43 protein-coding genes and 1 other annotated feature (1 of these 44 cut by a window edge) are annotated in these 41076 nt (G+C 46.7%); of the genes, 35 read left to right on the top strand and 8 right to left on the bottom strand.

The window, feature by feature from the left end:
* The 12 genes from NE473_RS18320 to NE473_RS18375 form a co-directional block, all read left to right on the top strand.
* Positions 1–797, top strand: partial view of a TadA family conjugal transfer-associated ATPase gene (locus NE473_RS18320; protein ID WP_155560886.1) — the 3' portion only. It extends 388 nt beyond the left edge of the window; only the last 797 of its 1185 coding nucleotides appear in the window; the start codon falls outside the window, past its left edge; the stop codon is at positions 795–797.
* Entirely contained in the window at positions 787–1524 is a 738-nt protein-coding gene (locus NE473_RS18325) for a type II secretion system F family protein (protein ID WP_155560887.1), read from the top strand. The genes NE473_RS18320 and NE473_RS18325 overlap by 11 nt, the downstream gene beginning before the upstream one ends.
* Positions 1525–1526: 2 nt before the next feature.
* Positions 1527–2762, top strand: coding sequence for an immunoglobulin-like domain-containing protein (locus NE473_RS18330; protein ID WP_006772756.1), 1236 nt, complete (start codon positions 1527–1529; stop codon positions 2760–2762).
* 17 nt (positions 2763–2779) lie between these two features.
* Complete coding sequence (locus NE473_RS18335) at positions 2780–2962, top strand: Flp1 family type IVb pilin (protein WP_006772755.1); 183 nt, start codon at positions 2780–2782, stop codon at positions 2960–2962.
* A 1-nt stretch (position 2963) separates the two neighbouring features.
* Positions 2964–4844 carry a DUF5702 domain-containing protein gene (locus NE473_RS18340; RefSeq protein ID WP_155560888.1) on the top strand — a complete coding sequence of 627 codons (1881 nt, stop codon included), beginning with the start codon at positions 2964–2966 and terminating at the stop codon, positions 4842–4844.
* 183 nt (positions 4845–5027) lie between these two features.
* Complete coding sequence (locus tag NE473_RS18345) at positions 5028–5828, top strand: hypothetical protein (protein WP_155560889.1); 801 nt, start codon at positions 5028–5030, stop codon at positions 5826–5828.
* A 34-nt stretch (positions 5829–5862) separates the two neighbouring features.
* Entirely contained in the window at positions 5863–6300 is a 438-nt protein-coding gene (locus NE473_RS18350) for a prepilin peptidase (RefSeq protein WP_118077508.1), read from the top strand.
* Positions 6297–6686 (top strand): hypothetical protein, encoded by a 390-nt coding sequence (locus NE473_RS18355; protein ID WP_006772751.1) that lies wholly within the window; start codon positions 6297–6299, stop codon positions 6684–6686. Before NE473_RS18350 ends, NE473_RS18355 begins: the two co-directional genes overlap by 4 nt.
* A 1-nt stretch (position 6687) precedes the next feature.
* Complete coding sequence (locus NE473_RS18360) at positions 6688–8133, top strand: DUF6382 domain-containing protein (protein WP_155560890.1); 1446 nt, start codon at positions 6688–6690, stop codon at positions 8131–8133.
* Positions 8134–8180: 47 nt separating this feature from the next.
* Positions 8181–8801, top strand: a complete 621-nt coding sequence (locus NE473_RS18365) for a rhomboid family intramembrane serine protease (protein WP_006772749.1) — start codon at positions 8181–8183, stop codon at positions 8799–8801.
* A gap of 19 nt (positions 8802–8820) precedes the next feature.
* Positions 8821–9237 (top strand): HIT family protein, encoded by a 417-nt coding sequence (locus NE473_RS18370; RefSeq protein ID WP_039891333.1) that lies wholly within the window; start codon positions 8821–8823, stop codon positions 9235–9237.
* An 18-nt stretch (positions 9238–9255) separates the two neighbouring features.
* Positions 9256–9798 carry an RNA polymerase sigma factor gene (locus NE473_RS18375; protein ID WP_006772747.1) on the top strand — a complete coding sequence of 181 codons (543 nt, stop codon included), beginning with the start codon at positions 9256–9258 and terminating at the stop codon, positions 9796–9798.
* A 27-nt stretch (positions 9799–9825) separates the two neighbouring features.
* Here the strand turns inward: NE473_RS18375 and murG are convergent, their stop codons facing one another.
* Positions 9826–10893 carry an undecaprenyldiphospho-muramoylpentapeptide beta-N-acetylglucosaminyltransferase gene (gene murG / locus NE473_RS18380; protein WP_055650670.1) on the bottom strand — a complete coding sequence of 356 codons (1068 nt, stop codon included), beginning with the start codon at positions 10891–10893 and terminating at the stop codon, positions 9826–9828.
* Between the two features lie 111 nt (positions 10894–11004).
* Between murG and NE473_RS18385 the strand changes: the two genes are divergently transcribed.
* Together NE473_RS18385 and NE473_RS18390 are read left to right on the top strand one after the other, a co-directional pair.
* A complete protein-coding gene (locus NE473_RS18385; RefSeq protein ID WP_242866164.1) occupies positions 11005–11820 on the top strand; it encodes a DUF4367 domain-containing protein in 816 nt (271 codons plus the stop codon).
* A gap of 10 nt (positions 11821–11830) precedes the next feature.
* Positions 11831–12328, top strand: a complete 498-nt coding sequence (locus NE473_RS18390) for a DUF6147 family protein (protein WP_055650671.1) — start codon at positions 11831–11833, stop codon at positions 12326–12328.
* A 137-nt stretch (positions 12329–12465) separates the two neighbouring features.
* Here NE473_RS18390 and NE473_RS18395 read toward each other — a convergent pair whose 3' ends face one another.
* Positions 12466–12822: an arsenate reductase family protein gene (locus NE473_RS18395; RefSeq protein ID WP_055650672.1), complete on the bottom strand. Its 357-nt coding sequence runs from the start codon at positions 12820–12822 to the stop codon at positions 12466–12468.
* Between the two features lie 199 nt (positions 12823–13021).
* On the opposite strand from NE473_RS18395, the gene NE473_RS18400 reads away from it, so the two are divergent.
* The 3 genes from NE473_RS18400 to NE473_RS18410 all read left to right on the top strand — a co-directional run bounded on the left by NE473_RS18400 (position 13022) and on the right by NE473_RS18410 (position 14668).
* Positions 13022–13549, top strand: coding sequence for a nucleoside recognition domain-containing protein (locus NE473_RS18400; RefSeq protein ID WP_022031725.1), 528 nt, complete (start codon positions 13022–13024; stop codon positions 13547–13549).
* A gap of 122 nt (positions 13550–13671) precedes the next feature.
* Positions 13672–14115 carry a MarR family winged helix-turn-helix transcriptional regulator gene (locus tag NE473_RS18405; RefSeq protein WP_022031726.1) on the top strand — a complete coding sequence of 148 codons (444 nt, stop codon included), beginning with the start codon at positions 13672–13674 and terminating at the stop codon, positions 14113–14115.
* A gap of 19 nt (positions 14116–14134) precedes the next feature.
* On the top strand, positions 14135–14668 hold the full coding sequence (locus NE473_RS18410; RefSeq protein WP_022031727.1) for a GerMN domain-containing protein: 534 nt from the start codon (positions 14135–14137) through the stop codon (positions 14666–14668).
* 128 nt (positions 14669–14796) lie between these two features.
* Here NE473_RS18410 and NE473_RS18415 read toward each other — a convergent pair whose 3' ends face one another.
* Positions 14797–16614, bottom strand: coding sequence for a DUF885 domain-containing protein (locus tag NE473_RS18415; RefSeq protein WP_055650673.1), 1818 nt, complete (start codon positions 16612–16614; stop codon positions 14797–14799).
* Between the two features lie 173 nt (positions 16615–16787).
* Positions 16788–17050, top strand: a binding site (T-box leader).
* Between the two features lie 120 nt (positions 17051–17170).
* Here NE473_RS18415 and metG point away from each other — a divergent pair.
* The 5 genes from metG to dhaS all read left to right on the top strand — a co-directional run bounded on the left by metG (position 17171) and on the right by dhaS (position 22438).
* A complete protein-coding gene (gene metG / locus NE473_RS18420; protein ID WP_081034914.1) occupies positions 17171–19186 on the top strand; it encodes a methionine--tRNA ligase in 2016 nt (671 codons plus the stop codon).
* A 225-nt stretch (positions 19187–19411) separates the two neighbouring features.
* A complete protein-coding gene (locus NE473_RS18425) occupies positions 19412–20167 on the top strand; it encodes a TraX family protein (RefSeq protein WP_055650676.1) in 756 nt (251 codons plus the stop codon).
* 59 nt (positions 20168–20226) lie between these two features.
* A complete protein-coding gene (locus NE473_RS18430) occupies positions 20227–20991 on the top strand; it encodes a TatD family hydrolase (RefSeq protein WP_055650699.1) in 765 nt (254 codons plus the stop codon).
* Between the two features lie 12 nt (positions 20992–21003).
* Entirely contained in the window at positions 21004–21873 is an 870-nt protein-coding gene (gene rsmA / locus NE473_RS18435) for a 16S rRNA (adenine(1518)-N(6)/adenine(1519)-N(6))-dimethyltransferase RsmA (RefSeq protein WP_022031666.1), read from the top strand.
* A gap of 1 nt (position 21874) precedes the next feature.
* Positions 21875–22438: a dihydroxyacetone kinase transcriptional activator DhaS gene (dhaS, locus tag NE473_RS18440; protein WP_022031665.1), complete on the top strand. Its 564-nt coding sequence runs from the start codon at positions 21875–21877 to the stop codon at positions 22436–22438.
* Here dhaS and NE473_RS18445 read toward each other — a convergent pair.
* Complete coding sequence (locus NE473_RS18445) at positions 22435–22671, bottom strand: hypothetical protein (protein ID WP_055650677.1); 237 nt, start codon at positions 22669–22671, stop codon at positions 22435–22437. The two genes, dhaS and NE473_RS18445, sit on opposite strands and share 4 nt — an antisense overlap.
* A gap of 254 nt (positions 22672–22925) precedes the next feature.
* Between NE473_RS18445 and NE473_RS18450 the strand changes: the two genes are divergently transcribed.
* A complete protein-coding gene (locus NE473_RS18450; protein WP_055650678.1) occupies positions 22926–24659 on the top strand; it encodes an oleate hydratase in 1734 nt (577 codons plus the stop codon).
* A gap of 190 nt (positions 24660–24849) precedes the next feature.
* Positions 24850–26523 (top strand): peptide ABC transporter substrate-binding protein, encoded by a 1674-nt coding sequence (locus NE473_RS18455; protein ID WP_055650679.1) that lies wholly within the window; start codon positions 24850–24852, stop codon positions 26521–26523.
* A 155-nt stretch (positions 26524–26678) separates the two neighbouring features.
* Here NE473_RS18455 and NE473_RS18460 read toward each other — a convergent pair whose 3' ends face one another.
* The 3 genes from NE473_RS18460 to NE473_RS18470 are packed head-to-tail and all read right to left on the bottom strand — an operon-like array spanning position 26679 to position 28533.
* Positions 26679–27230 (bottom strand): TIGR01440 family protein, encoded by a 552-nt coding sequence (locus NE473_RS18460; protein WP_055650680.1) that lies wholly within the window; start codon positions 27228–27230, stop codon positions 26679–26681.
* Between the two features lie 30 nt (positions 27231–27260).
* Positions 27261–27680 carry an HIT family protein gene (locus tag NE473_RS18465; RefSeq protein WP_055650681.1) on the bottom strand — a complete coding sequence of 140 codons (420 nt, stop codon included), beginning with the start codon at positions 27678–27680 and terminating at the stop codon, positions 27261–27263.
* Positions 27681–27720: 40 nt separating this feature from the next.
* Complete coding sequence (locus NE473_RS18470) at positions 27721–28533, bottom strand: MurR/RpiR family transcriptional regulator (RefSeq protein ID WP_055650682.1); 813 nt, start codon at positions 28531–28533, stop codon at positions 27721–27723.
* A 247-nt stretch (positions 28534–28780) separates the two neighbouring features.
* Here NE473_RS18470 and NE473_RS18475 point away from each other — a divergent pair, with 247 nt between their 5' ends.
* The 3 genes from NE473_RS18475 (at position 28781) to NE473_RS18485 (ending at position 32652) form a co-directional block, all read left to right on the top strand.
* Positions 28781–30256, top strand: a complete 1476-nt coding sequence (locus tag NE473_RS18475) for a glycoside hydrolase family 1 protein (protein WP_055650683.1) — start codon at positions 28781–28783, stop codon at positions 30254–30256.
* A gap of 21 nt (positions 30257–30277) precedes the next feature.
* Positions 30278–31663 (top strand): PTS transporter subunit EIIC, encoded by a 1386-nt coding sequence (locus NE473_RS18480; protein WP_055650684.1) that lies wholly within the window; start codon positions 30278–30280, stop codon positions 31661–31663.
* A 152-nt stretch (positions 31664–31815) separates the two neighbouring features.
* A complete protein-coding gene (locus NE473_RS18485; protein ID WP_055650685.1) occupies positions 31816–32652 on the top strand; it encodes a MerR family transcriptional regulator in 837 nt (278 codons plus the stop codon).
* Positions 32653–32805: 153 nt separating this feature from the next.
* Here the strand turns inward: NE473_RS18485 and NE473_RS18490 are convergent, their stop codons facing one another.
* Positions 32806–33177: a helix-turn-helix domain-containing protein gene (locus NE473_RS18490; protein WP_055650686.1), complete on the bottom strand. Its 372-nt coding sequence runs from the start codon at positions 33175–33177 to the stop codon at positions 32806–32808.
* A 270-nt stretch (positions 33178–33447) separates the two neighbouring features.
* On the opposite strand from NE473_RS18490, the gene NE473_RS18495 reads away from it, so the two are divergent.
* From NE473_RS18495 to NE473_RS18530, 8 genes are all read left to right on the top strand, one after another.
* Positions 33448–33618, top strand: a complete 171-nt coding sequence (locus NE473_RS18495; RefSeq protein ID WP_022031654.1) for a hypothetical protein — start codon at positions 33448–33450, stop codon at positions 33616–33618.
* A 276-nt stretch (positions 33619–33894) separates the two neighbouring features.
* Positions 33895–34827, top strand: a complete 933-nt coding sequence (yhfZ, locus tag NE473_RS18500) for a GntR family transcriptional regulator YhfZ (protein WP_055650687.1) — start codon at positions 33895–33897, stop codon at positions 34825–34827.
* Between the two features lie 287 nt (positions 34828–35114).
* Complete coding sequence (locus tag NE473_RS18505; RefSeq protein WP_055650688.1) at positions 35115–35477, top strand: PRD domain-containing protein; 363 nt, start codon at positions 35115–35117, stop codon at positions 35475–35477.
* 85 nt (positions 35478–35562) lie between these two features.
* A complete protein-coding gene (locus NE473_RS18510) occupies positions 35563–36843 on the top strand; it encodes a YhfT family protein (RefSeq protein ID WP_006773482.1) in 1281 nt (426 codons plus the stop codon).
* A gap of 34 nt (positions 36844–36877) precedes the next feature.
* On the top strand, positions 36878–37234 hold the full coding sequence (locus NE473_RS18515; protein WP_006773481.1) for a DUF2620 family protein: 357 nt from the start codon (positions 36878–36880) through the stop codon (positions 37232–37234).
* An 81-nt stretch (positions 37235–37315) separates the two neighbouring features.
* Positions 37316–38410: an aminotransferase class V-fold PLP-dependent enzyme gene (locus NE473_RS18520; RefSeq protein WP_055650690.1), complete on the top strand. Its 1095-nt coding sequence runs from the start codon at positions 37316–37318 to the stop codon at positions 38408–38410.
* Complete coding sequence (locus tag NE473_RS18525) at positions 38411–39568, top strand: YhfX family PLP-dependent enzyme (RefSeq protein WP_055650691.1); 1158 nt, start codon at positions 38411–38413, stop codon at positions 39566–39568.
* Positions 39565–40776 carry a phosphopentomutase gene (locus tag NE473_RS18530; RefSeq protein WP_055650692.1) on the top strand — a complete coding sequence of 404 codons (1212 nt, stop codon included), beginning with the start codon at positions 39565–39567 and terminating at the stop codon, positions 40774–40776. The genes NE473_RS18525 and NE473_RS18530 overlap by 4 nt, the downstream gene beginning before the upstream one ends.
* Positions 40777–41076: the final 300 nt, after the last annotated feature.

Raw genomic sequence — 41076 nt, forward strand, 5'->3', positions numbered from 1 at the left:
TCCTGCCTCCCATCGCGCTGGATGGCCCTGCGGTGACGATCAGAAAATTTCCGGAGCCCATCACTATGGAAAAATTAATCAGGTTCGGTTCAATCAGCGGGGAAGCAGCTGGATGTTTGAAGAACCTGGTGACTGCCGGGTATAACATTTTTATCAGCGGAGGAACGAATTCCGGGAAGAGTACATTTTTAAATGCGCTGTCTGCCTTTATTCCGGCAGAAGAACGGTTGATTACGATTGAAGATTCCGCTGAGCTGCAGATCCGGAGTGTTCCGAACCTGGTCAGACTGGAGGCAAGAGGGCCCAACACGGAGGGGGAGGGGGCCGTCACCATAGCGGATCTGATTCGTGCGGCGCTTCGTATGAATCCGGATAGAATCATTGTGGGAGAGGTACGGGGAAGGGAGGCGCTGGACATGGTCATGGCCATGAATACGGGCCATGACGGCAGTTTAAGTACAGGGCACGGCAACAGCCCGAAGGATATGCTGTCCAGGCTGGAGACGATGATGCTTATGGGCGCCGAACTGCCTCTGCCGGCGATACGCAGCCAGCTGGCATCAGCCCTGGATATTCTGGTGCACTTGGGGAGACTGAGGGACAGGAGCAGGCGGGTACTGTCGATTGTGGAGGTGGATTGTTATGAAGAAGGGGAAATCAAACTCAATTCCCTGTATGAGTTTGAAGAAGTCGTTGAAGAAGGGAAGGGGCCGGATACGGCCGTCTCCGGCTGCCTTAAGAAGACCGGAGCAATTAAGCACACGGAAAAGCTGCGGGCCGCAGGGATTGTATTATGACAGATATCGTCTGTCCGCCGGAGAGTGGTTTAGATATGCCGCAGCAGGAGCCGGTATTGCGGCAGCAGTGTCTTACGTATTTTACCGGAGTCTGCCGATATTTATCATGTTAAGCCCGTTCGGGCTGTGTTATCCCCTGATTAAAAAAGCGGATTTAAAAGACCAGCGGTTAAAGCGGCTGAATCTGGAATTTAAAGAAGGGATTTTGATTCTGTCCTCCTTCCTGAGCGCCGGATATTCAGTGGAAAATGCATTTTCTGCCAGTATTCGGGAGCTGGCAGTTATGTATGGTGCCTCCGGTATGATGGTATTAGAATTCAGTCACATGGAAGGACAGATCCGGATGAACCGGCCGGTCGAGCAGGTATTGATGGAGTTTGGAGACAGAAGCGGGCTGGATGACGTCCGGAATTTTGCCGAGGTATTTGCGGCTGCGAAACGGAGCGGCGGCGAACTTGTCTCTATTATTAATCATACATCGGGAGTGATTCGCGACAAAATACAGATTCAGGAGGAGATTGCCACGATGACAGCTGCCAAACAGTTTGAACAGAAGATAATGAATTTGATTCCGTTTTTTCTGGTATTGTATGTGGACGTCTCTTCCCCGGGATTCTTCGATATGATGTATCAGACCGGTGCCGGAAGATGGATCATGACAGGCTGTCTGGCAATTTACGCGGCAGCGTATGTTTTAGCGGGAAGAATTCTGAGAATCGAGGTGTAAAGATGAGAAAATCCATAAAATATCCGGTTCCAAAGAGTTCGGTAATCTGTGCTGCGGCAGGAATTCTGCTGTATGCAGGACTGATGATTTGGCAGGGGGGAAAATGGATGCCCGTGTCTTCCCTGCAGAGGCCTGCTCACGGAGACGGGGAACTTCTCTACGAGGTAATCGTTCGGGAGTTGGGGGAGGAAGGGCGGGAAATACCGGTTACAATACCCGTGGGAGAACGGCAGTATTCAGATGAGGAGGCGGAAGCTCTGTATGATGCCGTATTTCCAGAAATGACAGAGCGGATTCTGGGCGGGAATGAATCGCTGGAAGCGGTGCGCAGCGATCTGGATTTAGTCCGGGTACTGGAACCCTACGGCTTAACCGTCCGCTGGGAGTCTGAAAATGTGGAGCGGGTGGATACCTTTGGAACGGTAGTTAACAGCGGAGTCCCGGAGGAGGGAGAACCGGTCTGGTTAAAAGCTGCCTTAACAGACGGGGTTCATACGCGGGAATACGAGATTCGGGTGACTGTGATGCCGCCGGTTCTCAATGGGGATGAACTGTTTCAGGAAAAGATCATGGAGGCCTGCCGCCGACTGGATTCCGTACAGAAGACAGATAACCAGCTTTTTCTTCCGGAGGAGGTGGCTGGGAAGAAAGTGAGCTATTACCGGGAACGTGAGACAGACTATACGGTAATCCCTGTTCTGGGGCTTCTGCTGGCTTTCCTGTGGGCGGCACGGGTAAAGATGAACGAACAGAATGTAAAAAAACAGCGGGAGCAGCTCCTGCTTCTGGATTATTCTGAGATTGTATCAAAATTCATGGTATTTATCAGTGCGGGGATGACGATACGGACGGCCTGGGAACGGATTGCTGCAGGATATGAGAAGACGGTTCAGACAGGAAACCGGAAAGCGAGGCCTGCCTATGAAGAAATGTGCCATACCATATCCCAGCTTAAGAGCGGAATGGCTGAAGGAAGGGCATACGGCGAGTTTGGGCGGAGATGCGGTCTGCAGCCCTACGTAAAACTGGCTGCGCTGCTGGAACAAAACCGGAAAACCGGAAGTAAAAATCTAAAATCTGCTCTGGAGCTGGAGATGGTGTCGGCGTTCGAACAGAGGAAGAATCTGGCCAAAAAACTGGGAGAAGAGGCCGGAACCAAGCTGCTGCTTCCATTGTTCCTGATGCTTGGAGTTGTCATGATTATGATTGTGGTGCCTGCGTTTCTGGCTATTTATTGAGAAGGGAGGTGAATGGTATGGAAATGGTAAAGAAAGAACTGATGGCATTTTTGAAGGAAGAGGATGGCGTGGGTGTGATCGAGATTGTGCTGATCCTGGTGGTTTTAATCGGCCTTGTAATCATCTTCAAAAAGCAGATTACAACCCTGTTGAACAATGTATTCAAGGAAATTAACAGTCAGTCGAAAGAGGTATATTAATATGCGGAAAAGCGGACAGATAACCGTATTTCTAAGTCTGGTTCTGCTGTGCGTCTGCAGTCTGGTGTGCGGGCTCGTGGAGTCCGCCAGGACTGCTGGAGCAGGCTGGTATTTGAAGCTGGCGGCAGATTCCGCCATGGATTCCGTATTCAGCGGCTATCACCGGGAGGCGTGGGAACAGTACCGGCTTTTCCTGCTGGAATACGAAGAGGAGGAGGAACCGGGCAGTACGTGGCTGAAATATATGGAGCCGTATATGGAAGAACACGGCTGGTATCCGGCAGTCATAAAGTCCGCTGCAGTTAAGGGGATTTCCGGTATTACAGATAAACACGGCGCTAATTTAAAACAGGAGATACAGGACTATATGCGGTTTGGTATCTGGGATACCGTGTCGGAAGAGTCAGAAGCGGAAAATCTGTGGAAGGAGCTTAAAGAGGCGGAATCCCTGCAGCACGTTTCAGAGGCTTACAGCGGTCATGCAAGGGAGGCGGCCCGCATGGAGCGGGCGCTGGAAGCCATATGGAAATCACTGGAAAGTCAGGAGGAATACAGGCAAAAGGCGGCCGTCAGGCTGGCAGACCGGGATGGGGCCGGATTCCGGACGGCGGCAAAGCAGCTGAAAAAAGAGGGCGGACGTCTTCCGGGGCTGATAAAGACTTATGAGAAGAAGGCCGATGACCTGGCTGCCCATTTAGAAAAAACGAGAGAGGAGACAAAACAAAAGTGGGAGGATTTAAGTGAAGGTGTGCGGAGCGCTATGGAGGAGGAACTGGCCGGCTACGAATCCTATATCTCTGAGAATGGAGCCAAACGGCTGGAGATCCGGGCATTAATCCCTGAAGCAGAGGGAAATACAGCAATAATTGACCGTGCAGTGGAACGGTCTTATGAGGTTGAAGAGATAATCGCTGAATGGGATGAGGAGGATGAAGGCGGAGGTCCGGATGAGGGGGCGTTATGGGACTCTGTCGAAGTCGTCTGGGACAGGGTGAAGGTACCGGAGCTTTCCTTTCGGGCAGGCTTAAAGGAAGCGGATAAACAGAATCTTCTGGAACAGATTCAGCAAATGGCAGGACTGAATCTGCTGATGCTGGTTCTCCCTGAAGGGGAGGAGGTCTCAAAAGGTGTCATTCAGACAAAGAGTCTCCCATCGGTTCACCATACAGAAGATATTTTAAAAGACAGTTTTTTGGAGCGCGTATTAACCGATGAATATATAGGCAGATTTTTTACCTGTTTCCGGTCGGAGGACGAAAAGGAGGTGTGCTATGAGCAGGAATATGTGCTGGGAGGCAAATCGACAGATGAAGAAAATCTGAAATCTGCGGCGGCGAGGATTCTGGCGGTGCGGGAAGGCCTTAATCTCATTCACATTCTGTCGGACAGCCAGAAGAGAGAGGAAGCCCATGCGCTGGCTGCAGCAATCACCGGTGTTACCGGAACCGCACCGCTTACCGGCATTGTAGCATTCTTTGTCATGACAGTATGGGCGCTGGGAGAATCGGCAGCAGATGTAAAGGCTCTCCTGGGCGGAGAACGGGTCCCGCTTATAAAGACAAAGGAGACGTGGAACCTGGATTTAGACGGACTCCTGGCTTTGGGAGAACAGGGAAAGGTGGAAGCGGGACAGGAGAAGGGGGTGGGAAAGAACTATGAAGAATACTTAAAGATGCTGATGTTTATGGAACCGGCAGAGCGTCTGTATTATCGGGTAATGGATGTAGTCCAGATCAATCTATCCGTAAAACAGCCGGGTTTTACCATGGAACGCTGTGCCTATCAGGCAGAGATTGTGGGAACCGGCACCGGAAAACATCTGTTTTGGCTGGGAGGCGATCCGTGTTATACCGTGGAAGTACATACAGACAAAGCATATTAGAACAGGAGGCGGAGGATAATGCCCTTTTTTCAGCGGCCTTTATCAAAGGATTTAAATAATAAAAGATCAGTTACTCTCCAGGTACGAATCCCCCTTGAGCTTCGCGGCCTTCCTGGAAAAAGGGTATTATCTTCCGCCTCCATCCGGAGTCTCTGGTGTGTACGGCCATTGGATTGTCTGCGTATGGGGGCCAGTATAACGGTAGAAGCCGCCCTGGCACTGCCCCTGTTTCTGTTTGCGATGATGATTTTAATGATGCCCATGGTTCTAATGAATGAGAGCAGAAAGATACAGTCAGAGCTGGAACTGGTCTGTGCGGAAATCAGCCAGTATGCAGGCGTACTTCCCGATTCTGCGCTGGAACGTGGAGACTATGAAAAAGGAGGAATTCCGGAGGAGCTCATGGAGGATCTGACAAAGACGGGCTTTCGCATATATGCGGAAGGAAAGATCAGAAGCAGAATCCGCACGGAGAAGGCAGGCCATTTTTCGTTGACGGACTCCAGGATTCTGGAAGATGGAGAAACCATCGACTTAATTCTCCGCTATGAGATGTATCTTCCATTTCCGGTATTTCGAATAAAGAGCGTGCCAATGACTGCCAGGAGCTGCAGAAGGGCGTGGATCGGAAGAACGGGAGGAAAGGGGAATGGGAATTCCGGGCAGGCTGAGAATGATGAACTGGTCTACGTCGGCAAAAGCAGCACACGGTACCACAGAGACAGGAATTGTCATTATCTTTACAATCATATCAGCGTGATTTCCTTTGCTGATGTGGAGAGTGTGAGAAATTCTGATGGACGGAAGTATAAACCATGTGCCAGATGCGGAAGCCAGGCGGGACAGGGAAGTTCTGTTTATATCATGCCAAGCGGGGAGAGTTATCATAGCGACAGGAATTGTTCCTCCATTATCGCCTATGTGCGGGCAGTGCCGTTATCAGAAGCAGAGTATTTAGGTCCGTGTTCTTACTGTGCGGAATAGACGGAAAATGCGGGAGAGGGAAGGGAGAATTCTGATGGAAAAAATGAAATGGAGCCATGTAATCTTTATGACATTTCTGCTGGCCGCGTCATGGCAGGATTTACGGAATAAAAGTGTGAGCATATGGCTGTATCTGGGATATGGGGCAGCAGCTGGTGTTATGAGGCTGATCGGCGGTGGTCCTGTTTTCACGATACTAAGTGGAACGTTGGTGGGAGTGGTGCTTTTGGCCGCAGGCAGACTGACATCAGGTGCGATCGGAAGCGGTGATGGCATGTTTTTCATCGTTAGCGGGCTGTACCTAAGCCTGAATGAGAATATACGGCTGCTTTTAAACGGAATTTTGTGGGGCGGCGTATTTTGTCTGTTTCTGTTCCTGTATGGAAAAAAATACGGAAGAAATATACACAGGATGGCGGTGCCGTTCTTACCGTTTCTGATTCCCGGCTGGATCTGGATGGTGATTTCATGAAGAGACGCCTGAAGGGAAGTTATACCGTAGAAGCGGCCTTCGTAATGGCACTTGTCCTGTGGGCTGTGTTGTTTTCTGTACAGGCGGCCTACCGGCTGCGGGATGAGACTGTGGGGGCCATGGCACTGCATGGAGCCGCAGAGTATCTGCGCCATGGGGAGGAGAAGACAGCAGAAGAGGCTGAGAATTATGCAGAACGTCTGGCAGGGAGACCATTTTCATGGAGCGGCTATCAATTCAGAATAGAACAGACGGAAAGGGTACTGAAGGGCCATCGAATCCATGCATTGGGAACTGCGGGAACCTGGTCCCTTGAAATTAGCCAGGATGAATACGATCCGGAAAATTTTCTGCGAATGTGCAGTCTTCCAGACCGGGAGGAATGAAATGGAAATCACATATAAAAGAGAGCTGAAGCATAACTATCTGATTATAACCCCGGAAGAAGCTTTTTACGACAGCTATGAGATACGGATGCTGGCCTCCAACTGCATTGAAGGCCTCTTAAAATTTCACGTAAAGCAGGTGGACAACAGGAAATCTTATTACTATGAAATTACATCGAGGCAGCCGCTGACACGGATTCTGGAATATCAGAGTCTGGGAGCGGAGCACCTTCGGTGCCTGATTACAGGGATTGTCAGGACTCTGGAGCGGATGGAGACGTATTTACTGCAGGAAGGGCAGATTTTGTTAGAGCCGGAGTATATTTACGTGGAGCCGGAATATTTTTCAGTATATCTCTGTCTCATTCCGGGGCGGCAGGGGGGATTTCCGGAAGAGATGACGGCTCTTTTGCAATATCTTCTGGGAAAGGTCAATCATCAGGACAAGGAGTGCGTGGTGATGGCATACGGACTTTACCAGGAAAGTTTAAAAGAAAATTATGGAATGGCGGATCTTTTAAGACTGACAGGGCTGGATCAGGCGGCTGACAGGAGAAGCAGGCAGGGAGAAGAATGGAGTACGGAAGAAAATAACTGGCAGGACGTGGAGATGGAAGAGAGTGGAGGGGATGAGTTTCTGCGGCCGGTGAACAGAAGGAAGATGGAGACGCGGAGTGAACCAGAGTGGAAAGAGCACGGAAAAATAGTGTCTGAAAATAAAAAAATCTTGCAGGCTGGCAATGAAAAAAGAGAAGAAAGGCGGATGAAAAAGAAGACTCTGTTTCAGAATATTTTAACATTATGCACGATTTTAGCAGGAGGTCCCGTTCTCTGCTGGCTTTTATACGGAGGAAGGGGAGTGAAACATTATTGGCCCATTCTGGCTGGTGTGGATGTCCTGACGGCACTTTGTCTGGCTGTCCGTACCATTGCTTTCGGATTACATGAGGAAAATCCGGAAGAACGGCATTTCTTTGAAAGGGAGCATAAAAATAGAGACCGGTATGGGGATACGGAAAAACGTCATGAGTGGCAGATGGTATTTCAGGAAGAGCCTGAGACTAATTGTGATATCCCGGTATCAGGTAATCAGGAGGTAAAAATCAGAAATGAAGAGTGCAATACGGTCCTGCTGACGGAGCAGGAACAGCCAGCGAATGCCAGATGTTTCCGCAGTCTGGAGCCGGGAGTTCCGGATATTATCATTTCGTATGTCCCGTTTCTTATTGGGAAACAGGAGGGGCTGGCAGATTACGTTTTATCCCGGGATACAGTCAGCCGTCTTCATGCAAAAATAGACAGAGAAGGGGAAGAGTATAGAATTACGGACTTAAATTCGACAAATGGCACCATGGTGGGAGGCAGGCTGCTGGAGACGAATGAAACCGCGCCGTTATTGCCCGGAGAAGAAGTTTATATTGCAAATGTAGGATTTATATTTACATAAAGCGGCAAATTGTGCTAGAATGGTCGTAAGATTAGAAGGAGAGCACAATGGAAGATTTGTACGGACGAAAAAAAGCATATGTGAATATCGGGCTTATCGCGCTAAACGTGCTGTACTTCCTTTTTCTGGAGGCGACAGGTTCTTCAGAGAATACTTCATTCATGGTAGCGCATGGTGCCATGTACGCGCCGCTGGTAATAGAACGTGGTGAATATTACCGGTTGATTACCTCTGTATTTATGCATTTTGGAATCAGCCATATCATGAACAATATGTTGATTCTTTTTATCCTGGGTGACAATCTGGAAAGAGCCCTGGGCCATATAAAATATCTGTTTTTCTACCTGATTTGCGGTGTTGGTGCCAATATTGTTTCCATGATCGTGAATTTAGGGGAATACCGAAACGTCGTATCAGCCGGCGCCTCGGGAGCTATCTTTGGTGTGATAGGCGGACTCTTATACGCCGTCATCATAAATCGCGGCCGGTTGGAGGACCTGAGTACCCGACAGCTGGTTGTGATGATCGTATGTTCCCTGTATTTTGGCTTTACCAGCACAGGTGTTGATAATGCCGCGCATATTGCAGGTTTATTGATAGGCATTGTAATGGGGATTCTTTTATACCGCAAGCCCAGGAAAAAACGCAATACCGAGATATGGGGATAAAATGGAAGGAGGTGAGAGTGTGAGGGATGACAATTGTATTTTTTGCAAAATTGCTAATGGCGAGATTCCGTCAGAAACCATTTACGAAGACGAGACGTTTCGTGTAATTCTGGATTTGGGTCCGGCATCAAAAGGACATGCTTTGATTCTTCCAAAGCAGCATTACAGTGACATCTGTGAATTGGATGAGGATGTCGCGGCCAGGGTCCTTCCACTGGCAGCAAAGATAGGAACGGCGATGAAGAAATCTTTGAATTGCGCCGGGTTCAACGTAGTCCAGAATAACGGGGTGGAAGCAGGACAGACTGTATTTCATTTTCATGTGCACATTATTCCTCGTTATGAGAAAGGGCCTGTTATGGTTTCGTGGGTACCGGGAGAGGTGAGCCCGGAAGAATTAACAGAAACAGGAGCTGCCATAAGGAGCACCCTGTAATCAAAGGGGGCATAGGAGATGAGCATGCAACAAGATGAAGATATGTTGTTACAGTCGATTTATGAAGAGTATCAGGGAACGCTCCGCCGGATTGCGAGAGCGCTGAATGTTCCCAACATGGAACTGGAAGATGTAGTTCAGGAAACGTTTATTGCTTATTTTAGGAAGTATTCATTAACATGGTCGCCAACGCTTAAGAAGGCGATGCTGGTGAAAATCTTAAAGGGAAAAGCAATTGACTGTCTCAGAAAGAATGGACATTATGAAAAGGTCAGTCTTGATGAGGAGAATTCAATAAGATGTATTGAGATGCTGACCACCTATGTGGTAACAGATCCCATTGATATTATTATCAGTGAGGAATCGATACAGAGGATTACTACGGAAATAGCCAATATGAGGCAGGAATGGAAAGAGATGGCTGTTTTGTATTTTCTCGAGCAGAGAACCATTCCGGAGATTTGTGAAATGCTGGAGATACCGGGAACGGTTTGCCGCTCCCGGATTTACAGGACAAGAATGTGTCTGAAAAAGATTCTCGGACCGAAATACGATATTTAAAAATTATGAATACTTAGTTATGAATGCTTAGTTTGAAGCCAGAGATTCGATCATATCCACGATTGTATCCACGGCATTATGCAGTTCACTCTGTTCCATGCGGCTGATATAGGTTTGACGGTCATGGTAGGTTTGAGTAATGGCCTGGAACAGGGAATCGTCAGAAAGATTCTCTTCTTCCAGAACGCAGCTGAAGCCCTGCTTTTCAAAGGATTTTGCGTTTAAGATCTGATCGCCGCGGCTGGCAGCAGCAGAAAGCGGAATCAGAATGTTAGGTTTGTGGAGTGCCAGAATTTCACAGATAGAATTGGCTCCTGCCCTTGATATCATTAGATCCGCTGCAGCAAATAAATGTTTTAAGGGTGCATCAACGTACTCATACTGTACATATCCCCGGGTGGCTTTCAGACTCTCATCCAGATTGCCTTTTCCGCAGATATGTATTACCTGGAAGCTCTCAAGCAGTCTTGGAAGGATATGGCGTACAGAGCGGTTAACGGTAACGGAACCGAGACTGCCTCCAATAATGAGAATAATGGGGCGGTTAGCAGACAAACCGGTGTGTTTAAGTCCAGTCAGCCGATCGCCCTGCAGGAGTTCTTTACGTATGGGGGAACCGGTAAGGCATGCCTTTTCTTTTGGAAGGTATCCCAGGGTTTCCGGGAAATTACAGCAGATTTTAGCCGCTGATGGAATACAGATTTTATTAGCCAGTCCGGGCGTCATATCGGATTCATGGATAATAACCGGAATTTTATAATGCTTTGCCGCAAGAACTACGGGAACGGCAACAAATCCGCCTTTGGAAAATACGACATCCGGCCGATGAAGCTTAATCAGCTTTCGGGCCTCGCCATATCCTTTTACAACGCGGAATGGGTCAGAAAAATTTTTGATGTCAAAATACCTGCGGAGTTTACCGGAGGAGATACCATCATAGGGAATTCCTGCCCCTTCGATCAGTTTCCGTTCGATTCCCTGATATGATCCAATGTAACGGATCTCGTAGCCATGTTCTTTCAGAGATGGAATCAGAGCAAGGTTCGGGGTAACATGTCCGGCGGTTCCGCCGCCGGTTAAAATGATTTTTTTCATAAGACGTTGCCTCCCAATTTCGATATACTATTATAGTAAACGTTAGCAACAAAATGTCAACCCCAAAGCGTGTGGGAACTTCAGGATAACCTGTAATTATGAGGTGTGTGCGTGGACCAGGATAGGAATCATGGAAAAAAATGTTCTGTTTTCAACCAAATAAAATATTTTTTTACACGACAAGTAAGGATGGATGCACGGTTGCTTGATTTTATGCAGGAGCACCCGGAAATAGCACCTGATTCTGATCCGCTCGAAGCGCCGCCAGATGAATTCCAGAAAATATTGGATGAAATGGAAAAAAGGGGAATTAAGCCTGCTGTTAAAAGACAGATAAAAGTAAAGACACGCCTGAGCCAAGCTGGTAATTATATGAGGAAACCTGCGTTTGTTGCGTTGTTGGTGGTTTTGATCGTTGGGGGGACTTCTGTGGGGACATCGGCGAAGAAGGCTTATGATTATAGGATGAGAGAGAGGTCGGTAGGAAAGAGTAATCTTGTATGGAATAATGATCAGTATATATTGTCAGAAGAAGATGGCGTAGATAAGGCCTATAATGAAATAGAGGAGTTGTTGGGTATCAAACCACTAAAAATGGCATATCTCCCTTTTGAGATGGAATTTGTAAAGATTGAATTAAGCGAGGGGAATGCTACTATGGAATTTCGTTATAAAGAAAAGAATTTTTACTTTATTCAAGCTAAATATCCAGTGACTGCTTCTAATAGTATAGCTTCCGATAGAAATGTATATGAAGAAATATATAATAGATGGATAGATGAAAATATTAGAATGGAAAAGAATAAATTAACGACGAATGAAATTGAATATAGTGCTACTATAAACTATAATGGTGCTTACTATTATCTATCTGCGATAATAGATGAAGATGAATTTGCAGAAATATTAAGATATCTAACTTTTTAAAGGAGAAGAAATGAAAAAAATAATTAAGAGTTTATGTTTAAGCATGTTTTTATGTATAATATGTACAATGCCGGTTTTGGCGCTTAGTCTAGACCAAAATGTTAAGCTACTGAAAGGTACAACTGAGCAGGTTATTGTTAAACCTCAACCGAGAGGGTCGATAATATCAACAGGAACTTTAAGAATATCGAATGGGCAGGACGGAACAATAGGTGTGTTTATGCAGACTTTAGCCCACGTTGATGTGGATGAAACATCTTTTGGAGTTTATTTGGATCGGTGGATTGAGAGTGAAAAGAGATGGGCAAATATTGAACATTATACATTTTCATTTACTAAAGAGGAGTATCCAGATGAAGATTTGGCAATGAAATCTTTATCATTCAAAATTGTCGGACAACCTGTAGATTGTTATTATCGTTTGAGGGGGTTACATTTAGTTATATTAAATGGTGAGCGAGAAATGTTAACCACACAAACAGATGGAGTCTTGCTAACAAAAGAATAGTAGACATGCTGAATATATAAATAATGGAATCTTAAATAGTTTATAGTAGTGTTTTCATAATTTATCTAAAAAGGGAATGTTTCAAAGGTAACATCTTTTTGAAACATTCCCTTTAGCGTTAAAATATGACAAGCTTATTATAAAAGCTTATTTTCCCACTCCTCCGCCTTAAACCCAACCAAAACAAAATCTTCCCCCACAACAATCGGGCGTTTTACCAGCATTCCATCTGTAGCCAGCAATTCCAGCTGTTCCGTCTCAGTCATTTCTGGAAGACGATCTTTTAAATTCTGTTCTTTGTATAGATTTCCACTTGTGTTAAAAAACTTTTTCAGGGGAAGTCCGCTTTTTTTGTACCAGGTTTCCAACTCTGATACGGACGGATTTTGTTCTTTGATGTGGCGGGCTTCGTACGGGATTTGGTGGTCGTCGAGCCACTTGCGGGCACGCTTACAGGTGCTGCAGGGAGGATACTGTAAAAATAATATGCTCATAATAGACATTCCTTTCTTTTAATCAATTTAACTGCTGAATATTTAATGTGATTTCCTACAGGCATTGAAAGCCTTTTAGGACGATGGAACCTTTGGTACTCGGGACAACCGGCCTTGACTCTATTTTATCCTGGAATGCCCTGAATGAAAAGGGGATTTTTGAATAGAATGTAGTAATAGATAGATTTGAGGAGTTTCAATGAGCTTTATTTTATTCTTATCGGAGGCAATGGTTCCGCTGATTATTTTTTATATTGTAGGATTTGGAATTCTTTCTAAACGTCCGGTCTTTGATGATTTTATAAATGGCGCCAAAGATGGGATGAAGACGGTTGCCGGAATTATGCCGACGTTGATCGGATTGATGACTGCGGTGGGGGTGCTTCGCGCTTCAGGTTTTCTGGATTTCCTGGGAGAACTTTTGAAGAATCCGGCAAGCTGGCTTTGCCTTCCAGCACCGGTGGTGCCTGTGATCCTGGTCCGCCTTGTGTCGAACTCGGCGGCAACCGGACTTGTGCTTGATATCTTTAAGGAATACGGTACAGATTCTTATGTCGGCATGCTGACATCTATTTTAATGAGCTGTACGGAGACTGTGTTTTACTGCCTCAGTATCTATTTCGGTACTGTTAAAATCAAGAAAACCAGGTATACAATGGGAGGCGCATTGGCGGCTACCGCAGCGGGAGTGGCGGCCAGCATTGTTTTGAGCCGTTTTTTGGCATAAAAACCAGTATTTAAACAGTTTTTTAAGAATTTCATAAGAATTCAGGTGGTTGCCTTAGGATTCATTATCATGTATAATCATGAGGAAGCTTTTATTGGCAGGAACGTAGGAAAGGGATTGACGTGGATACTTACGGGACTCTTAACGAAGTATTGGTAAGATTGTTTCGCGATATTATGGACATAGAACAACAGGCCATTATTACATCTGAGTTTAATGACTTGACGAATAATGATATGCATGTCATAGAAGCCATTGGGATCGAAGAACCGAAGAATATGTCAACTATAGCAAAAGAGCTTTCTGTGACAGTCGGGACACTGACGATTGCGATGAACAGTCTGGTAAAGAAGGGCTATGTGACTCGTCAGAGAGGAAAAGAGGACCGCCGCGTTGTCTATATATTCCTTTCAGAAAAAGGAAGGGCTGCTTACGAGCATCATGCCAGATTCCATAAGGATATGATCGATGGCGTCATCGGTCAGCTGAGCGGAGATGAGGTAGAAGCTTTGATTAAAGCTCTGACCAAGTTGAATACCTGGTTCCGGAGCCTTGAGGAGAACTAGAAGGAGGCTATAATTAATCATGAAAAAATTCATCATGTGTTTTGTAGGAGCGATGCTGGTATTATCTTTGGCGGCATGTACACCAACTCCTGTAAAACAGTCAGAATCAGCAACAGAGCCTATGGTTGAGGCATCGACCGGCGGGGCCAGCGATAAAGTACCGGACCCGAACGTAGAACCGATGGAGATCATATCTGTATACAGTTCCAATGAAGATGCGACCGGTTTAAATCAGGCAATGGACGCGGTAGATGAACTGACAGCTCAGTCGCTTGTCGATAAGCTGATTGAATATGGTGTTTTAGAAGAAGGGACTGAGGTCCTTAATTTTGACACAAAAGACGGTGTTGGTACCCTCGATCTGTCGAAAGTACCGAGTAGCGGAACATCAGGGGAGATGCTGATGCTGACGGCCATTGGAAATACATTTACAGAGAATTTTGAACTGGACAAGCTGAAACTGCTTGTGAACGGAAAGAATTATTCCAGCGGACATATCGAACACGGAGATAATGATTATCTGGAATACAACAGGGATTATAAGAAGATGTAAGATGGAAGATAAATAAAGGTGCCGTTTAACCGCTGATTCCGGGTGGTTAAACGGCACCTTTATTGTATGTAAAGAGTCTTACGGTTTCAACGATGATTCTTCTGTTAATTCTCCTGCAAATTCTCCTGCTAATCCATCTGTTCCGCCAGCCACAGCCGGAAATATGGCTGTATAATACTGAACTGAGCCGGGCCTATATCGAGAAGGAAGGTATGAAACGCTTTTAGATCAAACTGATCCTTTAAAATCTTTTCAGCAGTATTTCGCATTTCCATAATTTCCAGATAGCCTACGTAATACTCCATATAGTTGGTAGGATTCTCTACCAGACTGTAATAGATAGTATCTGCCACATCACTGTCACCGATATTATAAAATTTGCTGAGATAATCTTTTACCTGTCCTTTGTCCCAGCCATCGTAATTGATACAGATATCGAGCAAAGCATACAGACCAAGAGAGATGGCGGAATTGCGGGCTAAAAGCTGCCCCATGCTGGGATCGAGCCCGTTATCCAGAGTGTAGGAATAATACTCTACATAGGTAGCCCAGCCCTCTGAATAACTGGAGAAGGAGAGAATTCTCCGAAGATCACAGGTATTATGGCTGGTAAAGTAGACGTTCTGGTATAAATGTCCGGGGTATCCCTCATGAGCCAGTGTGGGGAACAGATCTTCATTTTGAAATCTGGTGCCGCCATTGATGTATATGACATTATCCTGATAGCGGTCCAGCGGAGGAACAAGGTAAAAAGCAGGACTTAAGGTACCTTCCAGCGCCTTGGGAACATATTTGACCTTATAACTGCACTCAGGAAGGGCAGGGAAATCTTTGGAGATCTGCCCGTTCAATGATTTTAAAATTTCATCGGGCTTAGTGTACTGAAAGGTATAGGTATCCAGGGCGTCAACCAGTTCAGGATGTGTCTGAACGATTTCCCCCAATGCCTTTAAATCGGAATTTAACTGTTTCTCAATGGCTTTCTGCAGCTTTAAAACCGTGTCATAGGAGGTGGCAGTGTTGGATTTCACCAGATATTCAAAATATTCTTTTCCCTGCGGGAATTCACTTAAGCCTTTTTCATTCGTTCCGGTACCCATCAGTGCGGTGATTCCGTCAATCAGGTTTTTATACGCAGGGATAAAATGATCTTTTAATACAGCCAGGTTTTGTTCTTTATAGGCCGCTTTTTCTTCCGGTGATGCGTCAGTAAGTGCATCAACGCGTTCGTTAAAGGTCTCTGCCAGAAAACTGTGATCCGGCTGAATGAGATACGCTTCGCATGACTGAAGTACATGGTCGGCGGCTGTGTCACACATAAAAAGCCCTGCTTCTGATTTTTCTTTTTCAAATTCCAGAATCTGTTCATAGTATGTATCGATGGTGGACAGAAGGGCCAGATAGTGATCCACGTCTTTTTTGCTGTAAAATGCATATTCTGCCAACAGGACAGGCAGCTGCGCCTGAATGCCGATGGTACTGGTTAATGGCTGTGCATAGAGCTCCATCCCTTCCGAGGATAATTCCGTCTCCAGATAGGAGGAGAGAATTTTATAGGTAAGTTTTTGTTCCTTCGTCAGTTTCTTTATATCGATGGACCCGAGTGCTTTCTTTAAATCCCGCATCTCATTATAGTTTTTCTTCATGCTTCCCAGGGAGAATTCCCCAAAGGTATCAGGGATTTCCGTGATGCCGCGTGAGGTGGGATCGGCCAGTGTGTAATGAAGATCCAGGCCCGAATTACTGAGTTCCTCTTTAAAAATGGTCTGAGTAAGAGCGTCAAAATGATTCTGGACGCTCACATGATCCGCCTGGTACTGTTCGTACTGGGCGGAAGACGGTTCCGCCGGTGCAGGCGTCTTTGGTCCTGCGCAGGCCGTCAGCATGGAGGCTGAGAGAAGAAGGGCCAGCAGACGGCGGGCCAGTTTTACGTGTTTGTTTGTCATAGTTGTTCCTCCAATATTCACTATTATAATTATATGGAGAAAAAGAGAACTCATGAGTGGAACTTTGGCCAAAAACAACGTATTTTTCAGTCACGCCGGAAGTTCCGGCCAGTTTCCTGCTTGACAAACCGGATGGAAACTATTACACTAAGAGTTACAAATCCAGTTTATATAGGAATGCAGAGAAAAGAAGAGTAAGAAGAGTGCTTCAAGTGCAGAGACTCCCGGAAGCTGAAAAGGGAGCTTGAGGTCCTTCCCAACATGGTCTTGGAGCAGCAGAGCCGAAGTGGCGGTTACCGCCTTTAAGCTTTGACGGTTACACCCGTTATCGTGTCAGACTGTAATCCCGTTTTGGATGGGAGCGCAGCCGATGAGGTCCGTGTCGCGAGGTACGGACAAATTAAAGTGGTAACACGGGAACTATTCCGTCTTTAAGTGTCCTGAAAGGATATTTATAGGCGGTTTTTTGTGTAATAGGGAAGTGTCCCCCGCGATTCAAAAAAGTCTTTCAGGCAGGACCGTTTATTTTTTAGGATTGCATGTAGTTTGTGATAAGATGTACAGGAGGGAAAAAACAATGTGTAAAGATTGTAAGAAAGAACCGTATTATATTACTACTGCCATCGCCTATGCGTCGGGAAAACCCCACATCGGCAATACGTATGAGGCAGTGCTGGCAGATGCGATTGCCCGTTTTAAGAGAGCGGAAGGGTATGATGTATTTTTCCAGACAGGAACAGACGAACACGGCCAGAAAATAGAAGAAAAGGCCGCGGCAGCAGGCGTAACACCACAGGAATTCGTGGATCAGGCCGCGGGGCAGATTAAGACGATCTGGGATCTGATGAACACGTCCTATGACAAATTTATACGTACCACAGATAAGGACCATGAGGCTCAGGTGCAGAAGATATTTAAGAAACTGTACGATCAGGGCGACATTTACAAAGGCTATTATGAGGGGCTTTACTGTACTCCCTGCGAATCCTTTTTTACAGAGTCTCAGCTGGTTGACGGCAAATGTCCGGACTGCGGCCGTGAGGTTAAGCCTGCGAAGGAAGAGGCGTATTTCTTCCGTATGAGCAAATATGCAGATCGCCTGATTAACCATATTAATGAACATCCGGAGTTTATCCAGCCGGTTTCCAGGAAGAATGAGATGATGAATAATTTCCTTCTTCCGGGTCTTCAGGACCTTTGTGTGTCCAGAACAACATTTAGCTGGGGTATTCCGGTTACCTTTGATCCGAAGCACGTAACTTATGTATGGCTTGACGCGCTGACCAACTATATCACGGGAATTGGATACGACTGTGATGGAGACAGTACGTCACAGTTTGCTAAGCTCTGGCCTGCAGACCTTCATCTGATAGGAAAGGATATCATCCGCTTCCACACCATTTACTGGCCGATTTTCTTAATGGCCCTTGATCTGCCGCTTCCCAAGCAGGTATTTGGCCATCCGTGGCTGCTTCAGGGTGACGGCAAGATGAGTAAATCCAAGGGAAATGTTCTCTATGCGGATACTCTGGTAGACTTTTTCGGCGTGGATGCCGTGAGGTATTTTGTTCTCCATGAGATGCCGTTTGATAACGACGGCGTGATCTCATGGGAGTTAATGGTGGAGCGTATGAACTCTGACCTGGCCAACATCCTTGGAAATCTGGTAAACCGTACGATTTCCATGTCCAACAAGTATTTTGGCGGGGTGGTTGCCAATGCGGGAGACACGGAAGAGGTGGACGACGATTTGAAGGCAGTCGTACTGGACGAAGTGAAAAAGACCCGTGAGAAGATGGAGAAGCTTCGCGTGGCCGATGCCATTACCGAGATTTTCAACATATTCAGAAGAAGCAATAAATATATTGATGAGACGACGCCATGGGTTCTGGCAAAGGACGAGGCGAAAAAGGGCCGGTTGGAGACCGTGCTCTATAACCTGACAGAAGCGATTACCATTGGCGCTTCCCTGCTGGAATCCTTCATGCCGGATACTTCTGCAAAGATTCTGGAGCAGCTTCACACAGAGAAGCGCAGTCTGGAGCAGATGGATCAGTTTGGGCTTTACCCATCCGGAAACCATGTGACGGATAAGCCGGAGATCCTTTTTGCCCGCATGGACATGAAAGAGGTAATGGAGAAAGTAGAAGCCATGCAGGCTGCTTCGGCTGCCGGAACAGCACAGGAAGGTGCCGGTGAAGAGGCGGAAGTGGACGCACCGGAGGTTATTGATATTGAGGCAAAGACGGAGATTTCCTATGATGATTTTGCTAAGCTTCAGTTCCAGGTAGGCGAAATCATTGCCTGCGAGGCAGTGGCGAAGTCTAAAAAGCTGCTCTGTTCCCAGGTTCGTATCGGAAGTCAGGTAAAGCAGATCGTAAGCGGAATCAAGGCACACTATTCTCCGGAAGAGATGGTGGGCAAGAAGGTTATGGTGGTTGTAAACTTAAAGCCTGTAAAGCTGGCGGGAGTCTTGTCTGAAGGCATGCTTCTGTGCGCTGAGGATGCGGAAGGCAATTTATCCCTTATGGTACCGGAGAAATCGATGCCTGCGGGAGCAGAAATCTGTTAATAGAGTAGATAATAGGGGTTAGTACAGCGTATTGCAGGTTCTTATGCATATAGAGCACCCGCTGTTCACACCAGGACTGTACCTGCAAATCTGGCCGCAGGATTCACGATGCCACTGATTTGCAGACGCATCTCCATGTGAATATCGGGAACTCTGAGCTCAGGAATCTCCGATACGCTGTACTAAATTCCGGGAATCCGGTCCCGGATCTTGAAAGGAGAACGGATGGAGCAGACGCTGCCCAAATATGGAGCCAACCAACGGTCAGGAGGAATATCGGGAAATACGCTGAAGATGATTGCGATAATCACCATGCTCATTGATCACATTGGAGCGGGAGTCGTGGAACCATATCTGAGTATGAATATGGGAGCCATGGATGGAAATGAAATGTTTAACCGCCTGTATTACCTGGACAGGAGCCTGCGCATAATCGGACGGGTGGCCTTTCCAATCTTCTGTTTCCTTTTAGTGGAGGGCTTTCTCCACACACGTGATGTGAAAAAGTATGGAAGCCGCCTGCTTCTGTTCAGTTTGATCTCAGAGGTTCCGTTTGATCTGATATTTTTTAATACCTGGTTTTATCCGGGATATCAGAATGTCTATATTACACTGTTTATCGGACTTGTGGTACTGGCCGGCTATCGGCGCTGTGAGTATGATGTGGTTAAGAAGATGCTTGTGGCAGCGGCAGGATGCGCAGCGGCGTATCTGCTGAGATGCGATTATGATATCAGCGGTATTGTGATGATTGTTATTCTGTATGAATTTCACAATAATAAATATTATCAGATGCTTGCGGGAGGATTAATGGCAGCGATAGAAAGTATCATCGCTTTTGGGGCTGCGGCACTGGCATTTATTCCAATCAGCATGTATAATGGTACAAGAGGACGGATGAATCTAAAGTATTTCTTTTATTGGTTCTATCCGGTTCATTTAATGGTTTTATATCTGATTCAGCTCCTGGTTGTCAGGTGACGGGCCTGATCCGGTTCGCGCGGACGTAACAGGATTCTGAGATATGAGGTAAGAGAATGATGATATTTGATACACACGCTCATTATGACGATGAGCAATTTGATGAGGACCGTGAGGAACTCCTGAATTCCATGCAGACACACGGAGTGGAGGCGGTTACGAATATTGGGTCCAGCCTTGCCGCTTCACGCAGAACGATCGGACTGACAGAGCAGTATCCATTTGTCTATGGCGCCATAGGCGTCCATCCCAATGAGGCGGGAGAACTGGACGAGGACGGCATTGCCTGGCTGAAAGAGATGTGCGCTCTTCCTAAGATCGTGGCCGTGGGTGAAATCGGGCTCGATTATTACTGGGATGAACCGGGGCACGACATTCAGAAAAAATGGTTTGAGCGTCAGCTGGAGCTGGCCCGGGAAGTAAAGCTTCCGGTTGTGATTCACAGCCGTGATGCTGCAAAAGACACACTGGATATGATGAAGGCACTTCATGCAGAGAAGATCGGCGGAGTGATTCACTGCTTTTCTTATACGAAAGAGATGGCGCGGGAATACTTAAATATGGGATTTTATCTCGGAATCGGCGGAGTCGTGACCTTCAAAAATGCCAAAAAGCTGAAAGCGGTTGTGGAGTACATGCCGATGGAACAGATGGTTTTAGAGACAGACTGCCCTTATCTTTCACCCGTTCCAAACCGTGGCAAACGCAACTCATCTTTGAATCTTCCGTATGTGGTGGAGGAAGTGGCCCGTATAAAGGGGATATCGGAGGACGAGGTAATAGAGATAACAAACAGAAACGCGAAAACAATGTACAGGCTTTGATGGAGGGCGCGAATGGCGACACTGGGAAACCCCCAAAAGACGATTGAGATCATACAGAAATATGAATTTGCATTTCAAAAGAAGTTCGGACAGAATTTCCTGATTGATACCCATGTGCTGGAGAAAATCATTGCAGCGGCTGGTGTGACGGAGGACGACTGTGTGCTGGAGATTGGCCCGGGAATTGGGACCATGACGCAGTATTTGGCGGAACATGCACGACATGTGATCGCGGTGGAGATTGATACGAATCTGATTCCAATCCTTGAGGAAACACTGAAGGATTACGGGAATATTACTGTCATCAACAATGATATTTTAAAGGTTGACATCAATAAACTGACAGAAGATTACAATGACGGCCGGCCGATTAAGGTAGTTGCCAATCTTCCTTATTATATTACGACACCGATTATTATGGGGCTCTTTGAGGGCGGCGTTCCCATAGATAATATTACCGTCATGGTACAGAAAGAGGTGGCGGAGCGCATGCAGGTAGGGCCGGGATCCAAAGACTATGGGGCGCTGTCCCTGGCAGTACAGTATTATGCGGATGCCTATATCGTGGCCAATGTTCCGCCTAATTGCTTTATCCCTAGGCCGGGGGTGGGATCTGCCGTGATCAGGCTGACAAGGCATAAGGAACCGCCGGTGGAGGTGGATGATCCGAAGCTGATGTTCAAGCTCATACGTGCGTCTTTTAACCAGAGGCGGAAAACTCTGCAGAACGGGCTGAATAATTCACCTGAGCTTCCGTTTGACAAAGAGGAGATTGGGGCTGCTATCGAGAGTCTGGGCGTCACTCCCCAGATTCGCGGGGAGGCGCTGACGCTAAAACAGTTTGCAGATTTAAGCAACTATTTTACACGCAACAGGGGGTAATATGTCAGATTCACTCATTACAAAAAAAGCGATTGCCGCGGCGTTGAAACAGGTATGCAGGGAAAAGCCGTTTGACAAGATATCAATTGCCGATATTACCGCGGTATGCGGATTAAACCGTCAGACGTTTTATTATCATTTTCAGGATAAATATGAGCTGCTCAGCTGGATCTATTATAATGAGAATTTTTCCAGGATCACAGAGGATATTACCTTCGATAACTGGGATCAGAAGATCCTGGAGATGCTTCAGATTATGGAAAAAGAGAAGACGTTTTATGTAAACACGCTGAAGGAACAGGAACACACATTTGAAAGCTACTTGTTCGAGATGGCCAAGGCGCTGTTCTTAGAGGCAATTGCCAGATTGGATGAGAAAAATCATTTAAATGATGTGGAAAGGGAGTTCGATGCTGAATTTTATGCGTATGGGATATGCGGAGTCATCGTTTCCTGGACCCAGAGCGGAATGAGAATTAAGCCGGAAATTGTGGCGGAGCACTTAAGAAGCCTGGCCAAGGATACAGAGCGAATCGGTTATATCCGCAGCCAGGGCCTCCTTTAAGAAACCTTATCCATGATATAGCTGATACACTCTTCCATAGAGGAAGTCCTAATCAGCTGGAGCAGTTCATCGTATTTTATACGACATTCACACGGGGAAGGATGGAACTTGTTTAAAAGTTCTTCGATATTACGGGCCGTCCGTTCCGGTGATTTTTTGCTGTTTTTTAAAAAATGGAAGAGAGCCGTTTTAAACACGGATTCCCTTAGATGTTCCTGCATGGTTGCAGACATGACAATCCCCCCTGACTAATCTGATCCTGTAATCAGTATTTATAATTTTATGCTGTAATCTGACTCTATTGTAGAAGATGAGAATTGATTTATCGATAGACAAAATAGAGAAAATGTCTGGTTTTGCGACACCATATTCACGGTGTCGTTTTTTTTGACATTAAAAAATTCATGTATGGTGACAGGCCGGATGAAGTATGCTAATATTAGGCTATAAACAGTAACCGATTGACGAGGTAAGAAAGGAAACGGATATGAAGAAGAAAAATGGACTGGGAAAAGCGATTGTCTGGGGCGCAGCGGCAGCGGCAGCCGGTGTAGCGGCAAAAAAGGCATACGATAATTCAAAAAAGAGACAGGAAGAGAAAGTAGAGAACGTATCAGATCAGGTTATGGAGAACCGCAGTTACGAAGGAAAGAACGCCTATTTTGTTGGAGGCGGTCTCGGAAGCATGGCAGGAGCGGCGTACTTAATCCGTGACTGTAAGTTTCCGGCAGAGCAGATCACAATTTATGAAGGCATGCATATCCTCGGCGGCAGCAATGACGGAATCGGCACTCCGGAAGGCGGATTCGTCTGCAGGGGCGGCAGAATGTTAAATGAAGAAACGTATGAGAATTTCTGGGAGTTATTTGGTTCGATTCCATCACTCAATAACCCGGACAGAAGCGTGACTGAGGAGATATTGAATTTTGATCATGCACACCCGACGCATGCGAAGGCTCGTCTGGTCGATAAGGATGGCAATATCCTTGATGTGAAGAGCATGGGATTTACTCAGGAGGAGCGCATGGCTCTGCTGAAGCTGATGAACACACCGGAGGATAAACTGGATGATATGACGATCGAGCAGTGGTTTGCGGACATGCCGCATTTCTTTACCACGAATTTCTGGTATATGTGGCAGACGACCTTTGCATTCCAGAAATGGAGCAGTCTGTTTGAATTCCGCCGCTATATGCGCCGGATGATTCTGGAATTTTCCCGGATTGAGACACTGGAAGGCGTAACGAGAACCCCGTTAAATCAGTATGACAGTGTTATCAAACCTCTGGAGACGTATTTGAGAAACAAAGGTGTACATTTTATTGAAAACTGTACCGTAACGGATATTGACTTTGCAGATGGAGATGGAATTACTGTAAAAACTCTTCATCTGGATGACAACGGAGAGGAAAAGACCGTGGAACTCCAGGAAGGAGATATCTGCATTATGACCAATGCGTGCATGACGGACAGCGCGACTCTGGGCGATCTCCATACACCGGCTCCGGAACCGGAATTAAAGCCGATTTCGGGTGAACTCTGGAGTAAAGTGACAATGAAGAAACCGGGACTGGGGAATCCGGAACCATTCTTTGGAGATGTGCATGAGACGAACTGGGAGAGCTTTACCGTGACGAGCCGTGGAAATAAGCTGTTAAAAATGATTGAGAATCTCACAGGCAACGTACCGGGAAGCGGAGCTCTGATGACATTTAAGGATTCAAGCTGGCTGATGAGTATCGTTATCGCAGCGCAGCCGCATTTTATCAATCAGCCGATGGATGAGACCATTTTCTGGGGATACGGCCTGTATACGGATCAAGTGGGCGATTATGTGAAGAAACCGATGAAGGATTGTACTGGTGAGGAAATGCTGACAGAACTTCTTCATCATCTGCATATGGAAGATCATCTGGATGAAATTATGGCTGATGTGGTCAATGTCATTCCATGCATGATGCCTTACGTAGATGCGCAGTTCCAGCCCCGTAAGATGACAGACCGTCCGAACGTGGTTCCGGAGGGATCAACCAACTTTGCCATGATCAGCCAGTTTGTGGAGATTCCGGATGATATGGTATTTACAGAAGAATATTCCGTACGTGCGGCCAGAATCGCGGTATACACATTGATGGATGTGGATAAGGCAGTCTGCCCGGTTACGCCATACGTAAAGGATCCGAAGGTGTTATTAAAAGCAGTACAGACGGCATACCGCTAATTGGATCAGGATGCCGGGAAGCAGAGCAAATCTGCTTCCCGGTTTTTTGATTGCTTTTTTGATACATCCATGAATCTTCCAAAAAATGAAAGAATTTTACGGATTGCAAGAAACTTAAATATATGATATGCTATAGACTGCGCTGTCTGCCACAGACAGACAAAGAGAAAAGATATGGAGGGAAAGTAACATGAAAAAAATGGCACTTGTATTAGCTGCTGTTCTGGCTTCCGGTATGGTTCTGACCGCGTGCGGCGGATCCGGCAATGGGGCAAAGGAAACAACAGGTAATCAGGCATCGACCACAACTACAACAACCACCGGCGGACTTGATCTTGCTGTTCAGATCGGACCTGATCCGGAGACGGTAGATCCGGCTTTAAACACAGCAATTGATGCATCTAATGTCATTCTGCATGCATTTGAGACGCTTCTTACCTTTGACGAGAACAATGATATTGTTCCAGGACAGGCTGAATCTTTTGACGTGAGCGATGACGGACTTACTTATACATTCCATCTTCGGGATGGCTTAAAGTGGAGCGACGGCTCTGATTTTACGGCGGAAGACTTCGTTTATTCCTGGAAGCGTCTGGCAGATCCGATGACTGCGGCTCCGTATGCGGCAGACATGCTGTCTATGGTAAAGGGATATGATGAGGCCGCAGCAGGTGATATTGATGCTCTTGGGGTATCTGCACCTGACGCAAAGACTCTGGTAGTAGAATTATCCAGTCCTTGTGTTTACTTTGACAAAATCATCACTCATGCAAGTATGGCTCCTGTGAAAAAGGATGTCGTAGATGCCAATGGCGATCAGTGGGCTCTGGCTCCTGAGACCTATATCTCTAACGGACCGTTAAAGATGATCGAGTGGGTACCAGGATCTCATATGACTTTTGCAAAGAACGAAAATTACTGGAACGCTGATAAAGTTACCTTAAACTCCTTAAAGTTCGTTCTGATGGAAGATTCCAACGCAGCTTACAGCGCTTACCAGACTGGCGAAGTGCAGATGATTAAGGATATTCCGACGGAGGAGATTCCGAGCCTTCAGGATAGTCCGGATTACCATCTGGATCCTCGTCTTGCAACTTCTTATACAATCTTTAACACACAGAAGGCACCGTTTGATAATGCAAAAGTGCGTATGGCCCTGAGCCTTGCCGTTGACCGTGAGTATGTAGCAAATACGCTGATGATCGGCACGGTTGCCCCGGCAACTAACTTCGTAGGCCCTGGCATCTCTGATGCAGAAGCTGGTTCTTCCTTCGAAGAAGTAACACGTAAGAACAACGGCGGAGACTTCTTCAATGTAAATAATTATGAAGCTGACCTGGAAAAGGCAAAAGAACTGCTTGCCGAAGCTGGATATCCGAATGGAGAAGGCTTCCCGATTATTGAGTATATGACAAATGATGCCGGATATAATAAACCGGTTGCAGAATATTTACAGAGCGCCTGGAAAGATCTTGGCATAACCATGGATATCAAGATCGTAGAGTGGTCTACCTTTACACCAACCCGTCGTGCCGGTGATTTTGAAATCTGCCGCGGCGGCTGGGTATATGACTATGATGATCCGTCCAATATGCTGAACTTACTTGCAAGCACCAGCGGAAACAACGATGGAAAGTATTCCAATCCGGAAGTTGACAAGCTGCTTGAAGAAGCTCGTTCCACGGCTGATAAGGCAGAGCACTATGAGAAGCTTCATGCTGCTGAGAATCTGATTATGGAAGACGCAGCAGTTTCTCCGCTTGTATATTCCAGTGACTTCTATCTGCAGAATCCGAAGTTAAAGGGAACATGGCATTCTCCATACGGTTACTGGTACTTTATGTACGCAACCATGGAAGAGTAATCAAAGATAAGAGACATCGCAGATTTACAGAAATATAGAAAGGGTTCCGCCACTATTCAGACATTGTGGCGGGACCTTTTTCTTTTGGCGGGAAGGTCGGCCCTGCAGTCGTATATGCTGCCTTCGGGGAGGTACATCCCGCTCTAAGGATAGTATCACATGAGTTCAGGATCGTAATGCGCCCGCTCTCCGCCGATAAATTTAGGCCTGGTTCTTGCGCAGACGACACGGGCGGCACCTACGTACCTGGTCGTGATGCGCACCGGAACCGCCACCGGTTTTAAATGCATGCCAATCAGGGTGTCTCCGATATCAATGCCGGCTGCGGCCTGGATATGTTCGACTGCCACCGGATGCCGTAACGTCCGGTAAGCGGCTGTGGCAAAAGAACCGCCGGCCTTTAACTGGGGAACTGCGTTCACCGGTTCATAGCCATAGCGTGCGGCAGCTTCCGCTTCCAGAATCAGGGCACGGTTTAAGTGTTCGCAGCACTGGGCGGCCACGTCAATGCCGTGTGACGACATAACCTGATAAACAGCGGTGAATACAGCCTCGCCGATCTCTTCACTGGAGTGAGATCCGATGCGGTATTCCGCAATTTCACTGGAAGAGCAGCCGATCACCACAAGATCGTGTTCTTTCAGATGAGCTGCCTCCAACAATTCCGCGGCGGCATCGGCCGCCTGCTTACTGATATCTTCTAACATGAATTTCACACTTTCTTTCTGCGTTTATCATTATAATGCGGCGCGGATCGCAACGGCCATATCTTCATACTCCTCATCGGTTAAGTAGACCTTGTCCGGATTCATGGCAAAGGTTCCGCCCCATTCATCCCCGCCATTATACTTGGGAACGATATGCATATGGAGATGGCAGCCGGTATCGCCGTAAGCGCCATAATTAACCTTGTCCGGCTGGAATACCTTGTGCACCGCCCTGGAAACCTTTGCAACATCTGCAAAAAATGCGCTGCGCTCGTCATCGCTGATATCGATCATCTCACTGACATGGTCTTTGTACGCGAGAATGACTCTGCCGCGTTTGCTCTGTTCCTTAAATAAATATAAAAAACCTGTTTCCATTTCGCAGACCGGATAACCAAATTTGGCAACCAGTTCTCCCTGCATACAGTATGCGCAATTCGGATCTTTCATAATATTAGTACCTTCTTTCTTATATTTTATTATTCTGGCTCTATTTTATCAAACTAGAGTGGGGATGGGAAGAGGGCAGATCGTTAACTTTCTCAATATAGAGATTAAACAGCAGGTCAAAAAAGTAACTGACACCGTATCGGGTATATACATTTTGAATTCCCTCGGTAATGCGGTCACTGGAATGGAATTTGTGACTGAGATAAATGACACTGTCATAGCAGGATTCAAATTTTTCGGAATGGTTGAGGGTAATCAGTACTTTGTGGGCGTGAACGTTCTGCAGATCAGTGAGTGTGGCGATAGCGTAATTACCGGTAGTGGAGGTGACAATGACCAAATCCTCAGGTTTAAGATTCCGAAGGAGATTTGTATCGGGGTAGGCGTCGGTAACAATTCGAATCAGCTTGCCGATAGCAGCCAGTCCCTGCTGCAGTACTCTTGCCGGAAAGCTTGAGAGATCTGCGGCCAGGATGACGACCTGTTCACTGTCATGAATGCGTTTGACGAGAACCTCCAGATTTTGAGAGGCAAACATCTCATTCATATCCTGCATCATGTCATCCATGGACAGGCGAAGATACTGATCAAATTCCGGATGACAGGCGTACTGAACAAACGCATCCATGTGCTGCCGGGTTATCGGTGCGTTCTGCTTCATCGCAGTAAAACTCTCATAGCCGATTAGCTTGGCAAATCGTTGAATACTGCTGCGGGAAACGTAACATTCCTCTGCCACATCATAGATACTCAGTTTTTTTAATTCATGAAAATGTTCCAGCAGGTACCTTGCCAACACCAGATTGGTGTCGTCATCTTCATTGGAATTCAGGACTGCCAATAAAGATGTCATCAAATTAAAATAACTCAAACTAAAATTGTTTTGGATTTTATCTGTGCTCATAGCCAAATCATATCACAGGTTTTTTATTCTGTCATCGGTATTCACAATAAATTCTTTTGTAATCTCCTGAAAATGCAGTAATTTTAACAAAATATGGATTCAAATCTTGCACCCCATCGTTTTCTTACCTTTGTTACACTGGTTATATGAAACAAAGGTAAAAACGGAACACAAATTTTGAAAGGGGACATAATTTATGAAGTATTCAAAGAATCCGGTATTTCCAGAAGGCTTTCTGTGGGGAGCCTCCAGCGCTGCATGGCAGGTAGAGGGGGCGACTGCCGAGGATGGCCGCACTCCTGCGATTATCGATCTGAATTCTCAGACCAAAAAGCCTTATGCAGATAATTCGGTGGCATCTGATCACTACCACCATTATAAAGAGGACGTGGCTCTGATGAAGGAATGCGGGTTTACCAGCTACCGTTTTTCTATTTCCTGGTCCCGTGTTATTCCTGCAGCGGATCGTAAGGTAAACCCTATGGGAATCGCTTTTTATAACAATCTGATCAACGAACTGCTGGCAGCGGGGATTACTCCCATTGTCACACTGTATCACTATGATATGCCCTGCTGGGTCGATGAGAAATACGGCGGCTGGCATAACCGGGCCATTATTGATGAATTCGATTATTACTGCCGTGTCTGCTTTGAGAACTTCGGTGACCGTGTAAAATACTGGCTGTCCATTAATGAGCAGAATATGCAGATTGTCTATGGCGACTGGTTAGGCGTATCCAAGGGATGCACAGACTGGTTCAGGGAAAAGTGGCAGATCAATCACATTATGAATTTATGCCATTCCAAAGCCGTTATTGCCTGCCATGAGCTGGTAAAAGACGGAAAGATCGGTCCGGTGCCGGGATATGTACCGATTTATCCTTACTCCTGCCGGCCTGAAGACCAGATTGGCGCAATGAATGCGGAAGAACTGACACAGAAAATATGGGATGACTTATATGTATTCCGCGAGTACAGCAGTTTCGTAAAAAATTACTGGAAAGAAAATGATATTGATCCGGACATTCGTCCCGGAGACATGGAACTGATTGGCCAGGCGAAAATCGATTTTATCGCGGTTAACTGCTATCGGTCGGATGTGGGAATGGCACCTGATGACAGCTATAAGCAGGAAATTGGTCTGAATAAATCCGGGATCAAGGGTGAATTCATATATCCCAACCTGCCGGGCGAATATGCGCTGGCCAGAAATCCATACGTAGAAGTGACGGATTGGGACTGGCATATTGATCCTGTCTGCATGCGCTATGCACTGCGTTATCTGTGGGATCATTACCATCTGCCCATGGTTATCACAGAAGCAGGCTTTGGTGCTCATGAGGATGTGGGAGAAGATGGTAAGATTCATGACCAGGCCCGTATTGATTATCTCAGAGAGTATGTTTATAATGTAGGTCTGGCAATTGAGGATGGGGTAGAGGTGTTCGGGTTTAATCCCTGGTCTTTTACGGATCTTCTCAGCACCGGAAATGGTATGGCAAAACGTTATGGTCTGGTCTTTGTAAACAGGACAGACGATGATTTAAGGGATCTGAAGCGGATAAAAAAGGACTCGTTTGACTGGTATTCTGCGTTAATACGTTCTAACGGCCAGGAATGGGGAACCGATATGTCACAGTGGCGTGATTTTGCCAAAGATAAGGCAGAATAAAGAGAAGGAGGGGGTACCGATATGGCGAAAAAGAATTATGCGGCAATATGCAGCTCTATCATTGCGGTATGTGGCGGTGAAGATAATATATCCAGTGTCAGTCACTGTATGACTCGTTTGCGCGTACAGCTTTTTGATGGAAACAAATTAAACAGAGAGGAAGCGGGGAAAATTCCAGGTGTTCTGAACCTGGTGATACAAAATGGTGAATATCAGTTTGTTATCGGACAGGATGTTCCAAATCTGTATGCGGAATTTATCAAACGCGAGGGGATCAAGACAAGCGGAGAAGTGGCGGATGCCGCTGCATTAAAACAGGATACGGAAGCGAAGAAGGGGAATGTAATGAATACCGTGATGTCCTTTATCGGCGGAACCTTTTCTCCGGTTATTCCGGTGTTAATTGCCGGGGGGCTTACCGGCGCCGTATTGACACTGCTGACGACGCTGTTCGGAGTATCCACAGAGTCCGGTACTTATACGGTAATCTATGCAATCAATCAGGCGACTTTTTATTTCCTTCCGATTTTCATCGGTTTTTCCGCGGCAAGCAGGTTGAAGTCCAACGGATTTTTAGGCGCCTTTTTGGGAGCAATCCTGCTGTTTTCTACTATTAATAACGTGGAGGGACTTAATTTCCTCGGGATTCCTATTCAACAGATCAGTTATAATTCCACGGTATTTCCAGTTATCCTGGGCGTGCTCTTTATGGCGGTCATTTACCGTTTTCTTTCCAGAGTGGTTCCCGTGTATCTGCGGACGATCTTTGTACCGCTGATTACGATGCTGATTACAGTGCCTGTCACTTTGATTGTATTAGGGCCGATCGGCAACCTGATGGGAACCTGGCTGGCAAATGGAGTATTTGCCATCTACCGCGCGGCTCCTCCTGTTGCTGTTATGATTATCGGAATTACGACGCCGCTGATGGTGTTCTTTGGTATGAATAATGCGACTTATCCCATCGTATTTGCTCTGCTGGCGGAGGTCGGCTCAGACCCGCTGATCTGCACCGGTATGGCGCCGGCCAATGTAGCTGTAGGGGGAGCCTGTCTGGCGGCTGCATTGATTGCAAAGGACGTGAATGACCGGAGTGTGGCTACCGGTGCGGGTATTACTGCACTATGCGGAATTACTGAGCCGGGAGTCTATGGAGTATTGTTTACTAAGAAATATCCGTTGATCGGCGCCATGGCCGGAGGCGGAATCGGCGGATTGCTGGGCGGTCTGGCTGGTATGACGCAGTACGTGATCTCCACTCCGGGATTTATCTCAATTCCTGCATACATCAATCCTGATGGTACTTCGTCCAACCTGATATGGGCTATGGCAGTCATGATTCTTGCAGTAGCGGTTGCTTTTGGTGTTACTTATGTATTAGGCAGAAGAATGGAGAAACAGAGTTAGAGTGTGACAGTTCAGCCTTCACTTCCGGCAGCCGCTGCCGGAAGTGGAGGCTGAACTGCTGCGTCGGATCAATGGGTCCCTGTCGTGCTGCTGGACATTAAAAAAACGGTATGCTATGATTGAAGAAATGTATGAAGCAAAGGGGCAGTCCCATGAATAAATTATTTACCATCGGTGAGATGGCGAAGTTGTTCGGAATTAATGCGAAAACGCTGCGTTATTACGATGAAATAGGCCTGATTCGTCCGGAACATACAGACCCGATGACAGGATACCGTTACTACTCTACTGGGCAGTTTGAACGCCTTAATACTATCAAATATCTGAGAGCGCTGGATATGCCTCTGGCTAAAATCAGGCGGTTTTTTGAAAATAAGGATATCGGCCAGATGATAGAAATATTAAAGGAGCAGCAGGAGGAAGTACTTGTAAGACGGAGGGAGCTGGAACGTATCGAACATAAGATCAGTGAACGCCTGTCTCAGCTTCACGATGCACTGTATACCGTTTATAATCAGGTGGAGGAGGTTACGCTGCCGAACCGAAAGCTTGCTGTGCTGCGAACTGAAATACCCGCTACGGATGACCTGGAATTTCCGATCCGCCAACTGGAACGGCAGACTCAACTGGAGGCCGCCATGTTCTTGGGAAAGGTGGGAGTGTCGATTTCGATGGATCATGTGAAATCCCATAAGTTTGATGAATTTTGTTCTATCTTTGTCGTGCTGGAACCGGGGGATTCTTATGATGGAGAAGCTGTGGATATTCCTGGCGGGCAATACCTGACACTGAGGTACTGTGGAACTCATACGCAGTCCTCCTTCTATTATGAAATGCTGCTGAAGGAAATGTCAGAGAACGGTTATGAGCTGGGTGGAAATTCGATTGAGATTACGTTAGTGGATGCGGGAATGACAAATGATACTTCCCAGTTTGTAACAGAGCTGCAGCTGCCGGTAAGCGGTGGGAACAATGCGAAGGGAATTTAAAGTAAAACAGAAATAGAGAGTTAATCGCAGAGCTGCCGGCAGGCAGCTCTGTTTGATCTCATACGGGACAAATGTTCCTGTGATATCAAATATAGCTGTATTATGTAAGGTGTGAGATGTAACTTCCTGTCAGTAAGGGCCGATGTTTTTCCGCTACGATTCTTGTTCCGGATTGCTGTTACTGCAGAGATTCTCTTTGTGCTTCTGGAAAGTCTTAATCATATCCAGGACATAATCCTGCTCTTCTTTTGAAAGAAGGGTGGATAGATGATAGATCTCAGCCAGAAGCTGGGCACTTCGTTCCGCATTTTTGTCTGATTCCATGGGGCCTTCGCCCTGGAGAAGCCATGAACTGTTAATTCCAAGCTCGTAACAGATTCCACGGATGACGAGCATCTGCGGTTCTGATTTTTCATGTTCAATATTTGTTATGACACCGCGGGAGACACCAATTGCATCGGCAAGAGAATTCTGTGTATACCCTTTTGAACTGCGGGCCTGTTTGAGACGGGCACCTATTCCCATATGATACTCCATTCCGCGTAGACGCGTGCCATGATCTTTACGATGGCAAACATACGCCGATCCGCCATTTGATTTTAATTAATACAGGACCTTAAATAGTTTTGTAAATCCTGATATCTAATCTTATCATGATAAAAATGATTTGTCAATACAATTGTGTATTGAAGAGACATATAAATGCCTTGACAATGCGCAAAAAACGTGTTAGCATGTATTTATAAAACACAAAAATGATTTGGAAAAGCATGGCTGAAGACATAGGGGGTAGTTTTGAAGTCGATAGGAAGAGATCAGGAAAAGAATCGTGCGGAAATCATTCTCGAGGAGTCCGGAAAACTTTCTGTTGAAGAGCAGGAGCGTGTTCTGGCAACTTTAAGGGGAATGGTGTTTACAAGAGACTGTATATTGAAGAATGGTGTGGATGAAGACAAAAAGGAGTGAGTCCGTTTATGACAAAGTATTTTCATTTGATTTAGATTGGATTGAAGTGAAAGAACCCGGCCATGTCTGAGTCCTGTTTTGTGGGCCTGTCTGAATATCTCACAGAGTTTAGAAACATATCGTTTGTCTATTCTAAGTCCCAAAGTCTGTAATTATAGATAAGTTTTCGTGTTGATTTGTATTGAATATTGTTGACATTGCTCATGGAATGTGCTATTGTATGAATGTACAAAATAATGAATATTGAAATAATGACGAATAAAAGCAGGTATACAGATGGAATATGAAGCTGGAAAGAGCATCTTATATCAAAAAACCGGATTAGCCAAGAGTCTCCTTGCATTAGATTTACTGTCAAAGAATGCGGGGGACAGAATACAGCCCATATCCGAGTATCAAGAGAAGTTTGGAGTATCCAGAGGGACTGTCCAGAATGCTTTTACATATTTAAAAGAGTGTGGCGCTGTGAAACTGGAGCACCACGGTCACCAGGGTACTTATATCGAAAAGCTGGACTACCGCAGGCTTCAGGAAAACTGTATGAGAAAAGAGCTGCTGGGCATCATGCCGCTGCCGTATTCACTGACTTATGAGGGGTTTGCCACAGCAATTTACTCGGAACTGGATGAGCTGAATTTTAATATGGCGTACGCGAGAGGCGCGGTTGGCAGAATCGAGCTTGTAGAGTCGGGAACCTATCAATTTGCCGTCTGTTCACGCTATGCCGCGGAGCAGTCCATCAGCTGCGGGAAAGAGATCGAGATAGCCTTTGATTTCGGGCCGGGAAGCTTTCTGTCAAAACACGTACTTCTTCTGGCTGATGAATCAAAAGACGGTATCTGTGATGGTATGAAGGTCGCATACGACAGCAAGTCTCTTGACCAGAGCCGTATAACAGATAATATCGTTAAGGGAAAAGAGATAACTTTAATTCCAATCAGGACACAGCAGACCATCGGGGCTCTGATGGATGGGACCATAGACGCCGGTGTGTGGAATTATGACGATGTATTGGAGAATCATCACGACAGACTGAAGGTGGTTTCGCTGCCGGAATCGGACTATAATAATTCCTTTTCCACTGCAGTTCTGGTGATAAAGACGGGCGACGAAGCACTTAAGGCACTGCTTAAAAAATATATAAGTGTGGAACGCGTATTGGGAATTCTTTCTGAAGTCAGAGAGAAGAGGCGGGAGCCGTTCTTCTGACCGGAGAGAAGCGCTATATTAGCGTCTTATCTTCTGCGGTGGACCGCAGATCAAGGGTAGCCGTGGGCAGAAGGTATCCGCAGTGGAATTCTGGCAGATGTTTTGTCACACCTGTTACGGCTGCCGGCGGCTTTCCCGGCTCATCAGCCAACCGGCCAGTCAGCCGTACTGACAATCCGAATAGAATATAAGAAACCGGGATAGTGGGTGGAGTGTCGTAAAAAATAAGTCAGGACAGAAATTTTTACAGCAATGTACAAAATATTGTATATTAAGAAAGGAGTATTATGAACCTGGAGGAAGCGTTAAATCAGCGTCTTGAGATTCTTTTAAACAGTGGTGTCATATCGCAGAGAATTTCAGATTATTGCAAAACAGCAGTGAAGCTGCTGATAAAACAAAAACCGGAGGCAGACGGCGACAGGGCTGCTATGTTTATTACACATCTGGCTATGGCGGGACAGAGAATTTTAGAGGGAAAGGAGGAAAAACCATTGGATGGCCAGATTCTGGAGTCTGTAAAACAGGAACCTGCTTATAGTAGGGCATTGGACTTTCTGACGTATATGCTGAATCAGACAGATCTGGAATTTCCGGATACAGAAAAAGATTTTTTGACGGTTCATCTGTGTAATCTGTTTATGCCATGAGTTTGAAGGCTGTGATGTAGAGAGTATGCTTACGGGGATGAGATGCTGCAGGAGTATTGAAATTTAAAATTCAGGAGGGAAAAATATGCGGTATATAGTTATATTTTTAGCCGGAGCGTTTGGGGCACTTTTGGCTAACAGGGGAATTGCGGTTTTTAATGATGCGGTCAGGCCGGTTGTTCCGGAATACAGAGAGGGACGTATGACAAGGCTGGAATTTGCAACAACCACATTTGCCTTAAGCTTTGGTCTGGTCATTGGATTTGGAATACCTTATTCGATTATGTCACCCATTATACTGGTACATTCTCTGTGGCTTGGAACCGATGTTATCGGTATCTTCTTTCCGGCAAAAAACATTGAAAAATGGTACCTGGACAAAGAAAGCCTGATCGGCGCCGGCCTTTCCGTTCTGGCAGGTGGTCTGTACGGAGTGCTTCTGCTGGCGGGGCTTCAGAGCTTTGTCAATATGATGCAGGCTCTGCCGGTTAATATCTTCGATGCATGGCAGAACATTTCCGGCCCTGTCATTTCCGCATTTATTGCGTTCCCATGTGTTGTAATTACCATGGATTACGGTTGGAAAAAGGGTCTTGTTTCACTGGTTGTTTCGGTTCTGCTTCGCCAGATCATGGTATTTTTCGGAAAAGGAGATATCGCGGACGGTGTTGCCTTATTAACCGGCCTCGTGTTCATCATTGTATTTGCAGTCAGGGACAAATCTGAATCGACGGGAAATCTGGCTTCTATATTTGGAGACCGTGTGAAGAACATCAGAAAGAATATTATCTGGATTGCAATTATGGGTGCCATTTACGGACTTGCCTGCAATATGCATCTCCTGATGGAAGGTCCGCAGTCTCTGGTTGCATTAAAGGATGGAAATGTGTCTTCTGCAGTCAGCATCAGCTTTGCGAGAGCGCTGTCCTTTATCCCATTAAAGGCGCTGACCTCGCTGACGACAGGTACCTTTGTAACGGATGGCTTCGGTTTCACCGCAACAGCAGGCCTTCTGGCTCCAAACGGAGTGCTTGCCGCAGTATTTGGCGCAGTGGTCATGTCTCTGGAGGCATTGTCTCTGGCAGTAGTTGCAAAGCTGTTTGATAAGGTTCCAAGTATTAAGAAATCGGCCGACAGTATCCGTGTGGCGATGACCAGGCTTCTGGAGGTTGCCATTTTAGTGGGATCCATGTCGGCGGCGGAAGGTATGGCCCCCGGATTTGGATTTTTGGTAGTCGGTGGATTCTTTGTCATGAATGAATATTTTAAGAAACCAATCGTACGGATGGCGGTAGGTCCGATCGCTGTTATCGCAGTGGGAGTTCTGGTCAATGTACTGGCAGTTTTAGGTCTGTACAGTGTTTAAATGTGTGCAGTGATGCGTGAAAGGAGCAGTCAGCATGAAAATTGTAATTGGCGGACAGATGGGAAAAGAGGAAATAAAAGATCTGATAGTCACGACTATGGGAACTGAATGTGAGGTTGCCATCCGGGATGATGTGGCAGCTGCCATGGATGTAAAGAGCGGAAATGCCGATTTATATCTGGGGGCATGTATGACCGGGGGCGGAGGCGCACTTGCGATGGCCATTGCAATTTTGGGTTATGGAGCGTGTATGACGGTAAGTGACGCGGATGAAAATGCCATTCGTGACGCACTGAAATCGGGGAAAAAGGCATTTGGCTTTACCCCATCCATGTCGAGAACGGTGGTTCCAGTGATTGTAAGGCTTGCAAAGGATGCTGTGAAGAATTGAGATGATGGTGCTGTCTGGCTTAAAGAGATGATATACCGTGTCTGCTTAGCCAGCCAGACAGCATCCGTGAAAGGAGAAAGGATGCAGACATATCCGTTACAGAGCATGTCCGTGGAAGAAGCAGCGATGCTTCAGTTCCAGGTAGTGGACTGTATGACAAAAGTATTTGAAGGGCATGAATCACTGACCAGGGGAGATTTAGGGGTCGTCATGGGGATTAATATGCCGGTGACAACCAGAAAAGCGGAAAAGGTGATTGCCGAAGTATTTGGAGCAGAGGCGTGTATCCTGGTACGGGGGGCGGGGAGTGCCGCAATCCGTTTTGGACTTCATTCCATGATGCGGCCCGGCGGCCGGCTCCTGGTACACCGGGCTCCCATCTATAATACTACGGCAGCCTCTCTCGAAATGATGGGAATAGAAGCGGTGGAAGCTGATTTTAATGATTCGGAAGAAATCCGGCGGGTTTTGACGGATAATCCCGATATTAAGGGGGCGCTGGTTCAATATACGAGACAGCTCCCGGAAGACCGCTATGATATGCATGAGGTAGTACGCGTCATCAAACAGACCGCTGATATCCCTGTACTGACCGACGACAATTACGCAGCAATGAAAGTAAAAGATATCGGTGTGCAGTGCGGTGCGGATCTTTCCTGCTTTTCCGCGTTTAAGCTGCTGGGGCCGGAAGGTGTGGGCGTCATCGTTGGTAAGCAGGAACTTATCGGCAGACTGGTAAAGGAAAGTTATTCCGGCGGGATGCAGGTACAGGGGCATGAGGCGCTCGATGTTCTGCGCGGAATGGTCTATGCGCCGGTCTCCCTGGCTCTTTCTGCGAGGGTCAATGAGGAATGTGTCAGACGATTGAACAGCGGAGAGATACCGGCGGTAAAACAGGCATTTCTGGCAAATGCCCAATCTAAGGTTCTTCTGGTGGAATTCAGGGAAAATATTGCGGAACGGGTACTGGAGGAAGCCGAAAAATCGGGCGCTGCACCGAATCCGGTTGGCGCGGAATCCAAATATGAGCTGGTACCCATGTTTTACCGGATTTCCGGTACGTTTCGCAAGGCAGATCCGGAACTGGAACATCGGATGATACGGATCAATCCCATGCGGGCTGGAGCGGACACTGTTTTAAGAATAATAAAAGAATCAGTAGAAAGAGTGGTGTAAATGTTCCTGGAACAAACTGTAAAACGGAATCCGGAACTGGTCCGGCTGGCATTCAGTCTCCACAGGCAGGGAATCATAGAACCGGATTCCTATCTCATTGATGTGGACACCTTTTTGCAAAATGCGGAGGAAATGCTGGAGTGCTCCAGGCAAAATGGCGTAAAGCTTTACTTTATGCTGAAACAGCTGGGGCGCAATCCCTATCTGGCAAAGGAGCTGATGAGGCTGGGATATTCCGGCGCGGTGGCTGTTGACTATAAAGAGGCCGCCGTAATGATGGAGCATGGGATTCCGATCGGAAATGCAGGGCATCTGGTACAGATACCGACGGCCCAGGTAAGACAGATTGTCTCCTGCCGCCCGGAGGTCATCACCGTTTACTCAGAAGAGAAAATACACCAGATTGATCAGGCCGCGTCGGAACTGGGCGTGATACAGGAAATTCTGCTGCGGGTGTATGGTGAAGGTGATATGATTTATTCCGGGCAGACAGCCGGTTTTCATTTAAATACCCTGGAAGAACTGGCGGATCGTATCGTTGGTTCGTATCCCCATGTGAGAATTGCGGGTGTCACCTCTTTTCCCTGTTACTTATACGATGAGCAGCTGGATGACATCGTTCCTACGGCTAATTTAAAAACCGTAACGCGTGCGGCAGCAATCTTAAAGTCGCGGGGAATTCTCTGCCGTATCATCAATACTCCCTCAGCAACCTGCTGTCGCACCATTGAACGGATGAAGCGGGACGGGGGAAATTGTGGTGAGCCGGGACATGGCTTTTCCGGAACAACCCCCATGCATGCCGCCCATGAACTGCCGGAACGACCGTGTGTAGTTTACATAAGTGAAGTTTCTCATAATTTCGAAGGCCGCGGATACTGTTTTGGAGGCGGTCATTACAGGCGATCCCATATGAAGAATGCATTGGCAGGAGACAGTTTTTTAAATGCCAGGCACGTGGAGGTAATTCCTCCGGCGGATGACAGTATTGATTACCATTTCGGATTAACAAAAGAGTGCCCTGTAGGCCAGACGGTGGTGATGGCGTTTCGGTATCAGATATTTGTTACCCGTTCAGATGTTGTGCTGGTCACCGGACTTAGAAAGGGAGCGCCGAGGATTGAAGGGATCTATGACAGCGCGGGCAGAGAGAAATGAAGAAGAGATTTATTGTTATTGTACTGGATGGATTTGGGATCGGGGCGATGAAGGATGCCCGTATCGTGAGGCCGGGCGATGAAACAGCCAACACGCTCGGAAGTATTTTAAAGGACTGCCCCGACATGAAGCTGCCGGTCCTGGAACGGCTGGGGCTGATGAATGCGTTCGGGAGGGAGAGCGCAGCCATGAAATTCAGCCCTTCCGCCAATTACGGGAGATGCGAACTGATGCACTATGGTGCGGATACTTTTATGGGGCATCAGGAAATCATGGGAACACTGCCAATAAAACCGACAGCGCATCCATTTCTGGAGAAGGCGGAGGAGGTAAGCCGGTATTTGAGGCAGAACGGGCATGATGTCCGCGTTATCGAGAAACAGGGGCTTAAATATCTGGTTGTGGATCGGTACGCCACGGTGGCAGACAACCTGGAGGCGGATCCGGGAATGTGCTATAATGTGACGGCGCCTCTTGATTTTATGCCGTTTGAGGAAGAGGTGGAGATCGCCCGCCTGGTCCGCGAGGTAGTGACCGTGGGCCGTGTGATCGTGTTTGGCGGCACCGGCAACACAATGGAAGATTTGCAGAGGGCGGAAGAGATAAAGATTGGAAACTATATCGGCATTGCATCTGCAAAATCAAAATCGTATGAGCACGGTTATCAGTGCAGACATCTGGGATATGGAGTGGATAAACAGGTACAGGCGCCGACCATACTGACAAATGCCGGGGTTCACTGTACGCTCATAGGGAAGGTGGCTGACATTGTGGCTAATGACGGCGGTGAGAGTATTTCCTGCGTCCCGACGGAGGAAGTGATGCGGCTTACGGTTCAGGCGGTAAAGAACATGGAGAAGGGCTTTGTCTGTACCAATGTGCAGGAGACCGATCTGGCGGGTCATTCACAATCTGCGGCGGCTTACCGGGAGATACTGGAGACCGCGGACCGGGGAATCGGTGCAGTGCTGGAGGAGATGGAGGCGGAAGATATCCTGGTTGTCATGGCAGACCACGGTAATGATCCCAATATCGGGCACAGCCGGCATACGAGGGAATGCGTGCCGTTACTCATTTATACAAGGGGGATGAGCGGACGGGAGATTGGTACCAGAAAGACACTTTCGGATGTTGGGGCATCTGTATGCAGTTTTTTTTGTGTGAAGAGTACGCAGAATGGGACGTCATTTCTAGAAGATCTTCGTTGAACGAAAAATGTAAATGCGTGTTAGGAAGAATTGAAGCTGGTTAAAAAACACTTGAATTTCAGGTTCGAATTGAGTATAATAAAGACATAAAAGGAACAACCGCCCACAAAGTGGTTAACCCGATTAATAAGTTACATTCATAGAAATGCCACCCAGTAACTGGTCAAAGTATATGATATGATACCTCTTAAGTAGACAAGATAAATAACCAAAATCTACTTAGGAGGTATTTTTATGTCCAAATCCCCTCATACTTCGGAATTCCGGGCAAAGGTGTCACAGGAATACCTTGATGGATTG

This window comes from Hungatella sp. SL.1.14 (assembly GCF_024460495.1).
Lineage (GTDB): Bacteria > Bacillota > Clostridia > Lachnospirales > Lachnospiraceae > Hungatella > Hungatella hathewayi.

Excerpts from the sequence above, each read along its gene's own strand:
- NE473_RS18330 (WP_006772756.1), top strand. The coding sequence starts at position 1,527 with ATGAGAAAATCCATAAAATATCCGGTTCCAAAGAGTTCGGTAATCTGT.
- NE473_RS18335 (WP_006772755.1), top strand. The coding sequence starts at position 2,780 with ATGGAAATGGTAAAGAAAGAACTGATGGCATTTTTGAAGGAAGAGGAT.
- NE473_RS18340 (WP_155560888.1), top strand. The coding sequence starts at position 2,964 with ATGCGGAAAAGCGGACAGATAACCGTATTTCTAAGTCTGGTTCTGCTG.
- NE473_RS18345 (WP_155560889.1), top strand. The coding sequence starts at position 5,028 with ATGGGGGCCAGTATAACGGTAGAAGCCGCCCTGGCACTGCCCCTGTTT.
- NE473_RS18350 (WP_118077508.1), top strand. The coding sequence starts at position 5,863 with ATGGAAAAAATGAAATGGAGCCATGTAATCTTTATGACATTTCTGCTG.
- NE473_RS18355 (WP_006772751.1), top strand. The coding sequence starts at position 6,297 with ATGAAGAGACGCCTGAAGGGAAGTTATACCGTAGAAGCGGCCTTCGTA.
- NE473_RS18360 (WP_155560890.1), top strand. The coding sequence starts at position 6,688 with ATGGAAATCACATATAAAAGAGAGCTGAAGCATAACTATCTGATTATA.
- NE473_RS18365 (WP_006772749.1), top strand. The coding sequence starts at position 8,181 with ATGGAAGATTTGTACGGACGAAAAAAAGCATATGTGAATATCGGGCTT.
- NE473_RS18375 (WP_006772747.1), top strand. The coding sequence starts at position 9,256 with ATGAGCATGCAACAAGATGAAGATATGTTGTTACAGTCGATTTATGAA.
- murG (WP_055650670.1), bottom strand. The coding sequence starts at position 10,893 with ATGAAAAAAATCATTTTAACCGGCGGCGGAACCGCCGGACATGTTACC.
- NE473_RS18390 (WP_055650671.1), top strand. The coding sequence starts at position 11,831 with ATGAAAAAAATAATTAAGAGTTTATGTTTAAGCATGTTTTTATGTATA.
- NE473_RS18395 (WP_055650672.1), bottom strand. The coding sequence starts at position 12,822 with ATGAGCATATTATTTTTACAGTATCCTCCCTGCAGCACCTGTAAGCGT.
- NE473_RS18400 (WP_022031725.1), top strand. The coding sequence starts at position 13,022 with ATGAGCTTTATTTTATTCTTATCGGAGGCAATGGTTCCGCTGATTATT.
- NE473_RS18410 (WP_022031727.1), top strand. The coding sequence starts at position 14,135 with ATGAAAAAATTCATCATGTGTTTTGTAGGAGCGATGCTGGTATTATCT.
- NE473_RS18415 (WP_055650673.1), bottom strand. The coding sequence starts at position 16,614 with ATGACAAACAAACACGTAAAACTGGCCCGCCGTCTGCTGGCCCTTCTT.
- metG (WP_081034914.1), top strand. The coding sequence starts at position 17,171 with ATGTACAGGAGGGAAAAAACAATGTGTAAAGATTGTAAGAAAGAACCG.
- NE473_RS18425 (WP_055650676.1), top strand. The coding sequence starts at position 19,412 with ATGGAGCAGACGCTGCCCAAATATGGAGCCAACCAACGGTCAGGAGGA.
- NE473_RS18430 (WP_055650699.1), top strand. The coding sequence starts at position 20,227 with ATGATATTTGATACACACGCTCATTATGACGATGAGCAATTTGATGAG.
- rsmA (WP_022031666.1), top strand. The coding sequence starts at position 21,004 with ATGGCGACACTGGGAAACCCCCAAAAGACGATTGAGATCATACAGAAA.
- dhaS (WP_022031665.1), top strand. The coding sequence starts at position 21,875 with ATGTCAGATTCACTCATTACAAAAAAAGCGATTGCCGCGGCGTTGAAA.
- NE473_RS18445 (WP_055650677.1), bottom strand. The coding sequence starts at position 22,671 with ATGTCTGCAACCATGCAGGAACATCTAAGGGAATCCGTGTTTAAAACG.
- NE473_RS18450 (WP_055650678.1), top strand. The coding sequence starts at position 22,926 with ATGAAGAAGAAAAATGGACTGGGAAAAGCGATTGTCTGGGGCGCAGCG.
- NE473_RS18455 (WP_055650679.1), top strand. The coding sequence starts at position 24,850 with ATGAAAAAAATGGCACTTGTATTAGCTGCTGTTCTGGCTTCCGGTATG.
- NE473_RS18460 (WP_055650680.1), bottom strand. The coding sequence starts at position 27,230 with ATGTTAGAAGATATCAGTAAGCAGGCGGCCGATGCCGCCGCGGAATTG.
- NE473_RS18465 (WP_055650681.1), bottom strand. The coding sequence starts at position 27,680 with ATGAAAGATCCGAATTGCGCATACTGTATGCAGGGAGAACTGGTTGCC.
- NE473_RS18470 (WP_055650682.1), bottom strand. The coding sequence starts at position 28,533 with ATGACATCTTTATTGGCAGTCCTGAATTCCAATGAAGATGACGACACC.
- NE473_RS18475 (WP_055650683.1), top strand. The coding sequence starts at position 28,781 with ATGAAGTATTCAAAGAATCCGGTATTTCCAGAAGGCTTTCTGTGGGGA.
- NE473_RS18480 (WP_055650684.1), top strand. The coding sequence starts at position 30,278 with ATGGCGAAAAAGAATTATGCGGCAATATGCAGCTCTATCATTGCGGTA.
- NE473_RS18485 (WP_055650685.1), top strand. The coding sequence starts at position 31,816 with ATGAATAAATTATTTACCATCGGTGAGATGGCGAAGTTGTTCGGAATT.
- NE473_RS18490 (WP_055650686.1), bottom strand. The coding sequence starts at position 33,177 with ATGGGAATAGGTGCCCGTCTCAAACAGGCCCGCAGTTCAAAAGGGTAT.
- yhfZ (WP_055650687.1), top strand. The coding sequence starts at position 33,895 with ATGGAATATGAAGCTGGAAAGAGCATCTTATATCAAAAAACCGGATTA.
- NE473_RS18505 (WP_055650688.1), top strand. The coding sequence starts at position 35,115 with ATGAACCTGGAGGAAGCGTTAAATCAGCGTCTTGAGATTCTTTTAAAC.
- NE473_RS18510 (WP_006773482.1), top strand. The coding sequence starts at position 35,563 with ATGCGGTATATAGTTATATTTTTAGCCGGAGCGTTTGGGGCACTTTTG.
- NE473_RS18515 (WP_006773481.1), top strand. The coding sequence starts at position 36,878 with ATGAAAATTGTAATTGGCGGACAGATGGGAAAAGAGGAAATAAAAGAT.
- NE473_RS18520 (WP_055650690.1), top strand. The coding sequence starts at position 37,316 with ATGCAGACATATCCGTTACAGAGCATGTCCGTGGAAGAAGCAGCGATG.
- NE473_RS18525 (WP_055650691.1), top strand. The coding sequence starts at position 38,411 with ATGTTCCTGGAACAAACTGTAAAACGGAATCCGGAACTGGTCCGGCTG.
- NE473_RS18530 (WP_055650692.1), top strand. The coding sequence starts at position 39,565 with ATGAAGAAGAGATTTATTGTTATTGTACTGGATGGATTTGGGATCGGG.